Consider the following 57,671-nt stretch of genomic DNA (forward strand, 5'->3'; position numbering starts at 1 on the left):
CCTGCTCATAATTCTGGTATACAGTCCAATAGTAGTTATCTGTATAAATTGGAATTGTTCCGGAAGCTGTTGATGGATCTTTCCAGTTCCAGGTAATATTTTTATAATTCCTGAAATAGGCTTCTTTTTGCTCCTGTACATCAACATTTGTTTGATACCACTGGCGGAAATTCTGGTTTACGTTTCTACCACTATAACCAGTTCCATACCTGCCCTTTCCATCTACTTTGGAATAATTGGCAAGAGCACTTACAGTTAACTTATCCGTGATATTATAGCTGGATCCGAAATTGACAATATTCTTGGTAACGCGGCTGTTAGGTAATACACCCTTCTCATTATTTCTTGTAAAGCCAAGTTTAATGCTTCCCTTTTCAGATGCACCATCCAATAATATACTGTTATTATTAGCTATAGATGTTTCGTAGAAAGTTGAAGGATCATTTACAGCTGCAACCCATGGTTTTTTCTTATGGTAATATGGGGAAGCGGGATCAAAAGCATCCCAATGATATACCATTAGATTTGGATCATACTTCACACCGTATGAAGCATCTTCAGACGTTGGAACCACATAATCCTTAACGCCATCACCATCTACGTCAAAATAAAGAAATCCATCTTTCTGGTAAGAATCGGAATATCCGGCGCCATAACTTTTCTGGTATTTGGGGAAAGTTGATTTATCAATTTTACCAACAATAACTCCTGAGTTAACAGTAATTCCCAAACCTCTTTTAGCTTTCTTGGTAGTGATCATGATCACACCATTGGCAGCTCTTGAACCGTACAATGCACTCGCAGCGGCACCTTTCAGTACGTTGATCGACTCAACGTCATCAGGGTTGATATCTGCGGCAGCATTACCGTAGTCATAACCACCCCTACCTGTTCTCTGGTTGGCTGAGTTGGTATTGCTGTTGTCAACGGGAACTCCATCAACAACGAACAAAGCCTGGTTATTACCAGTTAAAGATTTCACACCACGGATAACAACGTTGGTGGAACCACCAATACTATTTCCCTGGATGATCTGTAATCCGGATACTTTACCGGAAAGTGCAGAACCAACATTACTTCCGCGAATCTTGCTAACATCATCGCCGGAAACTTGCTGCGCTGCATAAGGAAGCGTATTTTTAGACCTTCTTACGCCCAACGCTGTTACCACCACCTCACTCATATTAGACTGGTTGGTGATAGTAGCCGTAATGGCTGTTTGATTTCCAATTTTTACTTCGGATGTTTCAAAACCGGCAGCACTAAATACAAGTGTGGAGTTAGGAGCCGCGTCAATTGTAAAGTTTCCATTTTCGTCAGCAGCTACACCTGCATTTGTTCCTTTAACTGTTACAGAAGCAAAAGGAACAGCTTTTCCTTGAGCATCTGTTACTTTCCCCGTAACAGGTCGGGTTTGTCCAAAAGCCAATGCACTAAATAGCATCAGCACTGTAAGCAGAGTTACAATTCTTCTCATGTGTACATTTAAGTGTTTAGTAATAAAATAGTCCAGGTTATCGCAGAGTTTGGATAAGGAGTGAGCAAGTTAAGGGATTGTGAACAAAATAGAACAGCTTTATAGACGGTTTTTTTTGAGGATAGAAGGATGGTTATTATCCCAAATCAATAATTCCCTATAATGAGCTTTGTTAAATATTAATTATCAATGTGTTAAATAAAAGTAGATAATTACCTATGTATGAATTGCTTATGATCAAGATTTTGGTAAAAACCCAAAAAACTCGTTAAAACCCCATCAGGATTTATTAATGATCAGCTATAGACAGGTTAATTTTTAAGATAAATAGAACACAATTATACCATTTTACGTCTTCCATATCCTCAAACAGCATTACAATTAGTACCCTAGACCCCAAATTTTTAATACCTGGCTACACAACAACCCGGCAGCTGGGGCTACATACCCTGCCAAACAGGGGGATGTTCCAAAGATCTCCCATAGATGACCATAGATGTCCCATAGATGTCCCAACTATATAAGCATTGGGACATCTATGGAAGATCTATGGCAGATATATGGTATATGGTTAGGGCAAATGAGTCGCAAGTAGGGTGTATTGAGCAGGGAGCCATAGCAGACATTGGTATATTATTATAGTTTCGGGTGCCTTAGGTGTCAGCCCCTTGAATTCGGGCCATATCTTAATCAACTTCTCAATCACTCAACTTCGGTTCAATCCCTAAAAAGAAAACCGCCCATAGGGCGGTTTCCATAAACATTTAGAAACTGTACGGATCAAAACTTATCCCACCATAGTTTGGTAGACACATCATCTCCACCGATGGCTTCACCTGCGGCTTCAAAGTTGACGCGGTTCACATTCTGCTCATTAACAGGGTATGGGAAACGAACCGGAATATCTGATAAAGCTTCGTGGGCAGGTTCTAACTGGGGATAATCCAGTCTTCTCCACTCGATCCAGGCATCCCAGCCACGATTATATAAAGCGATCCATTTCTGAACACCTATGCTTTTCTTCCATTCAGCAGCATTATACGCTACACCAGGTTGTGCCAGGTAGGCGGCTGCTTCGGCTGCTGTACCTCCCCAATATAATATGGAGGCTGTAACACCCGCATTGTAATGGGAAACGGCAGTGCCACCAACATTAAACCCTCTCTGGGCTGCTTCGGCCAGGAACAATTCAGTTTCGGCATAATCCAGCAACAGGCCAGGGAATTCAGGCTTGGTAATATTTGGATTGACGTGTGAATTAGGCTCATAAGCCGACTGTAAACCTGGTTCAGCACCAGAGTAACCACCTGTAGGATCCTTGGTGAAGAAATTGTCAATGCGTGGATCATTGTGGGCCAGCAGGCTGTCGATGAAAGTGCTGGCAGCAACAAAATCATCCCTGCCACTGTTCACCAGGTCAACCCAGATAGGATTGGTATTAGGCTGAACATTCTGGTAAACCAGAGTAGCATTATCCGCATTGGAAGTAAATACACCACTGGCTACTGCTGCTTCCACCAGGGTTTTTGCTTTGGCTGCATCATCATCAGCAATGGTCATTGCCATCTTTACCTTGAAAGAGTTGGCAAACTTCTTCCATTTGGTCATATCTCCGCTATAGATAAGGTCAGCGCTTCCAAAGCCGCCTGCACCGGTATTGATGTTGGCAATAGCTGCATCCAGCCTGGTTAGCAGATCATTGTAAATGGTCTTGGCATCATCATACTTAGGGAAAGGCTTTTCAATATCCAGCGCCTCAGTGTAAGGGATATTGCCATAGGTGGTGACCAGGTAATACCAGGTGTACACTTCCATTACTTCGGTAACTGCCAGCCTGTTCTTTTGAACAGCTGCATCTTTTACATCACCGGGGATCAGTGCTTTGGCTTCCCGCAGATCACGAATAACATCGCGGTATAAGACATTCCAGGTAGCATCATTGATCTCCCTTGTACCCAGGTCATATTGGCTTTCTTCCGGGTATTGGGTCTCCTGCCAATGCTGAACGATCAGCCTGAAAATGTTCAGGTTGACGTTAGAGGAGGTCAGGGTATTGCTTAGAGAACGTTGCGCATTGGTAAAAAATGCCGATGAAGGCAAGGTCGCAGGATTCTTCGGGTCTATGTTCAGGCTCGAAAGATCCTTGGTACAAGCCATCGTGATGAACATGATGGCCGTTAAGGAATATATGATTTTTTTCATGGTCAATTGATTAGAATCTGAATTTAGCGTTAAAGGTGAAGGTCCTGGTTGTTGGGTAAGCACCGCTCTGGTATCCCTGCAGGTTGCCTGAGCTGATAGTCTCTTCAGGATCTGCATAAGGAATATTCTTGTCGATGATCCAAAGGTTCCTGCCGATCAGGGAAAGGTCGATACCTTTAAATGGATTCAATTTAGAAACCAGTGATTTAGGCAAAGAATAGCTGATAATAGCTTCTCTCAGCTTAACATAGCTGGCATCGTATACGAAACCGGCAGTTGGCTGACGGTAACCCAGTGTACCTTCAGAGTTAGATCTGCGCTTGGTATTGGTTTTGCCATCTGCATCCACACCAGGAAGAATGATTCCACCACCTTCAGCAATGGTATTGCGCGAAGGGTTGCCGAGATCATTCAAGGCAACTGATTCAGGATACAGACCTGTACCCATTCCATAATACATATCCAATGAGAAAATATCTCCACCCTGCTTGGTATCTATCAGGAAGCTTAGAGACAGATTTTTGTAACGGAAGCTGTTATTGATACCACCTACCCAGTCAGGATTGGCGTTTCCAATCACTTCATTAGACGTAGTAGAAAGAAGGTAACGACCATTTGTCTGGCTTACTACCTTCTCCCCGTTCTTGTATACATAGTTGGATCCACGGATTGTACCATAAGGTTGACCCAGTGAAGCATTCAAGGTAACACCTGCCTGGAAATCTGCTAATACAAGGTTTTCAGCACCTTCAAACAATTCCAGCACCTTGTTCCTGTTCTTTGACCAGTTTACATTGATATTCCAGGAGAAATCATTTGTTTTTACCGGTGTACCAAAAGCAGAAACTTCAATACCCTTATTTTCAATTGAACCTGCATTCAGGAATTTAGAGTTGTAACCTGTAGCTGTAGATAAGATCACCGGTGTGATCAGGTCATCTGTTTTAGAGCGGTAATAGCTCATATCAAAACCTACACGGTTTTTCAGGAAGGCCATTTCCACACCTGCTTCAAAGCTTCCGGTTAATTCAGGCATCAGGTTCGGGTTGTTCTTAGTACCAGCCACTGAACCCTGGGGATTTCCTCCAAATGGAGCGATACCCACATAAGAGTCATATACACTATACACTGGCGCATCATTACCCACTCGTGCATAGTTGGCCCTTACCTTACCATAACTCAACCAGGTAGCTGAAGGCAATAATTTAGAAAACGTAAAACCTGCTGACACTGAAGGATAATAATAGGTATTGTTATCCTTTGGCAAAGTGGAAGACTGGTCCCTGCGGATGGTTCCATCCAAAGTGATCATATCTCTCCAGCTGAAAGTAGCACCAGCGTATAGGCTGTGCACTTCCCTTCTGCCGTCAAATTCCACAGGGGCATTTGGCGTATTCAATGAATTGGAAAGCGCATATACTCTTGGAACGATCAAACCACCATTGGTTACAGCACGGATGCTTTCATTACGCCTTTTGTTCAGGGTACCTCCCAGTAAGGCTTTAAAATTGATATCTGATGTGATATTCTTATCCATGTTGGCGATCAGGTCGAAATTGGTTTCCCTGAAAGCATTGTTGTAACGGGAGTAAGAAGAAGTGGTAACACTTCCTACAGCCTGTCTTTCTTCCTGCAATTCATCATAGCCATCATGTGAAGCCCTACCCATGATATTCAACCATTCAACCGGTTTGAAGTTCAGGTTGGCCACGCCGAAATAACGGTTACGGGAATCAGATTCGTAGTTCTCGTAGCGGGTGAAGTATGGATTGTCCCAGAAGTTGGCTATCAGCCTGTTGGCACTTTTCCAGTTCCAGGTAGTATTGTCCCTGTTTCTGAAATAAGCATCTTTCTGCTCTTTTACATCCACATTCACTTCCCACCACTGGCGAAAGTTGGTCATCAGGTTTTTATCATCATAACCAGTACCATAACGGCCAAGACCATTGATATTGGTAAAGTTCATGGTAGCACCTGCTGTCAGCTTCGGTGTGATATTATAGGTACCGCCAAAATTCAGGAGGTTCTTGTTGATCTTGCTGTTTGGCAAAATGCCTTTGTCGTCATTGCGGGTATAACCCAGTTTAAAAGATCCTTTTTCAGAACCACCATCAATAAAGATGCTCTGGTTGGAAGAAACCGGTGTCTGGAAAAAACTGATTGGATCATTTGCAGCTCCAACCCATGGTCTTGCCTTACCAAAATAAGGAGAGGTAGGATCAAACGCATCCCATTGGTACACCATCAGGTTTGGATCGAACTTGGCACCGTAGGAGGCATCTTCGTGAAAAGGTGCTACCAGGTCCACAGTTCCATCACCATCCACATCCACTTCATTAAAATACTGGTCTTCGTCAGGACCATAGAATTTGCCATAACCGGCACCATATTGTTTCTGGTAAGTGGCAAAAGTTGATTTGTCAACCTTACCCACGGTCACACCAGAATTTACAGTGATACCCAGGCCACGGGCATTTTTCTTGGTAGTGATCAATATAACTCCATTAGACCCCTGGGATCCGTAAAGGGCACTGGCTGCAGCGCCTTTCAGTACTGTAACAGATTCAATATCATCAGGGTTGATATCAGCGGCGGCATTACCATAATCATAACCACCCCTACCGGTTCTCTGGTTAGCCGTATTGGTATTGCTGTTGCTGTAAGGCACTCCATCCACTACGAATAAGGCCTGGTTGTTACCTGTAATGGATTTGGTACCACGAATGATCACGTTGGTTGATCCACCCATGGTATTGGTTTGCCTGATATCCAGTCCTGCCACTTTACCGGATAGGTTCTGTACGAAGTTGGCATTGCGCGTTTTGCTTACTTCCTCTCCAGTCACCTGTTGCGCGGCATAAGGTGTCTGGTTGCGGGTTCTGCGTATGCCCAGGGCCGTTACAACTACTTCGTTTAGGCTTGATTGGGAAGTTAAAGTTGTGGAAACAGAAGACTGGTTTTTGATGTTCACTTCTGCTGTCTGGTAGCCTGCAGCACTAAAAACCAGGGTGGAGTTCGGAGCGGCTTCGATGGTAAAGTTTCCGTTTTCATCAGCGGCCACCCCTGTGGAACTGCCTTTAATGGTTACGGAGGCGAAAGGAACCGCTTTTCCCTGTGCGTCTGTTACGCGACCGGAAACGGCTCGGGTTTGCCCAAATGCCAATGCACAAAAAAGCATCAGCACTGTAAGCAGTGATAGCGTTTTCTTCATGTGAAATTTTAGATTTAAATGGTTAAGCACAAAACAGTCATTTGATCAATTGATCAGCTGATTTACAGGTACGCAGACAGCTGATCTTTTGAAAATGCTGCGCCAAGTTAGGGTGTTTTGGCATATAAATGTTCAAACATTGTTAACTATTTCAATTTTTAAGCGCATATAAATTACATTGAATGAACAAGTTATATAAAAAAAGAAAGCTGCCCTTGCGGGCAGCTTTCACCATTCACCATAATATTCTACCGTTGGTATATGATTTCAGCCTTTAATATTCATCTTCAATAAACCGGGTTCGGGCAGTGCCATTCATTTCATATATAGTTCCCGGGTCATCAGAGAATTCAACTTTCATATGAATACTGTCAACAATGTTTCCAGATTTGGAATGACCGGCATTAAGCAGCACTTTCCCTTCAGTTAAATTTATTGTTATTGGATAATATTGGTTAGGTGCATCCTTGGCAGAAAATGTTAAGTCATTAAAATTAGCAGCTGCTTTAAATTTTACCTGCCAACCATTTTTGTAGTCATCAACCCAGATAGAATCATTGTTTGCTGCTGTATTATAAGTTAGTATCTTAAAATGTCCAATCCCAAAAACATCAGGTGATCCGGGTTGATCTAATGTTACCCACCATTCATTAGCCATTTTTTGAGCAGCAGTTCCTCCAATATCGGGAAGATCTTTTTTGCAGGAGGAAAAACAAACTACTGCGACTATGGATAGTATAGAAATTATTTTCATTTTGAATCAGTTTATTGTTTAACAAAAGTTCTTAAGCCAGTCCCATATCCAGGGTTTAAAATCTTGATTGTATACTTTGCGGGTGGGCCGGGTGTATAGGATTCATTGGAGGAACTTGTAGTGTTCCCATCACTGGAGATCTGGGATGGAATAAATATAGTGTAGCCAGTAGGGTTAAAAAGGATAACAGTAAGGTTGGTACCAGGAGCTCCGCCTGGATTGAAAACCGAATATACTCCAGGTGCGAGTTTTGTCCATTCGGCAACAGAGCCATTGCTAGTACGGGCATATGATCCAGAAAGGTCATGTGCAGCAGCTGATGCATCTGTAGAATATACAACAACCGTCCTGCGTGTAGCTGCAGAAAATCCATCTTTATTTACAGCAGAATAATTTACTGTATAAACTCCAGGAGTATTTACGTCAACTGCTCCAGTCACTGTTGGCGTTAAATCATTACTACCTTCCTTGGCTATTACACCAGGGTCTGTGAATGCAGATCCTTTTTCTAAAACAATCACGTTATCCCCTTTAAGTGTCAATACAGGGAAGTTGGTAATCTTAGACCTGCCCACCGTCCCTTCAGGGTAATTAAAATCCGGTTCCTTATTACATGCAATTGTAAAGCTTAAGGCTACAAAAGCAAGGAAATATATTTTTATTCTCATGTTGATTCATTATAAGGTTAATAGTTACAATGCCCACCAAACCGGTGTTGTTATAGGAACCAGTGCGGGAGCATTTGGATTGGCCTGTGTCTCGAGTAATGGGAATACCAATCGCTTTGGTAATTGACCGGGTCCTAAAACAGAATTTTTAGAGGTCACAAATTCACCTGGCACATAAGAAGCATCTGTCGAATACACCGGGCTTGTTTTTGGATAGCCTGTCCGGTTCTTTTCAAAAAAACCTTCCAGGTAATGAACGCCATAGGCACAAGCCGCCCATTTTTGAGTGCTGATGGCCTGGATCTTTTCCTCCAGGGAACCAGATGGATACTCGTACTCACCCCCTGGTGCAATGAAGGCACTACCATCATTTCCTGTTTCGGCAAAAGCCGCCAATACACCCTTGTCATAAAGAGCCTTGGCTCCATCACCACCAAAATAGCGTTCGCGTGATTCCGCCTGCATGAAATAGGATTCAGCAGCGGACATAAACACTACGGGGTCAGTTGGGCGTTGAACCAATACAGTGGCTGTTTTATAACTTGGATTGGTACCTGTATAATCACCCTGGTGGATGGCTGTAGGTGTTGCAGTACCAAAGAAATAAGTAGCCCTTGTATCATTGTGGGAGGTTAAAAAAGAAGTGAAAGTAAAACTGGCCCTTAAATTATCGGGTGTGTTCAATGAGCGGATATTTTGCTCATACATAGGATTGTCCTTATCCTTCACATTGGTAAATCCAGTTAATGCAGCATCCGTATTTAAAAATTTGGCGCCATCTGCATACAGCTTTTTAATTCCTGTCTCTGCATCCTGTGGTTTTTTGTTGACCATACGCAGGTACAACTTCATTTTCATACTGTTGGCAAACCTTGTCCATTTATCCAGGTCACCATTAAATATCAGGTCTGCACTTTTATCAGCCGGGGTAAGAATGGAAGCTTTCAAGGGCTTTGCCAATGCTGTATCCAATAATTTGAGGAGATCAAGATATATGTTATAACCATCATCGAATTTGGGAGTAAGATTAGCAGTACCTTGCAAAGCTTCAGAATAGGGGATCTTGTCATACAGGTCCACCAAGACCTGCGCCGTGTAGGCTTTCATCGTCGCTGCCATTATATAAAAATTCCAGTTCTGGGTTTCTTTAGACTTATCCAAAACAAATTGGTAGTTCTTTAACCCATTAGCAAACAGGTTCCTGTAGCCCCTGTTATAATCAGCTGTCCCAAGCTGGTAGGCATCTATTGTTTTATATTGGTTGGAAAATGCAGACTGGGTAACATATTCTCCCCATATGGCCCCCACAATGGCCAACTCTCCGCCAACGCCAGCAGCTGTACCAAAGACGGCAGCTGGAAATACAACTGAAGGCGTTCCATTGGCTACCGCAGGAACATTGGGATTCTGGTTGATATCCAGTTGTTTTTTACAACTGGTAGTTAGAAGCAATCCTGCAATCCCGGCAATGAAAAATATTTTATATGATCTTGTCTTCATGATTGTAGTTTTTAAAATGATGCTTTTAATGCTACTCCAAACTGGTACGAAGTGGGAGCAGTTCTAAACTCACCCAATTCACTGGCCAGGTCATTACCCAAATTGGAGGCTTCAGGATCAAGGTAAAAATTGGATCGTGGTGTCCACAACAGGAAATTGCGGCCATAAACACTCACTGATAAATTAGTGGCGCGAATCTTTGAGGCCCATGTTGATGGCAATGTATAACCCAGGGATATATCCCTTAGTTTGAAAAATGACTTTTCAATGATCCTGTCGTAATAAGAGCCTGCTTTATTCTGTGTAGGGTACCAATAGTCCGTGTAAGCACCTTCATCAATTACGATGGTATTTTCTTCATATGTCGGTTTGCCATTAGCATCTGTTCCGGTCTGTACCACTGAATTAGGAATGATAAAAGGCCTGCGGTCATTGTAGGTCGTGTTGTATGCATTTCCGGTAAAGTTTAACAGGTCGGCTGTTCCGCTATACATATGGCCACCCTTTCTATAATCCAATGAAAATGATAATTGTAAACCCTTGTAAGTAAAGGTGTTCAACATTCCCATCATGTAATCGTATTCAGCATTGCCATAAAAGCCCTTATCTGCGGCTTCCAGTGGCATACCTGTTGTTGAGCTGACAATGATCTTTCCGTCAGAGGTAAATTGAGGGACAGGTGCATATATGCCTGTCAAAGATTTACCCGGGTACCCGATCAGCGAGGCATCATAAGCAGTATTTAAGATCACATTATCCAGTCCTGTAGTTAAACTCTTCAGCTTGTTCCAGTTCTTGGAGAAAGTATAGGTCATAGACCAGGTCAAATTCTTCATATCCAAAGGCTTTGCATCAAGGGCGAGTTCAATACCTCGGTTTTGCACCAGGCCAAGGTTGTTTACCAGACCTGTATATCCTGTGGAAGGAGCGATGGGAACAGTGATGATCTGTCCCTTGGTCTTTTTATCATACAGGGCAACGTCCAGGCCTAAGCGATTTCTGAAAAAGCGGATCTCCGCCCCTACTTCACCCTCGGTTGTAATTACCGGCTGCAGGTTTAAATTACCAATGGTATTACTGATACCAAATGATGTGACACCGGCAAAAGGGAAGGTCAGGTTTCCAAAACCTAAACCCACATTACCAATGGCGAGAGTTGGATACACTAAATAGGGATCGGCATCAGAACCGGTCTTACCGTAGCTACCACGAAGTTTAATCAGCGAAATGGTTGAATTATTCAAACCAAATGTTTGTGAAGCCACCCAGGACAAGCTGGCACCGGGATAAAATATACTGTTGTTATCTATAGGCAAAGTAGATGACCAGTCATTCCTTGCATTCAATGTCAGGAACACCTGGTTGGAATAACCCAGTATAGCCTGTGCATAGCCACCTACCCTTTTCCTGTGCTGGGCAAAATCTGTAGCTGTCGGAGGATTTAATGAATTACTTAGATTGTAAACACCGGGGATGAACAGGTCTGTAATAGAAGCTGAAGAAGCCTTTTGATCCTGCTGGTAATAATTGGCACCTGCCAGGGCTTCCAGGCTGATATCATCGGTAATACCGGTATTATATTTCAATATAAAATCGCCGTTGATGGCTCCCACATATTGAGCTAATTCTGAAACAGAGCCAACGTCTGCCGCTCTCGATGCGCCTTCTGTATTACCACCCTTGTTCCAGCTTCCAATACCAGGAGCATTTACAGCTTTGTAACCGAATGTCCGGGCATTGGTGATATCACCACCTAAACGCATTTGAGCAGACAACTTGCTGGTAAAGGCATAATTCATATCCACATCCCCAAAGAACCTGTCTGAATTTTGTGTATTCTTGTTTTCATACAATGGATAATATGGATTCTCCGCATACGGAGTAAAGTAATTATCTACGTTGAAGAACTTATTCTTATAGTCCCTGAAATCTTTAATAGGTATATCTACAGGTATTTGCAGTATCTCTTCAAAAATGGATCCTCCATCACTTCCACCCTGCCCTGTAAATGGAGCGTTTTGTTTTTTATTGCTGTAATTGAATGAGCTGTTGAGTGTAAATGCTTTGAACTTACTATTGGTACGTAAGGCAAAGGTATTGCGCTGGTAGTAATCTGTTACCGTAGGTATGACACCATCACTCACTACATTACCGTAAGAGAAATAGAATTGGGAAGTTTCATTACCTCCAGATAAGCCGATGGTATTATTAGCTTCAACACCGGTATTATAGAAATCGCGGATATTGTTATCAATAAAACTAAATGGCTTGATCAACTGTGAATTGTCTACTATGGAACCCCATGCCCTGGTTTTTCCATCCATTTTAGGTCCCCAGCTTCCATTCTCAGGTAGGACAAAAATGCCACCCCAGCCCTGTCCAAAAATACTTTGCATTTCGGGCAGCTTGCCTACCTTGCTAAAGTTGACTGAACCATTATACTCCACTTTCAACTTGCCGCTTCTACCTCTTTTGGTAGTGATCATGATGGCGCCATTCTTGGCATTGGAACCATATAAAGAAGAAGCAGCCGTTCCTTTCAATACTGATATGCTTTCAATATCACTTGGGTTAATATCATTCAAGCCATTACCAAAGTCGACGTTATCGCTTGCACCAAACCTTGAATCATTCAGGGGGATACCGTCCACCACGTATAATGGCTGGTTGTTACCTATTACACCATAGCCTCTCAGCACTACCTTGGTAGAAGAACCCGGTCCACCCGTTTTGGATATATTGGCTCCGGCAATTTTTCCTGATAAGGCGTCAAGGGCATTGGCAGGTGCCGCCCTTGTGATTGTTTCACTATTAAATGTTGAAGTGGCATAACCCACCTTGGTTTTACTTCTAGTTTGTCCCAGGGCTGTAACAACCACTTCGGTCAAGGCACTTTGTGAAGTCAATGTAGAATTCACTGTGGTTCTGTCACCTATATTTATTTCTGCTCCCTGGAATCCTGCAGCACTGATCACCAACACGGCATTAGGGGGTGCCTGGATGGTGAAATTCCCATTTTCATCAGCTGATACCCCGGTGGTTGATCCTTTGATAACCACTGAAGCATAAGGTACTGCCTTACCCTGGGCATCAGTTACACGCCCGGAGACTGTACGGTTCTGACTCCATGCCATTAGAAACAGCATGAGTGCAAAGCACATCATTAGAATTTTTCTCATGAATAAACTATTAAATGGTTAATATTCTATACCTCACAGCAAAGCATAAGTGTAGAAGAAAATGTTAAGGCCTGTGATAAGAATAGACAATAAGGAAAAAGTAATGCTGCACCAGCATCATAGTGATAAGCTGTGAAAGTTATGCACGTTTTTTAGAAGCTCAACTGTAATTGTAACCGTACATCTGATTGTGCATTACCATTAATTTGATCCAGTCCGGTTTTTATGCTTTGAACATTGTGAAAGATTGTCCTGGACCAACGGGCTGAAAAAGAGAGGTTCCTTGCCGGTTTGCAATTAAGATTTATATAATAACGGAAACCGGTATCAAAAAAAGCTGGTATGCTGAAGCTGAACGGTACATCATTTTCATAGGCATAGATCCTGCTGTTATATCCACCTGATTCAAAATACTGAAGCCTTGCCCCTACCCGCCACATTCTTATTTTCTTTGATCCTTCCATATAGCCTAAGAAACCCTGCTCTGCATCAGGCTTCCCGGCATTATACCATGAAGCCTCCAGTCTTGCCTTCAAACTGAATCCATTTTGCAATTGGGTAGTAACATTGATCCTGCAACTTTGCCTGATCTTATCGGCAGGGTAATTCATATTACCAATAGTATCATTGAGCGGCTTGTTTTTATTGCGGTACAGGAAATAAACACTGGTTTCTTTTGAAGGCTGATGTTCCAACTGGATCATGTACTCTCTTCCTTTACTGGGTGCATCAACCCGGTACCTGATCCATGGAAAGGAAAACAGGTCTGTATACGCGTTGAGTTGCCAACCCATAAGAGGTCTTATTACCACACCTGCATACAATCCTTTTTCATTAACAGGCAGGGTATTTTCGGTGAATGCATTTCCATAAAGATTTTGATAGGCTTTGGATAAGGACCTGTAAACCAGAGAGACATCCAGCCTGGGGTCAAGGCTGATCAATGATCCGTGCACCATGGCCAGGTTTAAATCACGGTCCATGGCAGCTTCTCCGAAAAAATGCATATTCCTGGCGGTAAAAGCGTAATCTAAACTACTATTCCACAATGTATTTCCACTGAATGCATAGAGGTTGTACAATTCCGGCCTTTTTTGTAATGGCTTTGAAAAATTATGGATAACCGAGTTAATCCCCAGTTTCAATTTTGAAGAATGAAAGCTGATATTTCCACCCCCTGAAAGATCTGTTACTGAATTCTTATCATTGACCTCCGAAACAGTTCTGTTGAGGCCAGAATACAAAATACTTGTAAAAGCATCTATAGAATCTACATAATTGGCGTTTATCTTTTTATAGGATAGGAAGGCCGTTCCTTCCCAATTTTTTATACCCATTGTAATTCCTAATCCCCGGTTGAAATTAAATTCACCAGCAGACCTGTATGGAAGTAAAACCGGTGATTGCCGTTTGACTCCCATAACATCTGTACCCTTACCAAACCCGAGTGACTGCCATTGGATCAGCCCTTGCCCCAGGTTGATGGTATAATCTCCTAAAGCCAATGATTTGATCTTGCCCAGGTTTCTTATGAAAAAATGAATGGAATAAAAATCGAAACCCTTTGATTGTGCACCCTTGAAAAATTGTTCTCCTGCATCCTTATCTCCAACAATACCGTATTGCAACAAATTCTTATATTGGTATCGATACCGGAATAAAATATGGTTAGGGTCTCCCAGGTAATGATTGGGTAAAGTCTTGTCATATCCTTTTGACCTTTCCAATACCCTTGATATCCTTGATAAAATGGAATGATTACCATTTTTAAATCTTCCTGCCAGGTCTTGTTGAATAGATATAACGCTGCTAAGCGTTATATATGGAAGAACTTTGTTGATCGTGAAAAGATCCCAACCAGGGACGGCCTGCAATTCGTAGGTATTGATCAGCTTTCCTGCAAACTGCCTGTAATGGAGAAGATTGGCAATTTGTAACCCGTTTAATAATTTTAAGGCCTGCAGTTCTTCTTCAGTTGCTGTATTAAGGTCAAGGGGATTTTTTGAATAATATTCCAATTGCAATAAATAGCTATCATCCTGCTGGTCTTCCTCCTCCCTTGCCTCCGCCATGTTTTCCAACTGTTCCTGGGTTTTGGCAGGAACGTCCTGGGCTTGTATGATTTGTGACACCAGTAGCAGGCCAATAAAAAATAATAACCTATTCATTATCCTGCTGTGCTTTTACCGGTGGGTTAAAGATCAATAGCAATCCTGGTGTGACACCTAATTGAGGATGCATGGAAGCCAGAACATTTAACTGTAGCGTTTTCAACACCACACCAAAACCTATATAATAAGAGGAAGTAGCTGAACCAATTCCCCCGCAGGCTGACAATTTATCGCCGAAATAATAATGCATGCCCGCGTTCAGATTTAAAGGCTGGTCTTCCTGTTTTTCAATGGAAGCGCCAATAAAGACCTTTGATGAAACATCATATCCAAAACCTGCTGCATATATGGAAGGAAGATTTTCTCCCGCTTTCTTCCCTAATTGATTGCCGGAAGGATTATACATATGAAATCCTATATTGAAAGATTCCGTAAGATGAAACAATACACCTCCTTCCGCATTAATGGATGAAGCTGAACCATATCCCTGCGTCTTGAAATTGTAATAATTGAACTGAACACCTATGTCGATCTTTTCACCGAGCTTTCGGCCATAGGCTAATCCAATACCGGATTCATTGTAGGAAAGGTCTCCAAAATGATCCGCCCTGATACCAAAATTGCCGGAAGTTGTGGGTATACTGACAGTGGCAGTATACTGGCTTAACTCCTTTAATGCAAAACGTTTTTCACCATATACTGCAGCAGCAATAGTATGGATCCTTGCCAGGGAAGCCTGGTTTGACACGATAGCATAAGGACTGGAATGGGAGGAACTATAAGCTAACAATTGGGCAACGGGGGCAGCAAGGGGCTTCCGAATGGATTGACCATGAACAACAATATGGACAATAAAATGGCAGAAGAGATAAATAAATAGTCTTCTCACGCAGTAAGTTTGGTTGTTAAGATATATGATAAAATTTATTTTGCCAATGGCTGCTTTCTTACTTTTGCGCCATGCAAATCTTAAATGGGAAGGAAGCCTCCCAGGCGATAAAAGACTCTATTAAACTGGAAATGGCTCAATTGGCTTCCCGGGGTAAACAAGTACCGCACCTGGTAGCGGTTTTGGTGGGTAATAATGGTGCCAGTGAGACCTATGTCGCCTCAAAAGTAAAGGCATGTGAAGAGGTTGGTTTTAAATCAACACTGATACGTCTTGAGGATACCATTTCATCTTTCAAACTCCTTGATATTATCCGGGATCTGAATACAGACCCTGATGTTGACGGTATATTGGTTCAGCTTCCATTACCTGATCATATATCATCTGAAGAGGTGATCAATACTATTGACCCGGTAAAGGATGTGGATGGATTTCATCCTAATAATGTAGGACGCATGGTGCTGGGTCAGTCAAGCTTTATTCCGGCCACCCCCTACGGTATTATGCTGATGCTGGAACACTATAAAGTGGAGACCAAAGGCAAACATGCAGTGGTAGTGGGCAGGAGCAATATCGTTGGCAGACCGATGAGCATCTTATTAAGTGGCAATAATTATCCGGGTAATTGCACGGTCACGATTTGCCATTCCCATACAAAAAATGTAAAGGAGATCTGCCTATCAGCGGATATCATCATTGCAGCGCTTGGAAGACCAGGATTTATTACTGCTGATATGGTAAAGGAAGGTGCAGTGATCATAGATGTTGGTATTACCCGTGTGACCGACCCTTCCAGGAAATCAGGCTACCGCATAAGCGGGGATGTAGACTTTGAAAACGTGGCACCTAAATGCTCCTTCATTACCCCGGTGCCTGGCGGCGTAGGCCCAATGACAATTGCAGCCCTAATGAAAAATACTTTTAGGGCATGCGCTTTGAAGCATTATGAAGAAGAAGAAGCAAAATAATCATCAGAGGCAATTCAAAATAGTACCCGTAAAATTTATCATTGACTAAATCGCTCATGTCATCAACTGTTGCCATACTTCCCGATACAGCTTTACCTGTCATGGAACATTTTTATACCCTGCAGGGAGAAGGTGTGCACCAGGGAAAAGCAGCGTATTTTATCAGGTTGGGAGGTTGTGATGTTGGTTGTGTGTGGTGTGATGTGAAAGACAGCTGGGACAGTACCAAACATCCTTTACTTGAAATTCAATACCTGGTGGACCAGGTAAAACAGGCGGGGTCTCCCATTGCAGTGATCACGGGTGGTGAACCATTGCTGCATGACCTTGACGAACTGACCCGACAGTTGCAAAAGGCAGGCTTTAAAACGCATATGGAAACCTCGGGCAGTTCACCGCTTTCAGGCAACTGGGATTGGATCACGCTATCCCCCAAAAAATTCAAAGCGCCACTTACTGAAGTCGTTGTAAAAGCAAATGAACTTAAGGTGGTTGTATTCAATAAATCAGATTTTGATTGGGCGGAAAAATGGGCAGCACAAGTGTCTCCGGATTGCAAACTTTACCTGCAGCCTGAATGGGATAAAGCAGCCCTGGTCACACCAATGATCATTGATTATATCAAGGCACACCCTCAATGGCAACTTTCACTGCAGATCCATAAATATATCAATGTGCCCTGATCTGGTTTCCAGGCTTTATTATAGTCTGTTCAATCCCGTTTATTGTTAAATCTGCAGGCAGCATTTCATTTCATGGGAATAGTTTTTAACTTCATCAGATGAAGAACCGCTCCCTGTTAATACTCATTTATACCCTCATACTATTTGTAATCCCCGGTTTTTACATCCAGCTATTTGCACAGTATGATCCTGTTTCTATCAATAAAAAGGCAATTGAGGTTTATGAAAAAGGGATAGAAAAGGCACAGGGCGGTAATTATAAAGAAGCCATACAATTGCTGCAGGATGCTGTTCAAAAAGATGGCCGGTATATCGATGCCTATTTATCCCTGGGCGGTGTATTTGGCCAATTAAAAGAATACCAGCAAAGTACCACGTGGTACGAGAAAGCATTCGCACTTGATTCCAATTACACTTCTGATTTCAGGCTTCCATATGCCATCAACCTTGCAGGAATGGGTGATTTTGAAAAAGCAGCTAATAGTTTAGAAGCCCTGTTATCAAGAAATAACGTGAATGCTAATACCAGGAAGGCTGCAGAATATCGTCTCAAAGCCTTCAGGTTTGCCGTGGACTATGCCAGGGCACACCCTGCAAAAAATTATGTATTCGCACCCCACAACCTTGGGGACAGCATCAATACATATGAATCGGAATACTTTCCTTCTATGCCCGTTGATGGCAATACATTGATATTCACCCGCAGACTAAATAATTTCAACGAAGACTTTTTCGCCAGTCATAAAAAAGATACTACATGGGGAAAGGCTTTTCGTCTGAATGGCAGTATCAACACAGCTCAGAATGAAGGCGCACAAAGTATTTCACAGGATGGTAACTGGCTGGTATTTACAGGCTGCAATCGCCCCGATGGCTTTGGCAGTTGCGATCTGTACATATCTTACCAGACCAATGACGGATGGAGCGAGGCTATTAACCTGGGAGGTAAAATCAATAGTGACCAGTGGGATTCCCAACCTTGTCTTTCACCCGATAAAAGAGACCTGTATTTTGCCAGCCGCCGCTTTGGTGGCTATGGTGGCAGTGATCTGTATGTATCGCATTTAGGACCCACAGGTAAATGGAGCGAACCAGAGAACCTGGGCCCACAGATCAATACAGCCGGCGATGAAACATCACCCTTTATTCATGCCGATAATCAAACCTTATATTTTGCTTCCACTGGTCTGCAAGGTTATGGAGAGGAAGACCTTTTTTTAGTACGCAAAGGCAAGGATGGAAAATGGGGACAGCCAGAGAACCTTGGATATCCTATCAATACGATCAGTCATGAAGGCACCTTGTTCATTGCTTCAGATGGCAAGACGGCCTACTATGCCAGTGACCGGAGTGATACCAAAGGGGGCCTGGATATTTACCAGTTTGAATTAAGAGAAGATATCCGGCCCGCCAGGACACTATGGGTGAAGGGAAAGGTGTTTGATAAAAACACATCTACCGGGCTTCCTTCAACCGTGGAATTGATCGACCTTGATTCGAGGCAAACCATTTCACGGGTACAGACAGACGAAACAGGCAATTACATGATCACTTTACCTGTTGGAAAAGACTATGCCTTTAATGTGGCACGAAGAGGGTATTTGTTCTATTCTGATAATTACTCCCTGAAGGACAGATCACCGGATTCTACCTACAATAAAGACATTCCCCTGCAACCCATCGCTGTGAATGCTGCTATTGTTCTCCGGAATATTTTCTTTGATTTCAATAAATATGAACTAAAGCCCGAGTCACAGGTGGAACTGGATAAGGTGGTTCAGTTATTACAGGAAAATCCACCAGTAAGAATACAAATTGAAGGCTACACGGATAATGTGGGCAGCCCGGCCGACAATCAAAAACTATCTGAGAACAGGTCAAAAGCTGTGGTCAATTATTTAAACAGTAAAGGCATTGCGCTGACCCGGTTAATAGCAAAGGGCTTTGGAGCCACTAAGCCCATTGCACCTAATACAACTGAGCAAGGCAGGGCGCAAAACAGGCGTACAGAATTAAAAATCATAGCTAAGTAAGCTTCCTGTTTTATTTATTCTGTTTTCACATATAGGTTACTATTATTAATAAAAATTATTTGAGCGCAGGTAAAAATTCCGAAATTGTAACTCCATAGTTTATGAGCTCGGAATTGTTTTATCAACTGGCACTAACCCTGGTACCCAATATTGGAGATGTTCATGCCAAATTGTTGCTTCAGCAATTTGGAGATGCTTCGTCTATTTTTAAAGCATCCTATAAGGATCTTGAAAGACTGGAAGGTATAGGAACTGTTAGGGCTAATAGCATCAGGGAATTCAAGGATTTTCATTTAGCAGAAGCTGAACTTGGATTCATTGAAAAGTACAGGATTAAAACCTTGTTCCTTACAGATCCCGGATATCCACAGCGCCTGCTGAATTGTTATGATTCCCCCACATTATTATTTTATAAAGGCACGGCAGATCTGAATGCCTCGAAAGTGGTAGCAATAGTAGGCACAAGGAGCAACACGGATTATGGCAGGCAATTCACAGAGGAACTGGTAGCTGAATTAGTATCACAACAGGTGTTGATAGTTAGTGGACTTGCCATCGGGATAGATGCCTATGCACACAAAGCAGCTATGAAGAATAATTTACCAACCATAGGTGTGGTCGGTCACGGCCTTGATAAGATCTATCCTTCCGTTAATAAAGCCCTGGCAAGAGATATGGCATTGCAAAATGGTGGAATATTGAGTGAATTTTTCAGTGGCACCCTTCCTGATAAGCATAATTTCCCTTTACGGAATCGCATAGTTGCCGGTATGTCTGATGCTACTATTGTGGTGGAAACCCTTATATCCGGTGGCAGTATGATCACCGCGAAACTGGCGGATGCCTACAACCGGGATGTATTTGCGGTGCCCGGGAGAACGTCGGATAATAAAAGCAAGGGCTGCAATTATTTGATCAAAAATAATAAAGCTATCCTGCTCACGGACGCAAGTCAGTTGTTGGAAATAATGGGGTGGCAGGAAAAGAAAAAGAAGGTTAAAAAACAAAAAGAGCTTTTTATTGAACTCTCCCCGGAAGAAAAGCAGGTAGTTGATATTTTGAAACAAAAAGAAGCAGTTCATATTGATGAAATCAATATCAATAGTGGCTTGAGCAGCAGTACCGTTGCTGCCGCCATATTAAACCTGGAACTGCAATCAGTAATTGGCTCACTGCCAGGTAAAATGTATAAACTATTGTAACGGGTATCCTTACTTATATGTATAAATAACGGGTGCAAATAATTTTCACATTTCCATATTTTAAAATTTTGAGGGCAGCCACCTATCTTTGCACATGGCAACAAACTCCACTTCCAAAAACTTCATAGAAGGTTTAACGTTTGACGATGTATTGCTGGTTCCGGCACATTCTGAGATACTCCCCCGCGATGTAGAAATAAAAACAAAGCTCACAAGGGATATTACATTAAATATTCCAATGCTTTCTGCCGCCATGGATACGGTAACAGAAGCTTCCCTGGCAATAGCATTGGCCAGAGAAGGTGGCATCGGCATGCTACATAAAAATATGACCATAGAAAAGCAGGCCGAGCATGTCAGAAAAGTGAAACGTAGCGAAAGCGGGATGATCATAGACCCGATCACGCTTACTGTGGATGCCACCATTGGTGACGCCTTGCATTTGATGAGGGAAAATAAGATAGGAGGAATTCCCATTGTAGATGGAGGTGGAAAATTAGCTGGCATTCTTACCAACCGGGATCTCCGTTTTGAAGAGGATATGCATCGTAAGGTGAGTGAAGTAATGACCAAAGAAAACCTGATAACCGCACCGGAAGGAACGGACCTCAAAAAGGCAGAAGCCATTTTACATAAGACTAAAATTGAAAAGCTTCCCGTAGTGAACAGGGATGGAAAACTGATAGGATTAATTACTTACCGGGATATTTTACAGGTCACCTCTTATCCTAATGCGGTAAAAGATTCTTTAGGCAGGTTGCTGGTAGGTGCAGCTGTTGGTGTATCCAAAGACCTGATGGACCGTGTATCCGCCCTGCAAACAGTTGGTGCAGATGTTATTTGCCTTGACAGCGCGCATGGCCATAGCAAGGGCATTATTGATGCATTGAAAGAAATCAAAAAGAACTTTAAACATATCAATGTCATAGCTGGAAATATAGCCACCACTGCAGGTGCAGATGCCCTTGCAGATGCAGGTGCTGATGCTGTTAAGGTGGGTATTGGACCCGGATCCATTTGTACCACCAGGATAGTTGCCGGAGCGGGTGTTCCTCAACTGACCGCCATCATGCAGGCCAATGCAGCGCTTGCAAAGAGAGGTATCCCCCTAATTGCTGACGGAGGTATCAGGTACACAGGAGATATGGTTAAAGCACTGGCTTCAGGCGCGGATTGTGTGATGATGGGAAGCATATTTGCAGGGACTGAAGAAAGCCCTGGTGATACCATTATTTATGAAGGCAGAAAATTCAAAGAGTACCGTGGCATGGGATCATTAGGAGCCATGTCTGTGGGAAGCAGTGATCGTTACTTCCAGGATCCTGAAGCCGATGTAAAAAAATATGTACCCGAAGGCATTGAGGGAAGGGTAGCCTATAAAGGATTATTAAAAGAGATCGTGTACCAGTTTGTTGGAGGACTTAGAGCAGGAATGGGTTATTGTGGAGCCAAAAACATAGCAGAACTAAAAGAAGCCAGTTTCGTAAAGATCACCAATGCCGGAATGCGCGAAAGCCATGCACATGATGTGGAGATCACAAGGGAAGCTCCGAATTACAGCCGGAAGTAAGAATAATACTGTTTAATGAGCATCGGGTTCATCATTGAACACCCGGTGCTTATATTTTTGATAGAGGTAAGACACTACCAGTAATAATATGCCCAGCACCAGGTATGAGACCACTTTTTGAACCGTTGAAAAAGTAAGGCTGTCAAATAGTACCAGTTTACAAAGTGTAATACCCATTAAGACAATGGCAGCCATCCGAAGGGTTTTGAGCTTTCTTATCACACCGGCTGCAAAAAGAAGTACTGCAACCAACAACCATAAAAAGGTTACTGTTAATCCTGTCCATTCAAAGGCTATAAATAGAATAAATAGAAAGAAAGCATAAGCACCCGCAATCAAAGCGGAATGCTTTTCTTTCCATGTATAGTATAAAACTGCTGCAAGAAGTGAGATTACTACAGAATTGCAAATGGTCACCAAGGCCAGGGAATGAGAATTCATTGATGGAGCGGTGATCAATATGGACGCAATGTATAATGCCACATTATTCAACAACAGCTGGTTATCGTTTTCTTTTTGCAGTTTTACTTTCCTGAATATCCTTCCAGACAGGGCATTACATATAAAAATCAAATAAAACAACACCATGAACAGGTATCCAACCCATTGGTCCCTGGCATGATACCTTGTGGCTGCCCACCCGATAAACAATACCCATGTTATAACCTGGGCAATCCTACCCACATTTTTCCATGGCTTCTTACTTCCCAAATAAATGATCCCTATGTTGATGACTGTTATATATAAAAACAAAAGTTCTGGCTTATCGCTGTTCTTGCTTATTAGAAAAGGTATGGAATAGGCGCCCACCAATCCAAGTAATGCTATTTCTTCATGGTCATATACCAATGCCTGGTAAACTGTGAACACAGTAAGCAGGATCATTAAGGTAAAGGCTGCAAAAAAAGGCATCATGGAATAATATACAAATGCCCCATAAGTAGTAAAGTATAGGGATGCCATGCCACCACTGAAAAGTATGGCACTGAACAAAATGTATTTGCTTTTTAACCTGGCTGCAAGTAAACAAAGCACCAGGCCTGCGGCATAAGCCATGACGATCCGCATGCCTTCAGATACCAGTTCTTTATCAATAGCATATTTAACGCCAATGGACAATCCTGTTACCAGTACTATGATTCCTATAATATGTATCAGTCTAAGGCCAATGAAATTCTCCAGTGATAAAGAAACTTTCTTTGTGGGTATATGCGTTTTTCCGCCTAATCGTCCCAGTTTGTTATATAATGAAACGATCTGCTCCTGTTGCTGCTTTATGGTTTTGTGCAACTGTTGCAGTTCTTCCTGCATTTTTTCTATTTCTTCGGTGGAATTCACATTTCTAAAATAGGCAAAAAGATACCACTGTTCATTTAACTTTAAAACAAGACACTGTTTACTTATCTTGCCCTGACAAAATGATCTATTGAAAAGGCTTTTACTTGCGCTATCTTTTATAGTCTGGCTTTGCACTACTTCTTATTCACAGGCTCGCGATTCTTTAAAAAATTGTGCTTTAAGAATAAGCCTGCTTACCTGCGCCCCTGGTGAAGAACTGTATTCAACATTTGGACATACAGCTTTAAGAGTGCAGGATAGCATGGCAGGTGTGGATGCCGTTTACAATTATGGAACTTTTGAATTCGCACCAGATTTTTACAGCAAGTTCATACGTGGTAAATTATTGTATTCCCTATCAGTAGAATCCTTTCCCGACTTCCTTTATTCGTACCAGGTGGAAAGCAGGAGCGTGGTAGAGCAGGAACTCCAGTTGTCCTGCGCAGAAAAACAAAAGCTATACACTGCCTTACAAATAAACGCGCTTGAAGAAAACCGTCATTACAGGTATGATTTTCTTTTTGACAATTGTACCACAAGAGCACGGGATATTGTTGCAGCTAATACTGAGTCTCCGGTACAGTTCCATAACATTTTACCTGCCAACGTTCCAAGCTTCAGGAACCTGATACACAGTTACCTGGACAAAGGCCATGAGCCCTGGAGTAAACTGGGGATAGATATTTTGCTGGGTGCTAAACTGGATCATAAAGTGACCAACCTGCAATCCATGTTCCTGCCAGATTACCTTTTAAAAGGATTTGACAGTGCACAGGTAAAGGCAAAGCCATTGGTTACTGCCCCTTCACCCCTATTATCCATGCCTTCCCCATTAACTGCATCCGGTGTATTTACCCCATTTGTATGTTTTACATTACTCCTGATTGGAATAGTGACAGTTTCATTGCTAAGATCGAAAAGATCCATCAAGGCCCTGGCTGTAATAGATTTCCTTTTCTTTTTCATCCTGGGTCTTGCAGGATTGCTGTTGTTATTTATGTGGTTTGGTACTGATCATACTGTTACCGGCAATAATTATAATCTTGCCTGGGCATTACCTACACATGTAATCATCGCCTTTTTCGTTGGCAAAAAAAGGAGATGGGTAATGGCTTATTTTAAAATCGTTTTTTGGCTCACCGTTGTTTTAATACTTACGTGGTTCATCCTTCCACAGCAATTGAATCCTGCCCTTCTTCCAATAGCTTTACTGATTGCCTGGAGAAGTTGGAACTTAGCTAAAAATCCTTTGTATGGAACAGAAAGAGATCACAATAAAGGGTAAAAAGCTTTTTTACCGCTGCCAGGGTGAAGGTGCTGTTGTCGTATTACTCCATGGTTTTGGAGAGGACGGAACCGTATGGCAAAATCAGTATGGAACCTTTCCTGGTTTCAAATTGATCATTCCTGACCTGCCGGGAAGCGGAAGGTCTGAAATGATTGAGGATATGAGCATGGAGGGTTTGGCTGAACCCATAAAGACACTGATAGAACATGAAACAGCCTCACTTTTTTTTAAAGAAGGAGAGCCTCATTCCGTGATCCTCATAGGACACAGTATGGGTGGTTATATTACGCTGGCCTTTGCGGAAAAATACCATCATATGCTTAGGGGATTTGGCTTATTCCATTCAACTGCCTATGCAGACAGTGAAGAAAAAAAGCAAATACGTCAAAAAGGTATAGAATTCATTAAAAGTCATGGCGCCACGGAATTCCTGAAGACGAGCATACCCAATTTGTTCAGCCCTGTAACAAAGGATAAAAAAGCACAACTTATTGAAGAGCAAATTACTGCCTCACACAACTTTTCCGCTGCAGCACTCGTTTCTTATTATGTGTCAATGATCAATCGGCCAGACAGGACCCATGTGTTAAAACAGACCCATTTGCCGGTTTTATTTGTTTTTGGAAAATATGATACAGCAGTTCCTTTAAAGGATGGTTTAGAGCAATCTCACCTCCCCGAACTTTCGTATATTCATATACTTAACGAATCCGGCCATATGGGAATGACAGAAGAAAGAGTGGAAGCCGACAGGATATTAAAAGACTATATAGCCAGCGTTACAAAGACCACTCAGCCAGAATGAAAAAATTTTTCCTGCTTATTATTATTTGTTTTGGGGCCATTGTTGGCTATGCCAATCATATTACAGGCGGGGAAATGTATTATACGCTTACCTCCCAATCCGGGAACAATTATACATATCACGTTGTTTTAAAGCTTTACAGGGATTGTAATGCGCCTCCAGGATCTGCACAACTGGATCCTTCTGCCAGTATTGCTATTTTTAGAAATTCCGATAACAGCCTTATTTGGGAAAAAAGCATAGCTAAAAACCCCACAGTAACTTTAGATCTAACCTCTCCCAGCCCATGTATTCAAAACCCTCCGGATGTGTGCTATGAAGTGGGCTATTACGAATTTGATGTCACGCTGCCGGGAATCGCAAATGGTTATACGGTGGCCTACCAGCGCTGCTGCCGTATTGCAGGCATCAATAACCTGATAGGTTCAAACCAGGTAGGTGCCACGTATACAGCCGAGATCCCGGGCACTTCCATTTTGCCTAATGCACCGGCAAACAACAGTGCGCGGTTCACTGGTAGAGATACGGTAATTATCTGCGCCAATAATGCGTTTTGCTATGACTTTAGTGCTTTTGATCCTGACAGCAATGACCCTGCACTAAAAGATTCACTATCCTATAGTTTTTGTTCAGCATACCTGGGAGGTTCACCTGGCGCTCCTGCACCCAGTCCCCCGTTTAGTCCTCCCTATGCTGCGGTTCCGTATTCCAGGCCATTTTTTGGAGAATCTCCTTTAGGCCCGGGAGTAACTCTGGATACAAAAACGGGAATGATCTGTGGCATTGCACCCGCCGTAGGCATCTATGTGGTAACAGTATGCGTTACTGAATACCGTGATGGAAAAGCCATTGCAACTCAAAGAAAAGACCTGCAGATCAAGGTAGGAGATTGTAATGTGGCTGATGCGGCATTAAAGCAGGAATATCTTTCCTGTGATGGCTTCACCTATACATTTGGAAATGAAGCGCCACCCTCAGTTTTGATCAAAACTTATTTCTGGGATTTTGGCGATGGTTCCACTTCAACGCTGCAAAATCCTACACATACCTACGCTGATACGGGTACCTATGTTTTTAAACTGGCCATCAATCGTGGTGAAGAATGTAGTGATAGTGCAATTTCCAGGATCAAGGTTTATCCTGGCTTCTTTCCCGGCTTTACTTCTTCCGGCATTTGCGTTAATAAGCCTACCTTATTCTCTGACACAACAAAGACAAGGTATGGATTGATAGATTCCTGGAGCTGGGACTTTGGCGATCCTGATTCTCAAAATGATTTTTCCAACATTCAGAATCCATCATATACTTATCCTAAGACAGGTTCAAAAAATGTACGCTTTATTGTTTCAAACAGTAAGGGTTGCCGAGATACAGTATATAAAACAGTAGACATTATCGATAAACCCGTATTAACACTTCCATTCAGTGATACGCTGATTTGTAGAGGAGATACATTGCAGTTACATGCCGTGGGCCTGGGATCGTTCAGCTGGTCACCCGTTGCTAATGTTATCAACCCTTCGAGTGCCGACCCATTTGTACATCCAACATCTACCACCAGGTACACGGTTCAACTCGATGACAATGGTTGTCTTAATAATGATACAGTGCAGGTGAGGGTGGTAAATTTTGTTACACTTAAGGCAAGAACTGACACGGTCATCTGTCTTTCTGACTCCGTGCAGTTAAGCGCCACCGGTGATGGATTACGGTATGTATGGTCACCTGCAGCTACAATACAAAATCCCAATAGCCCCATCACCTATGCCAGCCCCGGAGGAAATACTACCTACCAGGTAACAGCCACAATTGGCAGGTGTAAAGCAACCGATGATGTGATTATTACTACGGTGCCCTACCCTGGAGCCAATGCCGGTGCAGATACTGCTGTCTGTTTTAAAACTTCAGCCCAGTTACATGCCAGTATCAAGGGTAATTCTTTTACCTGGTCGCCAACCAGTTCACTGGATAATCCGAACTCTTTAAATCCTGTAGCTTCTCCTGCAAACACCACTTCCTATATTTTGACAGTCCTGGATAATATAGGTTGTCCAAAGCCTGGCAGAGATACTGTCATGGTAACAGTTTATCCCAAGGTAAATGCTTTTGCAGGCAATGACACCTCGGTAGTAGTCAACCAGCCACTATTATTCAATGCCACTGGTGGAGAAAGTTATTCCTGGTCTCCCCGCACTTCATTGAGTACTGACGATATTCATAATCCGATAGGCATCTATAACGGCAGCTTTGACAGCATTACTTACAGGGTAATGGTTACTGATGAAAACAATTGTACAGATTCTGCATTCGTAACCGTCAAGATATTCAAGACCAATCCACAAATCTTTGTGCCTACTGCCTTTACACCCAATAACGATGGGAAAAATGATGTTTTTCGCCCTATTGCGGTGGGCATTTTGAATATTGAATATTTCCGGGTATTTAATCGCTGGGGAGAGCTGGTATTCAGCACAACAACCAATGGTAAAGGTTGGGATGGGAAGATAGCTGGAAAAGAACAGGCTACCGGGACGTTTGTTTGGGTGGTGAAAGGTGTGGACTACACAGGAAAGTCCGTCTTTGCCAAAGGAACTGTTACCCTCATCAGGTAGTTCACTTATAGAGCCTGTAACCATCATATCGAAGATCCTTTAACTTTTACCTGGATCCTTTTCCAGAAACAGAATTACATGACCCATGCATAAATGGTTGATGATTTATCTTCGCTTCCATGAAGAAGATAGTTTTCATTACCGGCACTACCTCTGGATTTGGTGAAGCCTGTGCATTACTTTTTGCCAAAAATGGTTACAACATCATTTTGAATGGACGCAGGGAAGACCGCCTCCAGGTTCAAAAAAAATACCTGGAAGAAAAATATGACATACAATGTTATACCGCAGCATTCGACGTCCGGAACCAGAAGGCCGTATTTGATTCTGTAAACAATTTGCCGGAAGAATGGAAGCAGGTTGATATCCTGGTCAATAATGCGGGTCTTGCTCTCGGCAGGGATCTTTTTGATAAGGCCAGCCTTGATGATTGGGACACCATGATAGATACCAACGTTAAAGGACTTCTATACGTTTCAAAGGCTGTTATTCCCGCTATGATCAAAAGGAAAAAAGGTCATATCATCAATGTGGGTTCGACAGCTGCCAAGGAAGCCTATGAAGGAGGAAACGTGTATTGTGCCTCCAAATCGGCTGTAGATGCCATCAGCAGGGCTATGCGTATAGACCTGTTGCAACATTCCATCAAGGTCACAGCTATTCATCCTGGTGCAGCAGAAACCGAATTTTCGCTTGTTCGCTTTAAGGGTGCAGAAGATACTGCTAAAAAAGTGTATGAAGGCTTTAAGCCATTGTCCGCGGCTGATGTGGCCGACATTATTTACTACACCGCTACCCTGCCTGCCCATGTATGTATCAATGACCTGGTAGTTACCTGCACCCAACAAGCCAACTCTTTTTTTTTAACAAATCAGGGGCCGGGGAATAAGCATATTTACTATGAATCTTAACAGCTATTAGCTAGATTTATATCCCATCATTTCTTACTATGAAAAACCTCCTTCTGACATTAATTTTTGTCGCCATAGCCAGTTTCCATTCCTTCTCCCAGGAAGTACTACAACTACAATCCTGCCAGGACTCATTGATACAAAAACAAGCCGACAGCATCAAAAAAGCTGTAGCCCAGGAAGGATTTACGCTACTGAAAGAAAATTCAGTTACCATGGAAAGCCAATATGAGATACCGGTGATCGTTCCCCTTCAGGAAAGATCATTATACCATTTTGTCTTTATCGGGGACCACAGTTCCCGACAGGTAGAAGTTAGGCTCATAGATTCTGATGGCAATATGGTGATCTATGAGAAACGAAGCCAAAGTGAAAGCAATTTTATCTCCTTCTCCTACGTGCCAAAAGTTACACTCTATCATCAATTCAGGCCTTTACAGGTAAATAAAAAGAAAAAGAAAGGTCTGTGTGGTTATGTGATGTTATTCAAAAAGACAAGAGCATAACAATGAAGCCCCAATTAAATTGAGGCTTCAAATATCTTATTAGCATTAGTTTTTAAATTATTGAGATAAGGAAACCCGGATCTGCACACCTGCCCTTGTGGTAGTGATCGGGGCAGTAGTTGCGATCTTGGGAATGGTCCTGTTTTGTTCAAAGTACAACTTGACATTTACCCTGTTATTCATTACATAATCTATAGATGGAGCCAGCCTGATCACCTTCTGCCCTGCAGTACCAAAGGCTGTATTCTGATCCAGTTTCGTGTTGGCTGTTGCATCATCCCTCAGGCTGAAATCAAATCGCATGGTCACATCATTATCCAGGCCTTTGCCGCTTTTCCCGATCTTAATATTTCTTAAGAAGGGAACGCCCCTTTTACGCCAGTCCATTCCTATAGAATATTCAGTAGAACGGTTCTCCGCCAGTTGGTAGTCAACCAAACTCAAACTGAGCTGTCTTGACTTTTTATATTCAAACCTTGCAGACAACTGGTTGGTGAAAGACATATCCACACCTACCAGGGGGCTGAATTGCTCACTTATGGTAATGTTAGGAACCAGGAAGTATGGAATATAGTTACCGGTCTGCGTATCCCTGAAGTAAGGATAGCCCACTCTCAAAGGATCCATGAATAATAGCGCAGTATTAAAACTATTCATGCTCAATGTACTGTTGTATCCATGCCGCACCGTGAAGCTGGTAAATATCTTTTCCATTCCCTTCATCCTGGTCAATCCATTGTAGGTAATGTTCCAGTTAGGCCTGGGTATCAAACTCGAAAAGGGATTGGCCCTCAGGTTGGGATTGGAGTTCTTGATCAACTGGATGCTGAACGGATCCTTCTTGGTATAGGCCGCCAGGAAGGCAGGTATCAACACATCCTGCGCATAGCGTCCATAGCCCTGCACATATCCATCAGGTGTGGTTAGATTCGGATCTGCATAAATATTCTTACCACCCAACCGTTGCGATAACAATAACCTGTTGGCTTCAAACTGCTTAAACGTTTCTGATATCTCGTTAGGATCAAATTTGGTAAACAATGTCTGGTAAGAAATATAACTCATGCTAAAGCTACCGGTAGCATAAGGATTGAAACGCTGCAGTTTGGAATCAACGCCGCCGGTGTCCTTGAATAACTCGGAATAATTCTTATCATAGGTCCTGTCAAGATTCAGGTCTATGTTCAGGTCACGGATAGGAGTTATTTGAGCTGTTATGCTTATATGCTGGTTATAACGCTGTTGTATCAACGCATTGAATAATGAATCGCGCGTCAACAATCCCTTCCTTCCAAATTCATTGATATCGCTGGTATCTGGCTGGTAGCCCAATATATATTTCCATCCGGGGTTACCTGTGCCCAGGTTCATACCCAGCACTTTTGTGCTGTCCAGGTATCCAGGCAGCAAGGTCCCCAAATCCTCATTGTATTGAACCCCCACTCTCTTCACAGATGTTAGCAACCGGGCAAAGAATTTAGGCACACCTGAAACGGTAGGCATTTGATTAGGATCCTTAACCTTCTTTTTGGTAGTATCCTTCACTGTTGGTGCAGGTTTGGGTGCTACTGGTGCATCACTGTATACAGCCCTTAAAAACCTCCATTTAGTATAAAGCCTGTCAAAGTCAAAATCAGCTGTCAGGTTCCTGGTCTGGCCATTAACAAGGGTATTTCCCAATTCCCTTGCCAGCAACGACGCAGCTATCCAATCATATTTTGCCGCATAGGTAGCCCTAATGGTCGTCCAATCCAGCAATGGCAATTTGGATGTAGGCAGGTTATAAGTTAGGGAAGCCTCCTGGTGGTAATGGGTATTACGTCCGCCGGACCAGAAATTACGTTTTACGGTATCCTTCTTTTCCTTCGTATCTATATGACCAAATGGTTCATCAACGCGGGCATTGTTTACGGCATTAAAATCAAGCGTCATTGACCTTGTCAGATCCCAGCGAAGTGAATAATAACGGTCAAAATAGAAGAATTTATTAAAGGTTTCCGGCAGTTTGAATGAAGTACCCACATTCCTGTTGCGCAATACACCAAACTGCCTGAATACATCCGCCTTCACAGAGATCAGTGAGGGTTTATAATTGAAGTTGAAATCCCTGATCAACGCCAGCCATGGTGAGCTGGATTTGAACACTTTTTTCAAGGGTTCAATAAATTTGGGTTGCGGGGCATAATTATACCCTACCGCGGCCCTGGTTCTTTTCACGTCTTCCAGCTCAATGATAGGGTTAGTTCTTTGCTGGTGAATGAAAGAATAATTCAAATCGATATTCGATATGTCCCACGGCTGGGGTGCTTTGCCATTTGTTTTGTTCTTCTTTACACTGGTAAAGTTCAATGTCTTGATTGTGGTTTCATCTATGGCATCTCTCCTGATAGAATCTGCGACGGTCTTGGAAGGCGCAGCATCTATTTTCTGGTTTAATTTCAAATCCAGGTCATATGGATCGTATTCAGGCGTGGTGGTTGTTTTGCTATAGCCTGCATACATGGGTATCTGAATACCGGAAGTTCGTGGCAACAATCTGCCCAAATCAAGGTTGGTACTGATATCATATTGTGAGAAGGTCTCCCGGCTTCTTTCATTTACTTTCTGCTCCAGGGTTCCAAAACCAATACTTCTCATGCTTCCGCTGAAATTGAGATTACCCAGGTCAGCCAGCCTGATATCTACGCGGCCCAATGCGGCATACCCACCTTTTTCATCCAGCTTCGACAAGCGCAGCTCATTGAACCATGCCTCTGTATTGACGGTTTCCTGGCCCACATTCTCAATACCCAGGAACATGCCCCGCACTTCACCCAGGTTGGGATTACCCAGCACTGCAAATGTTTTCCCATCAGGTCCTTTTTCCTGGTAATACCTGGAAGGCGATGCTCCCGAACTATTCCGGCGGGTCTTCAACTGTGTCAATATGCTCAAATCAAAGTCAAGGTTATTTTCTGCCGGCCATATGCCAAGGGAATCCCTTGTTCCCCATGGCGTGACACGCAGCGGGATCTTTACTTCATAATAGTTACCTACAAAATCATTTCCTATGCGTACCACTGCATTCAGATCCCCATTATTAATATGCGTTCCCGGATTCAACATGTCTTCCACATGGACGAACATCTTGAGGCTACCATATTGCCGAAGGTCCAGGCTCATGGTCTTGAAAACACCACGTGCCTCTGTTTGTAATAAATTATTTAACCGCAGGCTTAATGATTGTTCATTCAATAATAACTGCACATTGTTATTGCTGATCTGTTGCTGGCGCTCTATACCCGGAGATTGGCGGTAAGGTATTGGTGTCCTCTGGTCGTTCTCTTCCAGGTTTACAGCCAGTACGTTTACCGAAGTGGGGTCATTGGCAGGTAGCGGAACATAATTACCGGTAGTATCCACTTCATAAGTGAACTTCCTCCACTGGTTTCTCACCAGTTCCAGCTTTGCAAATCGAAGTACGGTAGTATCTTCAAAATCAGTTAGGAACATCCTCATGAACCTGATAGATTTCAGATCTGGGATATTACCCACCTTGGCCTGCACATCCTTTACAGGTATACGAAAGAGGAACCATTTTTCTGTACGGGAGGTACCATCAGCCAGTCGCACATTTGCTTGACGTATATCCGTTATATACTTATTATTCTGCTGGTTCATACCTGGCTTCAATTCCACCCGGTACTGGAAGTATTCTTCTACTTCATTTAGCGTGTTGTCGCGATTTAGCTCCTCCTGGTCAGGATACAAGGTAAAGGCATTGGTAAATTGATCTGTGCTACTGGCAACAGGTGAATTGCCATGGGGGTTATTGATATTCTTATACCGTTGCAGAATACCAGCAACTGGTTGTGCATCATAAGTGGGATCCCTGTAACCTTTAAAATTATCGGCAGAAGGGTCTGCCTCTGCTTGTTTGTAAACAGGAGAATTGGCTCCCACCACTGTCGCAAGATCCTGCAGGTATGGCCTGAACTTGCGTTGCTCCGCCGTATCGGTTAATCCATCAAAACCAACATCCTGGAATGGCCTGTCGTTAGGATCGTTACTAAAAGCATTTGTTACCTGGATTGGGTTTCTTGGCACCTTACCCCAAACAGTTTCATCTACAGGCAGATTTGGCTGGGTAGGCGTAGGTAATCCATTCTCATACAATCGCTGCCCGTCATGAAGCACATCTTCAGAAATATTTCCAAGATCAAAATAAAGTTCACCGCCCTGGGGATTTCGGTTATTGATAAACGGATCCTGTACCCAGAACTCAATAAATTCAATATTACTGGTCTCAAAATCTGTTTGGTCAAGGCTGCGCATGATACCACCCCAGGACTTTCTTGGTGTGGTCAATCCTCCATTGGAAGGATTAAGGTTCGCCGTTCTGAAATTATAAGGGCCTCTTTCCTGCGGATAATAAGCCATGTCGAAAGTGGTCAATAGGTTTTGTCCCAGGTCGTTAGTGCGTTGGGGGAATATCTCGGTAGATAAAACCTGCCTGGTTTCCGGCCTGGACAATTCTGCCGGGTCATTCCTCAATGGGTTATTGGAATTCTTTCTTTCCTGCAGCACCGGCTCAATATTATACCAGGCCAGTTTGGCTCGGTTAAATCCGCTTGCCAGGTTATTATTCAAGGTCGCTTCAGGAAACAGGATATCTCCATTTTTATCTGGTGAGTTCTGTGGAACGGAAGCAAGTGTCCAACTGATCAAAGGGAATCTTAGATCAACTGTGCTACGGGTACCTTCAAAATCATCTATATAGATTACGCCTTCCCCTCCTTGTCCTATTTGTGGCGCATGACCTGGCTTTAACATGGCTGCCTCACCATAGGCAGTAATGGAAGACATAGCCTTGGTGGAATAAAATGGTAGCTTGTTCAACCATTTCGTCATTTGGGGAAAATCATTCCGGTAGTCGAAATCAGTACCATACATGGTATTGCGAATGGGGTCTTCGCCGTATCCCTGCTTGGTAAAGAAAGGTCGCTCGCTCAATCTAACCATGGTTCCACCAATGGTCAGGTGACGGTTTACCAGGTAATCGAGCCTTAGACCCAGGTAGTTCCTTTGCTGCAATCCAAAAGTGGCATTGTTCTCAAACTGCACCTGCACCGGCAAACCCGATTGAATGATAGCCGGGTTGGTAATGCGCAGCGTTCCAAGGTCATAGTTTATTTCGTAATCAATATTTTCCTGTAATATTCTTCCACCTGCCGTCACACTTACAGAACCTCTTGGAATATTGAAACCTAACTGGTATTCCGAATTCACTGCTGACTTGGACCTTCCCACCAGTTTGAATCGGTCAAGATTGGTGTAGTTCTGCGCAATGGCCTTGATAGTATCATATAAAGGATAAAAGAGGTATTTCTCTGCTTCGGCCTGCGATGGATATATATAATCCAGGTCATGACCAAAAGGTTCCAGGACGGGGAATATGATCCTGCTTTGCGATGAAATAACAGTAAATCCTTCGATATAATCAAACAATCCATCAGGTTGTGGATCATTCTGGTTATTAAGGCGGTCAAGGTTATCCAGTTGTATGATAGGGACACCTTTATATTGAGGAAGTACATTGGTAGGAGGCAAATACCTTTTGTCCCCTGCGCTGGGCTCTTCATAAGTCACATCCAGCCGGAAATCGTTTCTTTCCAGTTGACCAAATCCCACACTGTACACATTCTTCATCATCAAATCCCAGATAGGAAGGTTCGTACGCTGTGAAGTGGCCTTCAGCAATTTCAGGAACAATACTTTCTGAGTATTACCACTGCTATCGGGTGGTATATCCTGTGAGAACTCTCCCACCTGGAAGATCCTGCCGTTGGAAGTGTACTGATAGGCGATACCAACAACTTCGTCTGCCTGTAAGGGTTGGTTCAGTGAAATAAACCCTATCTGCGGATTGAAATAATATTCACTCGGCTGCAGTTTCCTGGCAAAGGTCTTTTCAAAATCCTGTACCGGCTGAAATCCCAGGCCTGTCAGGGTCTGTTGCACCAGGCTTGAGTTTCGCGTATTAGGATTGGTGGAAAGCACATTGAACAGGTCATTGGCATTGTTCCGCGGCATGGAATCCCCCGAACCGGTAAGTATGGTCTTATTATAAGGATCCCTTTCCCCCATATCCATAAAGGCTACCACATCACGGTAACCTGTGGCATTTTGAAAGTCCGGTACGATACCCAGGCGGTTGGTTACCCAAACCTCCACACGTAAAATTTGCACCGGGCTTCTTACAATAGGAAGGTCCTTCATGGCCTTATTATAATTCTTGCGGAAGTATTGAGCCATCAGGAAGTGGCGGTTCTCTTCATATTCATCTCCCCTTATACTAAAGGACTGGGTGGCGGAGCTACCCTGCATGCCCAGCGATTGACGCTGCGAACGCTGGTTAGCCAAAACAGTTGACAAATATAATTTACCAAACTGCAGCTGGGTTTTCACACCAAACAGGGATTGGGCACCCGGGATCAGTGTTCCTTTGGAAGCAAAGCTTACGTTACCCATCTGGAACTGCTTGAGGATCTCATCTTCTTTACCCTGGTAGTCCAGTTTCAACTGGTTTTCAAAATCAAAATTGGCCAGCGTATTATAGTTAATAGGCAGGTTGATCTTATCGCCGATCTTGGCATCAACCTGTAATTGGGCATTTTCATTGAAATCAAATCCACCGGTCTTCCTGGCTCTTTCAGGTAAGGTCGGGTTCTTGATGTTCTGGCCCTGGTAACCCGCTGAAAGATCTACATATCCTGAAGGACGAATCTCAACCTTACCATTACCCGTGATTCTATTCACCCAATCTTTGGAAAACCCAAACTTGGGTTTGAAATTCCTCCTGTTTAAATTGGATAGCAGGTTTGCCCTTTGGCGGAAATAAGCCTGTTCATCTTTTTCACCCTGGAGCTTCAGGAACTCGTCCATTGAGAAAGTGGCCGGGCTCCGGTAATACTGGCTCCCGATCTTTTCAACAATGAAATATTGTTTTGTCTTTGGATCGTATTCAATGGTGCGCTTCACAAAGCCGGTATCCTTGAGGTCAAAAGGATTACGGTTCGGGAAATTATAAGGATCACCCCTTCGGTCTTGCAAGGGATACCTGGAAGTATCCTGGGCCGGTGCTTGCTGGGAATAGAGGTTTTGGGCCTGGAAAAAGGCTAAGGTGGATAAAAGGATGATAACCACCATCTTAGGAAACTTATAGGTAGAATGGGAAGCCAAGTCTTTTCTCTACAATTAGTTAGTCAATAAGGGTAAATCAAAGGATTTGTAACGCTTTTTTAATCAATAGCTCTACCCCGATTCCGGGGTCCTGCGCTAACACCTTTTGAACGGCCTGGTCAGCAGCCTGGCGATTGATGCCTAAAGCAATCAGTGCATTTAACGCATCGGCCTGTAATGTATTGCCTTTCCAGGTAGAAATATTTAGATCAGTATCAACAGGTTGTTTCGCCAGTTTATCTCTTAATTCCACTACGATCCTTTCTGCTGTTTTCTTACCTATCCCCTTGATCGATTCAAGCGCTTTTACATTCCCCTGCACTATGGCGCGGCTGAGTTCATCAGGCCTCATGTAAGACAACATTACCCTGGCAGTATTAGATCCAATACCGCTAATGGCTATCAACTGGAGGAACATCTCCTTTTCAGCCAAATCAAAAAAACCAAAGAGAATATGGGCATCTTCCCTGACAATAAGATGGGTTTGCACGGTACCTTTTTCCATATCCTGGATATGGGTATAGGTATTCAGGCTGATTTGCACTTCGTACCCTACTCCCCCTACATCAATCAGAATATAGGAAGGCGTCTTCTTTACGAAATTTCCATTCAAAAAAGCGATCATAGGGCTGCAAAGTAAGCAATGGGATGATAATATAAAACCCATAGGAAAGATTATGTAACTATCCTCAATGAATAAGTGTTTTTAGCTGGCAGGATCTTTGGTCTTTCACCAGTTTTAAAACCCTCCGTATCTTCGTTCCCTTTTAAAAATTACAAAATGGTTCAAAAGATCACTGCAGCAATTACGGCCGTTGGAGGATACGTTCCTGAGACCAAACTCACCAATTTTGACCTTGAAAAGATGGTAAATACCAATGATGAATGGATCAGGACAAGAACGGGTGTGGAAGAAAGACGCATATTGAAAGAACCGGGCAAGGCCTCATCCGACCTGGCAGTTCCCGCAGTTTTACAGATCTGCGAAAAACGTGGTATCAGCCCGGAGGAAATTGATTGTATAATCTGTGCTACTGTTACCCCCGATATGGTTTTCCCGGCTACAGCCAATATCATCAGCGATAAAGTTGGGGCAAAGAATGCCTGGGGATTTGACCTTGGTGCTGCCTGTTCCGGGTTTTTATATGCATTGACCACAGGTGCAGCACTTATCGAAAGCCGTCGTTATAAGAAAGTGGTAGTGGTGGGCGTTGATAAAATGAGCTCTATCATTGATTATAGCGACCGCCAGACTTGTATCATTTTTGGCGATGGTGCCGGTGCGGTTCTGTTGGAGCCTAATCACCAGGGCTATGGCGTATTGGACAGCATCTTGAAAAGTGATGGCAGCGGACGCCAGTTCCTGCACATGAAAGCCGGAGGATCTTTGAAGCCTGCCACAGCAGAAACGGTGGCCAATAAAGAACATTTCGTTTACCAGGAAGGACAATCCGTTTTCAAATTTGCCGTAAAAGGCATGGCTGATGTAAGTGCTGAATTGCTGGAAAGAAATAATCTTACAGGTGATGATATCGCATGGCTGGTGCCACACCAGGCCAATAAGCGAATTATTGATGCTACAGCTGACAGAATGGGCATTGACCATAAAAAAGTGATGCTCAATATTCAACGCTATGGCAATACAACTGCAGCTACACTACCCTTATGCCTATGGGAATGGCGCCATGAATTAAATAAGGGAGACAACATAGTTCTTGCCGCTTTTGGTGGTGGCTTTACCTGGGGTGCTACGCTGGTAAAATGGGAATATTAATGAAGTTTCATAATTAGTGCTATAATAAAACAATAAAGGGCAACCATTGCCTTATCACAACATAAAACAGATTCAATAAACAGGGACATGGTATTTCCTTACTTTTGCCCCCAACTTACAAAATAGAATATGAGTATCCTTGTCAATAAGAATTCAAAAGTGCTTGTACAGGGCTTCACTGGTACCGAAGGCACTTTCCATGCTTCCCAGATGATCGAATATGGTACGCAGCTGGTTGGTGGTGTAACACCTGGAAAAGGTGGCACCAGTCACCTTGACAGAAGAGTATTTAATACGGTGGCCGACTGTGTTAAGGAAACGGGCGCCGATGTCTCTATCATTTTCGTACCACCTGCATTTGCAGCGGATGCTATCATGGAAGCCGCTGATGCGGGCGTTGGATTGATCGTTTGTATCACGGAAGGAATTCCTGTGCAGGACATGGTGAAAGTGAAAAACTTTATTGAAGGAAAAAATACAAGACTGATAGGGCCCAACTGTCCCGGTGTTATTACAGCTGATGAATGCAAGGTTGGTATCATGCCAGGCTTTGTGTTCAAGAAAGGAAGAATAGGCATTGTTTCTAAGTCAGGCACCCTTACTTATGAAGCAGCCGACCAGGTGGCAAAGGCAGGTCTTGGTATTTCAACGGCTGTGGGCATAGGTGGTGATCCTATCATTGGTACGCCTACGAAAGATGCAGTGGAATTATTTATGAATGATCCTGAAACAGATGCCATTGTCATGATCGGTGAAATTGGTGGTGGCATGGAAGCAGAAGCTGCCCGCTGGATCAGGGACAACGGAAATCAAAAACCTGTAGTTGGATTCATAGCTGGTCAGACTGCACCTCCGGGACGCCGCATGGGCCATGCCGGTGCCATTGTGGGTGGTGCGGAAGATACGGCCGCCGCTAAAATGAAGATCATGGAAGAATGCGGCATTCACGTGGTACAAAGCCCCGCTGATATTGGCATTACCATGGCGCAGATATTGAAAAAATAATATTGTAGAATTTACTTTGTTTTATAAAAGAGACTGCTCCTATAAGGACAGTCTTTTTTTATGCATAGTGCGGACCATACCCTCAGGTAAAATTCTGATAAAAACAGATACACAGACCGGAAAAGGAACAGGGAACAGCTAATATGGAATATTGCTACGGTTATTTAACACCGTTAATTCATAGTCGAAAAACAATATTTTCCAGTTACAGCTTTAGCTTTTTTTTAATACCACAATTAAACATGCTGCTGAAAGGATAGATTATACTTACACTTTAATCAACCATAATCAAATGCCTGCATATGAAAAGAAGACTTCTACCTTTTTTGCTAATCACTGTCGTACAATATTCTTATGCACAGGACAGCAGCTTTCAATTAAAAAATTATAAATACCGTACTCCAGGTTATACTGCCCTGGAGCTTAACCTGGGTTTTTCAGGTTGGGCGAGTGATAACAATGCATTGGAGTCTTTCAAAAGAAAAGAATCATATTGGCAATTGCAACCATCCAATCTGGCCTACTATCGTAGTGTAAGTACTGATAAAAAAATACATTCTTCGGTGATAAGGTTTTCCCCTGCAGGAAATTATAGTTCTTTAAATCTGGATGACTCCATCACCAAATCCAAATCATTCCAGTACAATATTTACTGGAATTTTAATGACAGGTTCTATATAAAAAACAACTGGTTTTGGGAGTGGGGCACTAATCTGAACCACACACTAACTACAGGCGAATCAAAATACAACAGTCAAAATTCTACCGGTCACCACATCCTTGCTGAAAATACCTTTATGCTGGGGATAGGCAAGGGAAGGATAGAAAATGTTACTGATGCCCAAACAGCCCTGTATATCTTAAATGACCTGGAGCAACAAGGCCTGTTGAATAATCATCCCTCACCCGAAATCACCAGGCAGTTTGCCCAGCTCATAACAGCTATTAACAACAAAAGAGTATTTGACAACCGGAGAAGAAGGATCTATGAATTCACCCAAATCGATTCATTTTTGAAAGCATCAGGATTGATCAGTGTAAACGACATCAGGTATTTTACCACCATTAATGACAATTGGGTAATGGCCTTTACTCCTTATCGTTCATCAGGTTCCAATTGGTATATACATTTATTGCCCGGCGCCGGTATTCAAATTGACAACAGCAATTATAAAGCGGATGGATTGACCAGTTCCTTGAAGGGGAAGAAAACATATGCCAATCTAATTCCATTGATAAGGTACGAAAGTAACAAACCCTTAAACCTGAAGTGGCAGCGCAACTTTATGACCATTATGAGCTACAAAAAAAACTGGAACAATGTTGAATACAGGAATACATTTAATGGCTCTGAATCTGTATCTGAAATAGATACCAAAGCATGGGAAACCAGGTTATACAGCAGCTATGGATTGGGATACTTTCCAAATAACAGGACTGTCATCAATGCTTATATTAAGTTGGAGGCTTCATATGGAAAATCTTCTGAACTGATGGCATATAAGGAATTGAGAACTATTCAGCCCGCATTGGAATTTAGTGCTGATTATTTTCTGAGCTACAGAACAAGGCTCAATGCATATTGTAATTTGGGTTACAAATCAATGCGCGCTGTTTCTATTGCCAATGAGACCCTAAAAGGTCATGAATTCATTACAAGTATCTCTTTTGGACTAACACATTCTATCTTATAGACCAATATTGACAAGAAAGGGCCTGCATTGAACGCAGGCCCTTTTTATTATGGTGCATGTTTCGTTTAGTAACGTTGTCCCCGAATAAAAGCATTCAAATCATCCCTGCTGCTTTGATAGGAGAAGAGGTTGTATAGGCTGGTATAATTAGCTGCATCAACAGTTTTACTGTAAGCCAGTTTAGCTAATTCCAGTTTATCATTATCTGAACTAAACAATTGCATGAGCTGACCTACCTGTGAAGTATTAAAGTAGTAATTGCTGATGCCCTGTTTTGCAGTATTTAACTTTCCACTGGCAAACCATTCAGACTTGACATTGGCAACCAATTGTTGAAATTCACCTGTGCTCACCGCCTGGTTATAACCATTGCCATAACCGCCCTTACTATATCTTCCATTATCCTGGCTGTATCCTCCATTATTGTTTCTTCCATTACGGTCATACCGATCGTCATCATCATCGTCATATCGTCCATTGCGGTCATTCCTGTTGTTATCATAACGACGATCTGCATTGTTCCGATTATTCCTTCTACCCTGGTAGTTACCATTATTCCACCTATCATTATTATTTCCGGAATTATATGCAGAAGCTCTTTCATCCATACTAACCCTTCCCTTTTTATCTATGGTAATAAAAAGGTCATACTGCGGGCGTACTGTAAAATCACTGGCATAAACTACCCTGTTGTCTCGTTGCCGGTTACCATTAGCCTTGTATACCTGTATGTAGTGCTGGCCCGAACGAAGGTTATTCAAATAGATAGTGCTGTTGGCATAACCATTGTCATTTATAGAGCGACCATCGATCAAAACCTGGTAAGTTTTATTACCTGTAAATGTCACGGTAATGTCGCTGGCAAAGGCCGAAACACTCATCAACCCCGCCATAATTAAAGTAAAGAAGTTTTTCATTTTAAGTTTCCTCCAGTATATCAGATGGCCGCCCTTTCAAAATGTTTATATCTTCTTAGGTAAACAAAAGTTAAAGCACAGGAAAAGGGTTATTAATAACCTGAAATCCATGTTGTTTATGTAATTCTGTATGTTAGCGCATCCTACTGAGGAATTTCAAAATGAATTATTGCAATATGAAGCCGCTTACGTACTACTTTCTATTTTCAATATTGACCCTTTTCATCTCATTAAACTCATTTGCCCAAATGAAAAATTATGATGCCGCATGGACAAAAGTGGAAGAACTGGTGCAAAAGAAAAAATTACCCCAATCCGCATTAACAGAGGTCAAAAAAATATATACCCAGGCCAAAAAAGATAAGCAGGAAGCACAGGTGATCAAATCCCTGGTTTATATGATCCGGCTGCAACAGGAAAACAGGGAAAACAACCTGTTGGTCTCCATCAGGGATATAGAAAAAGAGATCAGGGTGCAACAGGAGCCTGCTGTATCGCTGTTGAACAGTTTACTGGCAGGCCTATATTGGCAATATTTTCAAAATCAGCGCTGGCAATTATATGGACGCACCAACACGGTAGATTTTAAAAAAGATGATGTTGCCACATGGACAATTGACGATCTGCATCATAAAATATCTGAACTCTATTTGGCTTCCATAAAAAAAGATGCGTTACTGAAAAAAACCAGCCTGGAACCTTATAACGCCATCATCATAAAAGGAAATAGCCGCGCATTGCGTCCAACCCTTTATGACCTGCTTGCACACAGGGCACTGGAGTATTTCACAAATAACGAAAGGGATATTAAAAAACCTGCTTACGCATTTGAGATCAACCAGGCTGAGGCCTTTGCTCCGGCAGCAGCGTTTGTTCAATACGAGTTTCCGACGAGGGATTCAATGTCACTCGAACATAAAGCCCTTCTTATATACCAGGATTTGATTGCATTTCATTTAAAAGAAAAGGACCCCAATGCCTTAATGGATGTAGATATTGAACGCATTGGTTTCGTACACGAGCACTCTGTGCATGAATCAAAGGATTCACTGTACGTCGCAGCACTTGAAACCCTGGTAAACAAAGCAGGTAAAAAGAATATAGCCTCACAGGCAAGCTATTTATTGGCGACTTATTACCACGACCAGGGAGCCCAATATGATCCTTTAAAAGATAGCACTCATAGGTATGACCTGGTGAAAGCACAGGAAATATTGGAAAGAGTTGTGAACGACAGTTCCTTGAAGAACGAAGGATGGACCAACAGTTATAATCTGCTGCAGGAGATACAGCAGCCTTCCTTTTCTTTTAAAGTTGAAAATGTAAACCTGCCTTCTCAACCTTTTCGTTCACTGGTAGATTATAAGAATATCACTGGCCTGCATTTCCGCATTATAGGATCAACTGAAAACCTCAGGAAATTGCTTGAACAAAGAGGTGATCAAAATGTGTATTGGAACGCCATACTGAATGCCGAAACCATCCGTTCATGGACACAGGATTTGCCAGCAACAAATGACCTGCAAAAGCACTACACGGAAGTAAAGATTGATGCCTTGCCACTGGGAGAATACATTTTACTTGCATCCCCAAATGAACAGTTCAACAAGAAAAACAACCTTTTAGGTTTTCTTCTATTCAATGTTTCCAATATCAGCTATATCAACCAGGGCAATAAGTATTACGTGCTGCACAGGGAAACGGGAAAGCCTTTACCCAAAGCCAAAGTCCAGGTTTTCAGGCAGGTATATGATTATAAGACCAGCTCTTATACCAAAACAATTATGGGTAATTACGAGACTGGCAAGAATGGTGATTTTGAGATACTGAAATCTACAGGCAGGAATTATGAATCCTATTACCTGGATATCAATTACCAGGACGATCATTTAGCACTCAATGACCAGGTGTATAATTATTACAGTTATAATGATGAAACAGAAAATAAGGATGATGAAGAAGTAAAAGTATTTTTCTTTACGGACCGTTCCATTTACCGTCCGGGACAAACAGTTTATTTCAAGGGCATCGCTATAATAAAAAACAAAACAGGCAACAGTATAGCACAGAAATACAAAACCAATGTTTTCCTGGAAGATGCCAACAGTGATAATATAGATTCCCTTGAAATAAGCACTAATGAATATGGGTCTTTCTCAGGAAAGTTCCAGTTACCTACCAATTCATTGAATGGCCAGTTCAGGATCTTTGAAGATGAAAATGATAATGAATACTTCTTTTCAGTAGAAGAATATAAAAGGCCGCGCTTTTATGTGGATTTTGAAAAGATTAAAAGCACGTACAAGGTTGGAGATACCATACATCTAACAGGATTTGCCAAAGCATATGCCGGCAACACTATAGATGGAGCCAAAGTGAATTACAGGGTTGTACGCCAGGCCCGTTTTCTCTATCCCTGGATGTCTTACAAGATATGGTTCCCTCCCACCCCTCCTATGGAAATTGCACATGGTGAAACCACAACGGATAAGGATGGTAATTTCAGGATTGCATTTGCAGCCATCCCTGACAGGAAGATGGATCCGAAAGCAGAACCCGTATTCGATTATAAGGTCTATGCTGATGTTGCTGATATCAATGGAGAAACAAGGACTGGTGAAGAACAGGTCAGTGCAGGCTACAAGTCTCTATTGCTCAAACTGGATATGCAGCCCGCCATAGAGGTTGATTCATTTAAGAAAATAAGTATCAGAACAGAAAATATGAATGGAGAATTTCAATCCACTCCAATCACTATCAATATAGCTAAATTGGTTCCAGAAAAGCGATTGATACGGAATCGCCTTTGGCGTGATCCAGACCAGTTTGTAATGAGCAGGGAAAATTACATCCAGAATTTCCCACATGACGAATACAGGCATGAAACAGACTCTAGAACATGGGCAAAAGAGAGCCTGGTATTTAGCATAACAGACAGTACCCGTAAAAACGGGGAAATGCCACTTTACCATCCTTTCACGCCTGGCTATTATGAACTCAGTTTTACCGCAAAAGATAAAAATGGGGAAGAGATCAAAGTAGTCCAATACGTTGAACTCTTTGATTCAAAGAGCAAAGAATTTAATAAACCTGTTTATTTATGGGTAAGGGGGAGTGATCATCCGGTTGAGCCGGGAGAATCCACTACGGTGCAGGTGGGTTCAGCTGCCAGTGATGTATTTGTTATCAATGAAGTGCGAAAGCCCGGACGAGATGATAAAAAACAGGATGTTTCAATAGATTATAGTGCATTGAACCAGGAGAAAAAGACCTGGAAGTATGCTGTTTCTGAATCGGACAGGGGTGGTTATGGGGTGTCATATTTCTTTGTAAAGGATAACAGGTTTTACCAGTTCAATGACATCATCAATGTTCCATGGTCCAATAAAGCATTGCAGGTGGAGTATGCCACCTTCCGTGATAAGACACTGCCGGGTAGTGAAGAAAAATGGAAAGTAAAGATCACAGGTTATAAAAAAGAAACAGTGGCTGCCGAAATGCTGGCCAGTATGTATGATGCATCCCTTGACCAGTTCAAACCACACCAGTGGAACATACCAGGAATCTGGCCGGTTTATGCTAATCTATATGCATGGAATGGCAACCAAAATTTTAAGGACATCGAATCGGAAGAAAGATGGCAGGAAAACCGCGAATACAGGTCATTTAATAAAACTTATGACCGGTTGGACTTTGACCTTTATGGTAATGTTCATGTCTTTATAAGAGGGGCAAGTTCACTTCCAATGGCAGCAAGAGAAAAAGTTTCTGCTGCCCTCAAAGGTGATGTTGCCGGGCTTCAGGTTGAGCAGAATGCTATGATGGATTCCGCTCTCCTTGATGAAGTAGTAATTACAGGGCTTGGAGTAAAACATTCAACCGCTATAGCAGTTGACAATTCCATCCAACCACGGCGCAACTTTAATGAAACTCCTTTCTTTTTCCCTGACCTGAGAACAGATAAGGATGGCGCTATTGAATTTTCCTTTACCATGCCTGAAGCTGTCACCCGGTGGAAGCTTCAAACGCTGGCGCATACAAAAGAACTGGCATTTGGATTATCAGAGAAAGAACTGGTCACACAAAAAGAGCTAATGGTGCAACCCAACGCACCGCGTTTCCTGCGCCAGGGAGACCACATGGAATTCTCGACCAAGATCGTGAATCTATCTGATAAAGAAATGACAGGCCAGGTGCAACTGGAATTGATAGATGCTACTACCAATCAATCTGTTGATGGATGGTTCATGAATACTTTTCCTAACCAGTTCTTTACCGTAGCCGCCGGGCAAAGCGAAGCAGTGAATTTTCCTATCCAGGTGCCCTTTCAATTCAGCAATGCATTGGTGTGGAGGATAACAGCTCATGCAGGTAATTTATCTGACGGTGAAGAGAATGTATTGCCGGTGCTTTCCAATAAAGTGCTTGTAACAGAAACGCTTCCACTGGCCATGCGTGGAACCGGTTCCAAAAATTTCCAGTTCAACAAACTTTTACATTCAGGTGAAAGCGAAACATTACAGCAACATTCTATAACAGTAGAATATACTTCCAATCCTGCCTGGTATGCCGTGCAGGCCCTTCCCTATCTGGACAATTATCCCTATGAATGTGCAGAACAAACCTGGAACAGGTATTTTGCCAATGCACTTGCTCAAAAGATCGCGACAACAACGCCAAGACTTAAAGAAATTTTCCAAAGATGGAAAACCGCTGATACAGCCGCATTGCTTTCGAACCTGGAAAAGAACCAGGAATTGAAATCTGCCTTGCTGGAAGAAACACCCTGGGTGCTACAGGCACGTTCAGAATCACAGCAAAAGAAAAATATTGCGCTGCTGTTTGACGTGGTACAGATGCAACAGCAGCTCAGGAAGCACCTGGACAAGCTCAGGCAAATGCAAAGCCCCAATGGTGGATTTGTATGGTTTACCGGAGGGCCCGATGACAGGTACATTACCCAGTATATTATTTCAGGTATTGGTCATTTAATGAAGCTCGGTGGAGAAACCGAGGAATTAAAACCTATCGTAGCTACTGCCATACCTTATTTGGATAAGCAAATCACAGATCAATATAATAAGTTGGTGAAAAGCAAAGCTGACCTTAACAAACAGCAGGTTGGCTATTACGAGATACAGTACCTGTATATGCGCAGCTTCTTTACAAACAAACTTATAGACCAGGCCACACAGGCTGCTTATTCCTATTACCAGAAACAGGCAAAACAATACTGGATGCAACAACCCCTGTACCTGCAGGGAATGATCGCATTGGCGTTGCATAGAATGGGTGATAAGCTAACGCCTCCGGCCATCTTAAAATCGATAAAAGAACGGGCCATAGTAAATGAAGAACAGGGGATGTATTGGAAGGATAATCATTTTGGTTATAGCTGGTTCTGGTGGTATGCACCTATTGAAACCCAATCATTATTGATAGAAGCCTTCCAGGAGATAAGCACTGGCAAAGAGAATGTAGATGATATGAAGACCTGGTTATTAAAAAATAAACAAACCAATAACTGGGGTACTACAAAGGCTACAGCAGAAGCTTGTTATGCCCTATTACTACAAGGGGATGACTGGCTGAAAGATCAACCTGCAGTAGAAATTAAAATGGGTGCTACCAGTATTTCCAATAAGAATGAAAAAGCAGAAGCAGGTACCGGGTATTTTAAAAAGACCATTGACCCGGCAACCATACAACCAGCCATGGGCATTATAACTCTGGCAGTTCAAAATGATTCGCCATCAAACAACCAGGGTGGTAAAGCTCCTTCCTGGGGCGCTGTATACTGGCAGTATTTCGAGGATATGGACAAGGTAACTACTGCCGCAACACCTTTACAGTTATCAAAGAAATTATTTATTGAAAAGAATAGTGACCGGGGACCAGTGCTGACACCAGTTCAGGAAGGATCGGAACTTATGGTAGGTGATAAAATCAAGGTCCGCATTGAATTAAGAGTGGACAGGGATATGGAGTACGTTCACATGAAGGATATGCGTGCCTCTGCACTGGAACCAGTGAATGTTTTAAGCGGGTATCAATGGCAGGGAGGCCTTGGCTATTATCAATCCACTAAAGATGCCAGCACCAATTTCTTTTTCAATTATTTGCACAAGGGAACTTATGTATTCGAATATCCATTATTCGTGACACATGCGGGAAGCTTCAGCAATGGCATTACCACCATTCAATGTATGTATGCTCCTGAATTCAGCGCACATAGTGAGGGTGTGAAGATTACTGTTTCTAATTCTATGAATACGGGAAAATAAAACATAGGTGAAAAACCAAAAGGAGCCCTCAACGAACTGTTGGGGGCTTCTTCTTTTTGTGTGTTTTTGTTTTTGAGGCACCTAAACTGTGCTCAATGTAAACGCAGCCCTAACTTTGGTCAATGCAAGTGGATTGCCTTATCATAGGACAGGGAATATGTGGCACCCTGTTATCCTGGTTTCTTCATAAGGAAGGAAAAACATTCCTGGTTATTGATGATAACAAAGAAGATTCATCTTCCAAGGTAGCAGCAGGTATCATTAATCCCATTACAGGACGCCGGTATGTGACCACATGGATGATCGATGAGGTGATGCCCTTTGCCATTGATACCTACCGGTCACTGGAATCCTATTTGCAAGCCAGCATCGTGTATGAAAAGAGTATCATTGACTTCTTTCCATCCCCACAAATGTTGAATGCCTTTATCGATCGCATTACTGAAAATGACACATACCTGCATTCCTACCCCAACCAGAACCAGTTTAATCAATTCTTCAATTATGATTTTGGCTGTGGGGAGATCAGGCCTTCCTATACCATCCATTTATCGGGATTATTGAATTTATGGAAACAGAAATTGTATGAGTGGAATGCCATAAAAGAAGAAATATTTATACCCACAGATCTACAAATTGACCGGGACTATATCCGGTATCAAAATATTACCGCGGAGAAGATCATTTTCTGCGATGGTGTAGACTCAGCCTCCAGTCGCTGGTTCCGCTTATTACCATTTGCACCAAACAAAGGTGAAGCCATCATCATTGAGGCTGAAGATCTGTATAATGGTCACATTTTTAAGAAAGGTCTCATGCTGTCACCTTTGCCCGATGCCGGTCTTTTTTGGGTTGGATCTAATTACCAATGGGAGTTTACGGATGACAAGCCTTCAGAACAATTCTTTAAACAAACGACCAACCTTTTACAAACATGGCTAAAGGTGCCGTTTAAAATCCTTGACCATAAAGCAGCCATCCGTCCGGCTACTGTAGAACGCCGGCCATTTGTAGGTTTCCATCCAGTCTATCCCCGAATTGGCATATTGAATGGTATGGGAACCAAGGGAACTTCATTAGCCCCATTTTTTGCCAACCAATTGACACAGCATTTGGTTTATGATCTTCCCATAGCTGACGAGGCCAATGTGCACCGATTCAGTAGGATCCTGTCCAGGGAGACAGGTAACGGAAGCAGCTAAAAATAGTTTTACCCTGCATGCCCGCAGGTAATAAATTTGAGCTCATTTTATTGCAACCATGAATGAGTCAAACGAGTCCATGTACATGATCCCTGCACGGTTTCGCAAGATGGAAAATATGCATATTATATTCTGGCTTTTAAAAGATGTGAGCTGGTGCATGATCTGGAAACCCCTGGGCATAACTATGATTATTCCAACCTTACTTATTGCTATTATCATCGCCTGGCGCACAAGGGATATACGATCTGAACTGGCGCATAACCTGGCCATTGTTTTTTGGATCACAGCCAATGCTTACTGGATGATCTCTGAATTCCTCCATTTTGATACACTCAGGGTCTGGGGACAGTTTGAAGGAAAGCACCTGGCATTGATACCATTTATTATTGGCATTGCCATCTTAGCGAATTATTACCTGTTTCAAAAAACAGCAGAAGACAGGGAAGCACAGGTGGCAACCTTATAGTTATTGATCCACGAATGGCACTCTCATTTTCTGTCTTATCTTCAATTTTATGCAAGAGGGATCAGCGGGAGAAACGTATAGGAATTTAATCAATAAACACCAGGCCCATCTCAAACAATTATTACAAAAGCGCAACCGCCTTGGCTGGGGCAGGTTGTTTGTTTTCCTGTTGACAGCATTTATTGCTTATCAATTATTTGTATCTGTTGGACTGGCAGGCATCATTGCTATTGCTATCGGCTTTGGAGTTTTATTATACCTCATATCCCTGGATACCAGTAATAATATCGAGATCACTAACTGCAGGACGCTGATAAAGATCAATGAAGAAGAACTGGAAATTCTGCAAGACAGGTATGCTCAAAGGGAAAATGGAAACAGCTATGCACATGTAATGCATGACTATGCCAATGACCTTGACCTGTTTGGACCTGCATCCTTATTTCAATGGCTGAACAGGTGTTATACAGAGCAAGGCCGGGAATTATTAGCTCAAAACCTGTTACATCCTTTACCTGTTTCAATGATCAGGGAACGACAGGAAGCTATAAAAGAAATAACCCCCGAGATAGAATGGAGGCAACAATTGCAATCTTATGCCCTGCAAACACCTGTTACCATAAAAACACAGGAAAAGGCTGCTGCCTGGTTGAAGGAAAAAGATATACATTTTAAAAGCCCCGCCTGGAAACCGTTTTACATTCTTTATTCATTCATTACACTTGGCTCGCTGGTGGCTACGATCTTCGGCTATATACCTGTTACTTTTTTCACTTCCCTGTACCTTTTATACTTTACTATATCCATTATCCTAAGCCGCAACACTGCAGAACCTTATGTACAGCTATCTGGTATCGTGGAGGAGATTACAACGCTTCACTACCTTGTAAAATGGATAGAAGACAAACCTTTTCATTCACCACTATTAAATCAATTTCAGCAACAGGTTAGAACAGGTGGAGAAAAAGCGGCAGACAATATCAAAGACCTGAAAAAGATCCTGGACCGTTTTGATTTGCGGGTAAGCATTGTGGGACGGCTTTTCTTTAATACTTTTTTACTTTGGGATGTTCGCCAAATGATCGCACTAAACGAATGGCGCAACAGGAACAGGGACCATTTAAATCATTGGTTTGACATGGTAGCTTCCATGGAAGTGTTACATACTCTCGCTACAATCCATTTTAACCATCCCGGTTGGGCATTCCCTGTCTTTGTGGAGAAACACCTGTCGTTTAACGGTAAAGACTTAGGACACCCTTTGATTCCGGCAACGTCGAGAGTAACAAATGATTTCGCCATCAATGGCACCGCGGTAATTGGGCTCGTTACCGGATCTAATATGGCCGGGAAAAGCACATTCCTGCGAAGCATTGGCGTAAATGTCGTGCTCGCACAGGCAGGAGGACCCGTATGTGCCAGTAATCTTGCCCTTTCACCTGTCCAATTAATGAGCAGCATGCGCATTGCGGATAACCTGGCAGAAAACACTTCAACTTTTTACGCCGAACTGAAAAAATTAAAAACCATTATTGAAGCTGTGAACAGGCATGAACCTGTATTCATATTATTGGATGAAATACTTCGGGGCACCAATTCACTGGATCGTCACAAAGGATCCCAGGCCCTCATAGCCCAACTGGTGAAACAAAATGCGGTAGCTGTGATTGCCACCCACGACCTGGAACTGGCCAAAATGGAAAACCAGTTTCCGGGCTCCATTGAAAATTACCATTTTGATGTACAGGTGGAAGGTGAGGAACTTTATTTTGATTACAAGCTTAAAGAAGGGGTATGCACCAGCCTGAATGCTTCCATCCTGATGAAAAAGATCGGGATTGAACTACAATAGTTTGCCAGGTGCACCTGTATTAACCCCACATTAATTGGCCTGGGCATTGGCAATAACCCACTCCGAACCATCGGGGCAAAGACCGTTTACCACTTATCTTTGCCACTTTTAATCATAGAATTAATAGGGCTTATATGTTTCGTTCACATACATGCGGGGAATTAAGGTTACAGGATGTCAACAGCCAGATGACGCTTGCCGGCTGGGTGCAGACAGTTCGCAAATTTGGTTCCATCACTTTTGTTGACCTACGGGATCGTTATGGCATCACGCAATTGCTTTTTGGAGAAGAATTAAATGCTAAACTGGATGAAAATCCACTGGGCCGTGAATTTGTGCTGCAGGTTACCGGCACTGTCAACGAGCGCTCCAACAAAAACAAAAACATTCCAACCGGGGATATTGAGATCAATGTGCAATCTTTTAAGATACTAAACAGGTCGGCGGTGCCGCCTTTCACCATCCAGGACGATACCGATGGTGGCGATGACCTCAGAATGAAATACCGTTTCCTGGATCTTCGCCGAAATGCAGTAAAGAAGAACCTGGAATTGCGTTATGCCGTGAACCGTGCAACAAGGGATTACCTGCATCAACAGGGTTTTATGGATATTGAAACACCCTTCCTGATCAAGAGCACGCCAGAAGGAGCCAGGGATTTTGTAGTTCCTTCAAGAATGAACCCTGGCCAGTTTTATGCACTTCCCCAGTCACCTCAAACCTTTAAGCAATTACTGATGGTGAGTGGTTACGACCGCTATTACCAGATAGTGAAATGTTTCAGGGATGAGGACCTGCGCGCTGACAGGCAGCCAGAGTTTACACAGATCGATTGTGAAATGGCATTTGTAGAACAGGAGGATATCCTGAATATGTTTGAAGGCCTTATTAAATATATTTTCAAAGCAGTAAAAAATATTGATTACACTGAACCCGTGGAACGCATGACATGGGAGGATGCCATGTGGCATTATGGAAATGACAAGCCGGACATCAGGTTCGGTATGAAGGTGGCCAACCTGAAATCAGCCTTTAATAAAGACGGCTCTATAGCAGCTACCGGAGAATTGATCAATGGGTCAGGTTTTGGTGTATTTGACAATGCTGAAACAGTATTGGCTATTGCCGTTCCAGGCGCATCGGAATATACACGCAAGCAGATAGATGAATTGACGGATTGGGTAAAACGTCCCCAGGTTGGAATGCAGGGCATGGTAAACATTAAATGTATTGCGGACGGAACTTTTAAAAGTAGTGTTGACAAGTTTTATCCTGAAGAAAAGCTACAAGCTATTGCGGCCTTTACCCAGGCAAAACCTGGTGACCTGATATTGATACTTGCCGGTGCAGAAGAAAGAACCCGAAAAGCTATCAGTGATCTGCGCCTCGAATTGGGAGAGCGTCTTGGCCTGAGAAAGAAAAATGAGTACAGGTTGTTATGGGTGTTAGATTTCCCTTTGTTTGAATATGCTGAAGAAGACAATCGCTGGGTAGCCCGTCACCATCCATTTACTTCTCCCAAACCTACACACATAGATGTAATGATCAATAATGACCCGGTCATTGAAAATGCAGCTGAATATTTGAAACATCCCTATTCCAACATCAAGGCCAATGCCTATGACATGGTATTAAATGGAAACGAGATCGGCGGTGGCTCCATCCGTATTTTCCAAAGAGAGCTCCAGGAGAAGATGTTTGCAGCCCTGGGCATGACAAAAGAAGAAGCCTTGCATAAGTTTGGATTTTTATTGGGTGCATTTGAATACGGAGCACCACCTCATGGAGGGATTGCTTTTGGTTTTGACCGCTTATGTGCCATACTTGGTGGCAGTGAAAGCATCCGTGACTTTATTGCTTTTCCCAAAAACAACAGCGGCAGGGATGTAATGCTTGATGCGCCAGCCTCTATTGACGAAAAACAATTACAGGAACTGCAAATACAGCTCAATACGGATAAAAAAGCTTAGACAGCATCTCCAACTAAATAATGATCTTCCTGTGGGGTAACTTTTTTAAAAAGGTTGCCCCATTTAAAATGCTTCCAATTATACCTTCCTTTGGGAAACAATAAAATATATCCTTCATCCAGGTAGCATTTCATCACATGGTGTGACTGGCCGAAATACCGGTATATAAAATCTATGGTCCTGTTATTACTTGGCAAGGCATCTGCTGGCACATTTCCATTCACAAAGGGACCATCTTCGTAGATCCGCAGATCGTCTAATATCAAAACATCCTTATAATTTGAACGAAGCCTGCTAATCACTTCCAGTTCCTTTTCCAATGGCAACCTGAGGTCTTCATTGGCATCCTCGTTATAGGCAGCCAGGCCTGCATCGGCCCCCGGGAAGTGAGCATCCAGCCAAAACAGGCAATTACCCTTCAGAAAAGGTAATTCCTGTGCCAAGATGGTAACGCTGTCACCTTCCAATATACAGACCTGTTTATTATCAATAAATCGCTCTGATGCCTTCCTGGCAATCTCGGGAACCACTTCAACAGAAAATAACTTTTTAAAGGGTGATTGGAGGGCATAGGCAACACCATCTCCCCAAAATGTTCCGGTCTCAAAAAAATAGGGAATTTCATATTCCCTGATAATCCGGCACAGGTCAAATCTGTTTAATGCTCCCATTAACTTACACTTCTAGTTTTCCTGGTAAGAAACAGGTCAACATGATCCTTCAAATTTAATAGGTGTGACCTATCTCTTTCAGTAAAAGGAATAATAGTAGAATCTCCTGTGATCTCACCCACCTGGAATCTTTTAAAAAGAAAATCAGTGAATGCACCCGCATCCTTATACATAAACGGGCTGAATTCCATTACCATTTTCAGGTCCGGGTTTTGTTCCAACACTCTTTCCATACCCATACAAATCAGGGGTTCCACTCCTTCGCAATCCATTTTAATAAAATCAATCCGTTCCAGTTTAAATTCCTCAGCCAAAACATCCATCGTCATCATCTGTACCTGTTCTGTCATCACTTCATCATCTACCTTTTCAGGCCTAATGGTTCCCCCACCCCAATAATGGGTGGGTATAGATAGTGTCACTTCTCCTGGTTTATCAGACAGGGCTTTGTTCACTATATCGAAATGAAATTCATTAACCTTATTGGTATGGGATAATAGCCGGCACAAATAAGAGTTTGGTTCTATAGCAATACACTTGCCTTCCTTTCCTGCCAGCTCCGCCATTACCAGTGAATAGTATCCAAAATTGGCACCAGCATCTATACAGTTCATTCCCGGCTTCACCTGTTGTGTAATAAATTTTGTGATCCATGATTCCCAGTATCCATCCATTAGCATATTCGGGGCTATGCCAATATCCCGTGTATCCAGGTATATCTTATACTTTGACAGGATCTTGCACAACTGCAAATGATCGCCCAGGTAATAACTGCGGACAGATCTTGTACATATACTTTCCAGTTCCTGCCTGGTAAGCAAAGCCATCTCACTTATACGTCCTAAAACTTTTTCTGTCATAGCCTAATTTTATAATAGCGTGTAATAAACATCAAGGTATTGCTTAGCCTTTACCTTCCAGTTAAAATTTGTACTTCTTTCCTTTATCTTTTGTGCGAGACCGTTTTTATGAAAATATTGCAGGCCTTCATACAGAACCTCGGTCATATGCTCGGCTTCAAAGCTTTTAAAATAAAAAGCGGCATCGCCTCCTATTTCTGGCAATGAGGTCAGGTAAGAAAGAAACAATGGCTTGCCAAAGGACATAGCCTCCACCACAGGGGCGCCAAATCCTTCTGCCAGGGAGGGATGAACATAGGCTGTACAATTTTCCAGGTACCATGCTTTTTCCCCTTCACTTACCGGTCCTAAAATATGTATCCTGTCTTTCATTCCCAGTTCTTCAGCTTTCTGCTGTATGTCCTGTATATAATCTCCTTCGGCCAGCCGCCCGGCAATAACCAATTCAAAATGATTGGCCGCCATCATCGGCATGAGCGTATGAAAATTCTTCTTACGATTCACATCCCCCATTGCGAAAAGAAAAGGCCTTGCGGGCTTATAGGACGCAGGTCCCAGCACAGGAAGTCCTACGGCATGGGTACCATTATGAATAACATATACAGGCTTATTACCTACATCACAATATTTTAAAACATCGGACTTGCAAAACTCCGATATGCACACTATGGCATTACTGCGGTCAATCAGTTTTTGTGTATGGGCCACACTCCTGTCCTGAACCTCTTTGGGAAGATCTTCGTGCATGGCATTCAGGTCATGGATGGTCAGTAAAACTTTTACAGATGAGTTATTATAGGGAAGGATTCTTCCTGATTGAAACGGCGCATGCCATAATTTACAACCCCACAGGAATGGCCGGAAAAATTTATGGCTCTTCCTTTCTTTGATAACCAATCGTTGATCCTCAAAACAATGTGCCTGCGATGGAGGTACATAAAATTTCATGAGCTCTTCACCTTCTGCAGCCAACAAATCATTGACATAATTGCCAAGGTTCAGGCAATAATGAAAGAGCCCGGTATTCGGAAACTTCATCAGGTCACAATCCAGGATAATTTTATTCATCCACATGAAGAACAATTAAAGCTTAATAAAATTAAATAACAACAGCTGTCGAAAAAATAATATCTAACTCCATGCACTAAACGAAGCTCTGCAATAATTACAGGTATAAATTTTGTTCTGAAAAATGGCTATTGCTAACCTGGCTTCCCAAAACTTTTACGTTATGATGCAAATTGTATTTGATTGTGAAAGGATGAAATACACTAATACAGGATTGTTCAGCTATTGCCTGCACCTGGGGTTAAAGCTGAAAGAACATAGCAATCCCTTCCAGGAACAGATCAGTTTTTTTACCCCCTCGCAATTACTTGGGATCTTTGGAATTGATGCCAAATACATAGCACAACATTCGCTACAAAAATTCTTTATGCCTTCTCTTAATAGGTATAGTGTATGGCACAGCACATACCAGGGTAGTCATTACCTGCCCATGCGCAATAAAAATATCAAAGTGATCCTGACCATACACGATCTGAATTTTCTTTATGAGGAACAAAAATCAGAACAAAAGAAAAGGTCTTATGTGCAGGCCTTGCAAAATAATATTGACAGAAGCTCTGCTATAATTTGCATTTCAGAATATTGCAGGAATGATGTTGTCAATCATTGCGAACTGAACAACAGGCCAGTATATGTAATTCATAATGGTACCAACATATTGGAATCGCCCTTGCTACTCCGTACTTCCTACCAGCCACGTAAAAAGTTTCTGTTTTCTATTGGCACCGTTAACCGCAAAAAGAACTTTCATGTATTACTTCCTTTACTGGAGCGCAA

35 protein-coding genes (2 of these 35 cut by a window edge) are annotated in these 57,671 nt (G+C 42.6%); 19 read left to right on the forward strand and 16 right to left on the reverse strand.

Annotated features, from left to right (window positions below):
- From BP74_RS07435 to BP74_RS07475, 9 genes are all read right to left on the reverse strand, one after another.
- On the reverse strand, window positions 1-1,477 hold the beginning of the coding sequence (locus BP74_RS07435) for a SusC/RagA family TonB-linked outer membrane protein (protein ID WP_496372629.1). Its footprint begins 1,757 nt before the window's first position; the window shows 1,477 of its 3,234 coding nt (coding positions 1-1,477); the start codon lies at window positions 1,475-1,477; the stop codon falls past the left edge of the window.
- A gap of 780 nt (window positions 1,478-2,257) precedes the next feature.
- Complete coding sequence (locus BP74_RS07440; RefSeq protein ID WP_496372631.1) at window positions 2,258-3,679, reverse strand: SusD/RagB family nutrient-binding outer membrane lipoprotein; 1,422 nt, start codon at window positions 3,677-3,679, stop codon at window positions 2,258-2,260.
- Window positions 3,680-3,689: 10 nt separating this feature from the next.
- Window positions 3,690-6,890 (reverse strand): SusC/RagA family TonB-linked outer membrane protein, encoded by a 3,201-nt coding sequence (locus BP74_RS07445; RefSeq protein WP_496372633.1) that lies wholly within the window; start codon window positions 6,888-6,890, stop codon window positions 3,690-3,692.
- 274 nt (window positions 6,891-7,164) lie between these two features.
- Entirely contained in the window at window positions 7,165-7,644 is a 480-nt protein-coding gene (locus BP74_RS07450) for a lipid-binding protein (RefSeq protein ID WP_496372635.1), read from the reverse strand.
- Window positions 7,645-7,655: 11 nt separating this feature from the next.
- A complete protein-coding gene (locus BP74_RS07455; RefSeq protein WP_496372637.1) occupies window positions 7,656-8,312 on the reverse strand; it encodes a DUF5011 domain-containing protein in 657 nt (218 codons plus the stop codon).
- Window positions 8,313-8,336: 24 nt separating this feature from the next.
- On the reverse strand, window positions 8,337-9,812 hold the full coding sequence (locus BP74_RS07460) for a SusD/RagB family nutrient-binding outer membrane lipoprotein (protein WP_496372639.1): 1,476 nt from the start codon (window positions 9,810-9,812) through the stop codon (window positions 8,337-8,339).
- Window positions 9,813-9,823: 11 nt separating this feature from the next.
- A complete protein-coding gene (locus BP74_RS07465) occupies window positions 9,824-12,991 on the reverse strand; it encodes a SusC/RagA family TonB-linked outer membrane protein (protein ID WP_496372641.1) in 3,168 nt (1,055 codons plus the stop codon).
- A gap of 152 nt (window positions 12,992-13,143) precedes the next feature.
- Window positions 13,144-15,159, reverse strand: a complete 2,016-nt coding sequence (locus tag BP74_RS07470) for a ComEA family DNA-binding protein (RefSeq protein ID WP_496372643.1) — start codon at window positions 15,157-15,159, stop codon at window positions 13,144-13,146.
- Window positions 15,152-15,991, reverse strand: coding sequence for a PorV/PorQ family protein (locus BP74_RS07475; RefSeq protein ID WP_496372645.1), 840 nt, complete (start codon window positions 15,989-15,991; stop codon window positions 15,152-15,154). Before BP74_RS07475 ends, BP74_RS07470 begins: the two co-directional genes overlap by 8 nt.
- Before the next feature lie 71 nt (window positions 15,992-16,062).
- On the opposite strand from BP74_RS07475, the gene BP74_RS07480 reads away from it, so the two are divergent.
- From BP74_RS07480 to guaB, 5 genes are all read left to right on the forward strand, one after another.
- Window positions 16,063-16,959, forward strand: a complete 897-nt coding sequence (locus BP74_RS07480) for a bifunctional 5,10-methylenetetrahydrofolate dehydrogenase/5,10-methenyltetrahydrofolate cyclohydrolase (protein WP_496372647.1) — start codon at window positions 16,063-16,065, stop codon at window positions 16,957-16,959.
- Window positions 16,960-17,015: 56 nt separating this feature from the next.
- Entirely contained in the window at window positions 17,016-17,642 is a 627-nt protein-coding gene (locus BP74_RS07485; RefSeq protein WP_496372649.1) for a 7-carboxy-7-deazaguanine synthase QueE, read from the forward strand.
- Window positions 17,643-17,740: 98 nt separating this feature from the next.
- A complete protein-coding gene (locus BP74_RS07490; RefSeq protein WP_496372651.1) occupies window positions 17,741-19,675 on the forward strand; it encodes an OmpA family protein in 1,935 nt (644 codons plus the stop codon).
- 101 nt (window positions 19,676-19,776) lie between these two features.
- The gene (dprA, locus tag BP74_RS07495) at window positions 19,777-20,877 is read left to right on the forward strand and encodes a DNA-processing protein DprA (protein WP_496372653.1); all 1,101 of its coding nucleotides are present in this window, start codon (window positions 19,777-19,779) and stop codon (window positions 20,875-20,877) included.
- Window positions 20,878-20,971: 94 nt separating this feature from the next.
- Entirely contained in the window at window positions 20,972-22,447 is a 1,476-nt protein-coding gene (gene guaB / locus BP74_RS07500) for an IMP dehydrogenase (protein WP_496372655.1), read from the forward strand.
- Between the two features lie 12 nt (window positions 22,448-22,459).
- Here the strand turns inward: guaB and BP74_RS07505 are convergent, their stop codons facing one another.
- Entirely contained in the window at window positions 22,460-23,785 is a 1,326-nt protein-coding gene (locus BP74_RS07505) for a DUF2339 domain-containing protein (protein WP_496372657.1), read from the reverse strand.
- 88 nt (window positions 23,786-23,873) lie between these two features.
- On the opposite strand from BP74_RS07505, the gene BP74_RS07510 reads away from it, so the two are divergent.
- The 5 genes from BP74_RS07510 (at window position 23,874) to BP74_RS07530 (ending at window position 29,907) form a co-directional block, all read left to right on the forward strand.
- Window positions 23,874-25,070 (forward strand): Lnb N-terminal periplasmic domain-containing protein, encoded by a 1,197-nt coding sequence (locus BP74_RS07510; RefSeq protein ID WP_496372659.1) that lies wholly within the window; start codon window positions 23,874-23,876, stop codon window positions 25,068-25,070.
- The gene (locus tag BP74_RS07515; protein WP_496372661.1) at window positions 25,039-25,878 is read left to right on the forward strand and encodes an alpha/beta fold hydrolase; all 840 of its coding nucleotides are present in this window, start codon (window positions 25,039-25,041) and stop codon (window positions 25,876-25,878) included. The genes BP74_RS07510 and BP74_RS07515 overlap by 32 nt, the downstream gene beginning before the upstream one ends.
- Window positions 25,875-28,490 (forward strand): PKD domain-containing protein, encoded by a 2,616-nt coding sequence (locus BP74_RS07520; RefSeq protein WP_496372663.1) that lies wholly within the window; start codon window positions 25,875-25,877, stop codon window positions 28,488-28,490. The genes BP74_RS07515 and BP74_RS07520 overlap by 4 nt, the downstream gene beginning before the upstream one ends.
- 119 nt (window positions 28,491-28,609) lie before the next feature.
- Window positions 28,610-29,401: an SDR family NAD(P)-dependent oxidoreductase gene (locus BP74_RS07525; RefSeq protein ID WP_496372665.1), complete on the forward strand. Its 792-nt coding sequence runs from the start codon at window positions 28,610-28,612 to the stop codon at window positions 29,399-29,401.
- A 38-nt stretch (window positions 29,402-29,439) separates the two neighbouring features.
- Entirely contained in the window at window positions 29,440-29,907 is a 468-nt protein-coding gene (locus BP74_RS07530) for a hypothetical protein (protein WP_496372667.1), read from the forward strand.
- Between the two features lie 57 nt (window positions 29,908-29,964).
- Here BP74_RS07530 and sov read toward each other — a convergent pair whose 3' ends face one another.
- Window positions 29,965-37,095 (reverse strand): T9SS outer membrane translocon Sov/SprA, encoded by a 7,131-nt coding sequence (sov, locus tag BP74_RS07535; protein ID WP_496372669.1) that lies wholly within the window; start codon window positions 37,093-37,095, stop codon window positions 29,965-29,967.
- 70 nt (window positions 37,096-37,165) lie between these two features.
- Window positions 37,166-37,795: a Holliday junction branch migration protein RuvA gene (gene ruvA, locus BP74_RS07540; protein WP_496372671.1), complete on the reverse strand. Its 630-nt coding sequence runs from the start codon at window positions 37,793-37,795 to the stop codon at window positions 37,166-37,168.
- 114 nt (window positions 37,796-37,909) lie between these two features.
- Here ruvA and BP74_RS07545 point away from each other — a divergent pair, with 114 nt between their 5' ends.
- From BP74_RS07545 to BP74_RS07555, 3 genes are all read left to right on the forward strand, one after another.
- Complete coding sequence (locus BP74_RS07545) at window positions 37,910-38,902, forward strand: beta-ketoacyl-ACP synthase III (protein WP_496372673.1); 993 nt, start codon at window positions 37,910-37,912, stop codon at window positions 38,900-38,902.
- 129 nt (window positions 38,903-39,031) lie between these two features.
- The gene (gene sucD, locus BP74_RS07550; protein ID WP_496372675.1) at window positions 39,032-39,907 is read left to right on the forward strand and encodes a succinate--CoA ligase subunit alpha; all 876 of its coding nucleotides are present in this window, start codon (window positions 39,032-39,034) and stop codon (window positions 39,905-39,907) included.
- A 302-nt stretch (window positions 39,908-40,209) separates the two neighbouring features.
- On the forward strand, window positions 40,210-41,601 hold the full coding sequence (locus tag BP74_RS07555; protein ID WP_496372677.1) for a hypothetical protein: 1,392 nt from the start codon (window positions 40,210-40,212) through the stop codon (window positions 41,599-41,601).
- 65 nt (window positions 41,602-41,666) lie between these two features.
- Here BP74_RS07555 and BP74_RS07560 read toward each other — a convergent pair whose 3' ends face one another.
- Window positions 41,667-42,518 carry a proline and serine-rich protein 1 family protein gene (locus BP74_RS07560; protein WP_496372679.1) on the reverse strand — a complete coding sequence of 284 codons (852 nt, stop codon included), beginning with the start codon at window positions 42,516-42,518 and terminating at the stop codon, window positions 41,667-41,669.
- A gap of 248 nt (window positions 42,519-42,766) precedes the next feature.
- Here BP74_RS07560 and BP74_RS07565 point away from each other — a divergent pair, with 248 nt between their 5' ends.
- From BP74_RS07565 to aspS, 5 genes are all read left to right on the forward strand, one after another.
- Entirely contained in the window at window positions 42,767-48,802 is a 6,036-nt protein-coding gene (locus tag BP74_RS07565; protein WP_496372681.1) for an alpha-2-macroglobulin family protein, read from the forward strand.
- Window positions 48,803-48,924: 122 nt separating this feature from the next.
- Window positions 48,925-50,004: an NAD(P)/FAD-dependent oxidoreductase gene (locus tag BP74_RS07570; protein ID WP_496372683.1), complete on the forward strand. Its 1,080-nt coding sequence runs from the start codon at window positions 48,925-48,927 to the stop codon at window positions 50,002-50,004.
- 58 nt (window positions 50,005-50,062) lie between these two features.
- Entirely contained in the window at window positions 50,063-50,473 is a 411-nt protein-coding gene (locus BP74_RS07575) for a hypothetical protein (RefSeq protein WP_496372685.1), read from the forward strand.
- A 49-nt stretch (window positions 50,474-50,522) separates the two neighbouring features.
- Complete coding sequence (locus tag BP74_RS07580) at window positions 50,523-52,325, forward strand: MutS family DNA mismatch repair protein (RefSeq protein WP_496372687.1); 1,803 nt, start codon at window positions 50,523-50,525, stop codon at window positions 52,323-52,325.
- A 134-nt stretch (window positions 52,326-52,459) separates the two neighbouring features.
- Window positions 52,460-54,295, forward strand: a complete 1,836-nt coding sequence (gene aspS, locus BP74_RS07585) for an aspartate--tRNA ligase (RefSeq protein WP_496372689.1) — start codon at window positions 52,460-52,462, stop codon at window positions 54,293-54,295.
- Here the strand turns inward: aspS and BP74_RS07590 are convergent.
- Genes BP74_RS07590 through BP74_RS07600 form a run of 3 tightly spaced genes read right to left on the reverse strand, consistent with a single transcriptional unit; the run spans window position 54,292 to window position 56,900 of the window.
- Window positions 54,292-54,966, reverse strand: a complete 675-nt coding sequence (locus BP74_RS07590) for a hypothetical protein (RefSeq protein WP_496372691.1) — start codon at window positions 54,964-54,966, stop codon at window positions 54,292-54,294. The genes aspS and BP74_RS07590 overlap by 4 nt on opposite strands.
- Window positions 54,966-55,826: an FkbM family methyltransferase gene (locus BP74_RS07595; protein WP_496372693.1), complete on the reverse strand. Its 861-nt coding sequence runs from the start codon at window positions 55,824-55,826 to the stop codon at window positions 54,966-54,968. The genes BP74_RS07590 and BP74_RS07595 overlap by 1 nt, the downstream gene beginning before the upstream one ends.
- Window positions 55,827-55,835: 9 nt before the next feature.
- Complete coding sequence (locus BP74_RS07600) at window positions 55,836-56,900, reverse strand: glycosyltransferase family 4 protein (protein ID WP_496372695.1); 1,065 nt, start codon at window positions 56,898-56,900, stop codon at window positions 55,836-55,838.
- 157 nt (window positions 56,901-57,057) lie between these two features.
- Here BP74_RS07600 and BP74_RS07605 point away from each other — a divergent pair, with 157 nt between their 5' ends.
- A protein-coding gene (locus tag BP74_RS07605; RefSeq protein ID WP_496372697.1) for a glycosyltransferase family 4 protein crosses the window boundary here: on the forward strand, window positions 57,058-57,671 show its 5' portion. The gene runs 445 nt beyond the window's last position; the window shows 614 of its 1,059 coding nt (coding positions 1-614); its start codon is at window positions 57,058-57,060; its stop codon lies beyond the right edge, outside the window.

This window comes from Flavisolibacter ginsengiterrae DSM 18136, assembly GCF_059568575.1.

What these genes read in the sequence shown, in the direction of transcription:
- BP74_RS07555 (WP_496372677.1), top strand. Translation starts at nt 40,210, where the DNA reads ATGAAAAGAAGACTTCTACCTTTTTTGCTAATCACTGTCGTACAATAT.
- BP74_RS07600 (WP_496372695.1), bottom strand. Translation starts at nt 56,900, where the DNA reads ATGTGGATGAATAAAATTATCCTGGATTGTGACCTGATGAAGTTTCCG.
- aspS (WP_496372689.1), top strand. Translation starts at nt 52,460, where the DNA reads ATGTTTCGTTCACATACATGCGGGGAATTAAGGTTACAGGATGTCAAC.
- BP74_RS07460 (WP_496372639.1), bottom strand. Translation starts at nt 9,812, where the DNA reads ATGAAGACAAGATCATATAAAATATTTTTCATTGCCGGGATTGCAGGA.
- sucD (WP_496372675.1), top strand. Translation starts at nt 39,032, where the DNA reads ATGAGTATCCTTGTCAATAAGAATTCAAAAGTGCTTGTACAGGGCTTC.
- dprA (WP_496372653.1), top strand. Translation starts at nt 19,777, where the DNA reads ATGAGCTCGGAATTGTTTTATCAACTGGCACTAACCCTGGTACCCAAT.
- BP74_RS07455 (WP_496372637.1), bottom strand. Translation starts at nt 8,312, where the DNA reads ATGAGAATAAAAATATATTTCCTTGCTTTTGTAGCCTTAAGCTTTACA.
- BP74_RS07520 (WP_496372663.1), top strand. Translation starts at nt 25,875, where the DNA reads ATGAAAAAATTTTTCCTGCTTATTATTATTTGTTTTGGGGCCATTGTT.
- BP74_RS07595 (WP_496372693.1), bottom strand. Translation starts at nt 55,826, where the DNA reads ATGACAGAAAAAGTTTTAGGACGTATAAGTGAGATGGCTTTGCTTACC.
- BP74_RS07490 (WP_496372651.1), top strand. Translation starts at nt 17,741, where the DNA reads ATGAAGAACCGCTCCCTGTTAATACTCATTTATACCCTCATACTATTT.
- BP74_RS07590 (WP_496372691.1), bottom strand. Translation starts at nt 54,966, where the DNA reads ATGGGAGCATTAAACAGATTTGACCTGTGCCGGATTATCAGGGAATAT.
- BP74_RS07525 (WP_496372665.1), top strand. Translation starts at nt 28,610, where the DNA reads ATGAAGAAGATAGTTTTCATTACCGGCACTACCTCTGGATTTGGTGAA.
- BP74_RS07515 (WP_496372661.1), top strand. Translation starts at nt 25,039, where the DNA reads ATGGAACAGAAAGAGATCACAATAAAGGGTAAAAAGCTTTTTTACCGC.
- sov (WP_496372669.1), bottom strand. Translation starts at nt 37,095, where the DNA reads ATGGTGGTTATCATCCTTTTATCCACCTTAGCCTTTTTCCAGGCCCAA.
- BP74_RS07470 (WP_496372643.1), bottom strand. Translation starts at nt 15,159, where the DNA reads ATGAATAGGTTATTATTTTTTATTGGCCTGCTACTGGTGTCACAAATC.
- BP74_RS07465 (WP_496372641.1), bottom strand. Translation starts at nt 12,991, where the DNA reads ATGAGAAAAATTCTAATGATGTGCTTTGCACTCATGCTGTTTCTAATG.
- ruvA (WP_496372671.1), bottom strand. Translation starts at nt 37,795, where the DNA reads ATGGGTTTTATATTATCATCCCATTGCTTACTTTGCAGCCCTATGATC.
- BP74_RS07565 (WP_496372681.1), top strand. Translation starts at nt 42,767, where the DNA reads ATGAAAAATTATGATGCCGCATGGACAAAAGTGGAAGAACTGGTGCAA.
- BP74_RS07450 (WP_496372635.1), bottom strand. Translation starts at nt 7,644, where the DNA reads ATGAAAATAATTTCTATACTATCCATAGTCGCAGTAGTTTGTTTTTCC.
- BP74_RS07530 (WP_496372667.1), top strand. Translation starts at nt 29,440, where the DNA reads ATGAAAAACCTCCTTCTGACATTAATTTTTGTCGCCATAGCCAGTTTC.
- BP74_RS07480 (WP_496372647.1), top strand. Translation starts at nt 16,063, where the DNA reads ATGCAAATCTTAAATGGGAAGGAAGCCTCCCAGGCGATAAAAGACTCT.
- BP74_RS07545 (WP_496372673.1), top strand. Translation starts at nt 37,910, where the DNA reads ATGGTTCAAAAGATCACTGCAGCAATTACGGCCGTTGGAGGATACGTT.
- BP74_RS07485 (WP_496372649.1), top strand. Translation starts at nt 17,016, where the DNA reads ATGTCATCAACTGTTGCCATACTTCCCGATACAGCTTTACCTGTCATG.
- BP74_RS07445 (WP_496372633.1), bottom strand. Translation starts at nt 6,890, where the DNA reads ATGAAGAAAACGCTATCACTGCTTACAGTGCTGATGCTTTTTTGTGCA.
- BP74_RS07580 (WP_496372687.1), top strand. Translation starts at nt 50,523, where the DNA reads ATGCAAGAGGGATCAGCGGGAGAAACGTATAGGAATTTAATCAATAAA.
- BP74_RS07440 (WP_496372631.1), bottom strand. Translation starts at nt 3,679, where the DNA reads ATGAAAAAAATCATATATTCCTTAACGGCCATCATGTTCATCACGATG.
- BP74_RS07575 (WP_496372685.1), top strand. Translation starts at nt 50,063, where the DNA reads ATGAATGAGTCAAACGAGTCCATGTACATGATCCCTGCACGGTTTCGC.
- BP74_RS07570 (WP_496372683.1), top strand. Translation starts at nt 48,925, where the DNA reads ATGCAAGTGGATTGCCTTATCATAGGACAGGGAATATGTGGCACCCTG.
- guaB (WP_496372655.1), top strand. Translation starts at nt 20,972, where the DNA reads ATGGCAACAAACTCCACTTCCAAAAACTTCATAGAAGGTTTAACGTTT.
- BP74_RS07560 (WP_496372679.1), bottom strand. Translation starts at nt 42,518, where the DNA reads ATGAAAAACTTCTTTACTTTAATTATGGCGGGGTTGATGAGTGTTTCG.